The organism is Staphylococcus sp. FSL H8-0121 (assembly GCF_038008425.1).
Lineage (GTDB): Bacteria > Bacillota > Bacilli > Staphylococcales > Staphylococcaceae > Staphylococcus > Staphylococcus pasteuri.
In genome coordinates, this window is sequence record NZ_JBBOZB010000005.1 from 1 (window position 1) to 57,671 (window position 57,671).

Consider the following 57,671-nt stretch of genomic DNA (forward strand, 5'->3'; position numbering starts at 1 on the left):
TTGGGGTCGTTTTGCAAGTACAATTTGTTGATTATTCATTTATTATTCCTCCAGATATTTATTCGTTGCGTCTGATAATGACAAATTACCATTGATGATTTGGAATTCGTGACCTTGTAATGCTTCATCAGTTAATACAGAAACAAGCACTTCTGCTACATCTTCTCTTGTAATAGACGGATTTTGTACATTTTCAAATTGCTCACTCATATTGAATTGTTGCGTTTCATGTTCGTTTGTTAAAGCGCCTGGATGCACGATGGTATATTTTAAACTTGCATGTCTTAAGTAGTCATCCGCATAATGTTTTGCAATGGTATATGGTTTCAAGTCGCCTGACGCATCAAAAGCTTCTCGACGTGAATCGTACGTTGATACCATAACAAAGTGTTGACGACCGACGTGTTCACTTGCTTTAATTGCTTTCACTGCACCGTCTAAATCTACTATGATTGTTTGATCGTCACCTGTGCTTCCACCAGAACCGACGGAAAAAAGGATTTGATCATACGGTTTAAATAATTCTATTAATTCATCAATAGATTGTTTTGCAACATCAATGTAAATTGCATCGATACCATCTGCTTTTAAAGCTTCAACTTGTTCTTCTTTTCTAACACCGGCCGTAAAATCAACATCTCGTACATTTAGTTTACGTATGAGATGTTGACCGACGCCACCATTAGCGCCAATAATTAATGATTTCATGTGTATCGCTCCTTTTTAAAATTATTGATTAGCTAAGATCTTTAAAGCATGTTCAGCAACTGCATGTCCTGATTGAGGATTTTGACCAGTGACAATGCGACCATCTACGACTGCAAAATTACTCCAGTCATCCTCTTTTTTAAAATGTGCACCGTTACTAATAAATTCGTCTTCTAATAAATATGGCATGTATTCAGTTGTACCATTTGCTTGTTCTTCACTATTTGTAAAACCAGTCACATCTTTATGATGAACGAGGTAATCGCCATTTTCTTTAATGTCTAGTAAACCAACAGCACCATGACATACAGATGAAAGAACGCCTTGATTATTGTAAATACTTAAAGCAATGTCATTGAGTTCTTTGTTATTTCTTAAATCCCAAATCGCACCATGTCCACCTGCGAAGTAAATGGCTTGATAGTCATTAGGATTAACCTCTTTCGGAGATAGCGTTTGTCCAAATTTATTCATGTAATCATGATTCGTATAGTATTTCCAGTCCTCAGCACCCATCATTTCAGGACTAAGACTGACTGGATCAAGAGGTACATATCCACCATTGGGACTTACGAAGTCAACCTCATAACCTGCGTCATAGAAATCTTTTGCAAAGTGCGTAACTTCTGAGAACCACGCACCTGTAGGCCTTTCTAAATTATCGTATTTCGCAATGTTTGTGACAACAATTAAAGATTTTTTCATTGTCTTTCCTCCTTATTCATGTTTATATAGAATACAATATCAATTAAACCTTGGTTTAAGAGAAAGGATATGCTTACATGACCCAATACTATATTGAATATGTTTCAGATTATTGCAAAATACCTAAAAGCAAACTACGTTATTACGAGAAAAAGAATATATTAAAACACATCCATAGAGACAGCAATAACCAGCGTTTATACACAGACGACGATATCGAAATGATTAAATTTATCCAGTGTCTAAGGAATTTAAATATGCCATTAAAAGAAATTCAAAAAAACACTGACATGCTCTATCAAAATAAAATAGACATACAAAGTATACTTGGAGCACACCTCGAATTCTTGAATAAACAAAAAAATATGATAAGTGAACATATTTCTCTAATTAGAAAAAAATTGAAAATATAGAATGCTTAGAGCTATCAATTGTATGATTTTCTTGATATAAAGATTAATTAAGAATAAAAATATGATTATTCACATAGTATAGGAGATTTTATTAATACTCAATTTAAAAGTTAGACAAAAAAGGTGAATAATATATAATTAAAAAATCCAAACCCACTCAAATTAAAATTTATATTGTTATGAGTGGGTTTGGATTTTGGATAATTGTCAACTGAATAAATTTATTAACTAAATCATAGTAACAAATGCTTCATAGGGTTTTATATTATCTGTATTAATTTCAGTATCATAGTTATGCAATTTTAAATCGCCCTTGTTTAATTTAAGATCAGTTTTTAGACTTGCTGTTTGATTTGTTAGATTACCGACAATGACTGCTGTTTTATTACTTAATGTGCGAGTATATGCAAAGATACTGGAATTTTCTGAATCAATTAAGTTGAATTCTCCATACGTAAAGGTGTCATCTGATTTTTTAAGTTGAATTAAATCTTTGTAAAATTGCAATATAGAATGATCATCCGCTTCTTGTTGTTCGACATTAATTGAAACGTAGTTAGGGTTGACTGGGAACCAAGGTTCAACATTAGAGAAACCAGCATAATCTTCATTATTCCATTGCATTGGAGTTCGAGAATTATCTCTGTTTTCCATGCGGTGTTTCTCTAATAATGCATCAGTATTTCCGCCTTCTTCTTTAACCATAAGGTATTCATTTTTAACAGATACATCGTTAAATTGCTCTATATTTGTAAACGGAAAGTTCGTCATTCCAATTTCTTGTCCTTGATAAATAAATGGTGTGCCTTGTTGTAGAAAGTAAACAACCGCATGACTTGTAGCTGATTCATACCAATATTTATTATCATTTCCCCATGTAGATACACGACGCGGCTGATCATGGTTTTCGATGAATAGTGCATTCCATCCAGTATTTTCAAGTTTTTTTTGCCAACGGTTCAATACCTTTTTATAAGTTTTAACATCGAAATGAGATTGTCCTGTATTCCATAAGCCTAAATGTTCAAATTGGAAAATCATATTAAATTTACCATTTTCTCTTCCAACCCATTCGTCAGCATTATCGGGATTTACTCCATTTGCTTCACCGACAGTCATAATATCATACTTACTTAATGATTCATCTTTGATTTGTTGTAACCAATCTTGAAGACCAGGGCGGTTCATATCAGCATCAAAAGCCGGGGCATATTTTTTACCTGGAGGAACGGGTAAATCTCCCATTTCCCAAGATTTTTTAAGATGCGTAATTGCATCTACACGAAAACCATCAATACCTTTATCGAACCACCAATTCATCATGTCTATAACTGCATTTCGTACTTCAGGGTTTTCCCAATTTAAATCGGGTTGTTTAACACTGAATAAGTGAAAATAATATTGTCCTGTATTTTCATCAAATTCCCAAGTTGAACCATTAAAGATACTTTCCCAGTTATTAGGTTCAGAACCATCATCCTTCGGATCAGCCCAGTAGTACCAATCACGTTTAGGACTATTTTTACTTGAACGAGATTCAATAAACCAAGGATGTTCGTCTGAAGTATGATTGACTACAAGATCTAAAATTAGTTTTATTCCTTTCTGATGGACCTTATCTAAGAGTTCATCAAAATCTTCCATAGTTCCAAATTCTTTCATAATGGCGTGATAATCGCTGATATCATAACCGTTGTCATCGTTAGGAGAAGCATACATTGGACTTAACCAAATAACGTCAATCCCTAATTCTTTTAAATAATCTAATTTTTGAATTACTCCACGTAAATCACCGATACCATCATTGTTAGAATCATTGAAGCTACGAGGATAAACTTGGTATGCGACAGCTTCTTTCCACCATTGTCTATCTTTAATTTCTGTCATAATTCTCGCTCCTTATCGTTTTATGTTATTACAATGAATAAAATATTAGTATGCTTTATGTTTATTTTTAGCCATTTAAATATAGAAATAACAATTTAAAATATAATCGATTACATTTTAATGTATCAAGTTTTTGAGTTTTTGTAAACGATTACATTAAAGCCGGTTATGTTATATAATAAGTTTAGCTAATTTAGCTCGAATTATATTTAGAAAAATATCTCATTTATTTAGTATTAGCTAAGAGTGAATGCTAGTATAATAACTTTTTTCTAATCAAAGTTGTATATATTGAACAAGGGGGATTCAAGAGTGACAAATATAAAAGACGTGGCTGAACTTGCAGAAGTATCAACAGCAACAGTTTCAAGAGTATTAACAAATACCGGGAATGTATCTATAAAAAACAGAAAAAAAGTTTTAGATGCTGTAGAAAAATTAAATTATTATCCTAATAGTATTGGAAGACAGTTAAGAAAAATGGAAACTAACACTATTTTAGTTGTAGTACCTGATATTACTAATCCTTTTTTTACAAATATGCTGAGAGGAATTGAAAGTATAGCTGGAAAGAAGGGATATCAAATTCTTTTGGCTGATGCTCAAAAGAAGAAAGTAGATAATTATTTTAAATACCTTTATGAGAGGCAAGTAGACGGTATGATCCTATTAACATCAAAGTTAAGTTTAAGAACAATGAAAGATATTTATGATAAATACCCAATAGTGTTAGCATGTGAAACAAGCACAAGTTTAGATATCCCTACAATATCAATTAATAACGTTGAAGCAGCAGAAACAGTTACAGATTTTCTTATTAATTTAGGGCAAAAGAAAATAATACATGTTACAGGATCATTAGATAGTATTTTGGGGAAAAAGCGTTTATTAGGATTTGAAAATAAAATGAGACAGTATAATTATCCAGTTACTAAGGAAACAATTATTGAAGGAGATTTTTCTTTAGAATCAGGATATAAAATTGCAAGACATATTTTAAGTATGAAAGATAGACCAACAGCTATTTTTGCAGCTAATGATGAAATGGCCATTGGAATAATTAAAGTGTTGAGAGAACATAAGATAAATATACCGACAGATATTTCTGTTGTAGGGTTCGATAACATTAAATTAGCTGAAATCATTGAACCTGGACTTACAACCTATTCGCAACCTAATTATGAAATCGGAGAAAAAGCAATGGAGTTGTTAATAGAGATTATAGATAAAAAAGCAATGGAAAGAAAAAATATAATTTTAAATGGTAAGTTAATAGAAAGAAAATCAACTATATCCAAATAAAGTGTAATCGTTTACACAATCACTTTCATATGTTATTATCTGTAAGTAATCGATTACATAATTAACGAAGACTGATGTGTGTAGAAAATATTATATGAAATAACAGTCTTTAAAGTAATCGCATACTTTAAAGACTGTTATTTTTTAAGGAGATTTTAAAATGAAAGACACAGATGGTTTAGGTTATCAATACAGTAGTGAGAAAGAAAAGCCATTGTCAGAAAAATTGAGCTTGCCAATATTGAAAAAGAGCATTATTTTTGCAATGACTTTTGGTTTTTTTGGAGTAAACATGGCATTTTCTTTACAGTCAGCTATGATGGCTAGAATTTTCCAAACCTTAGGAGCGAACCCCAATAATCTTGGATGGTTCTTTATTTTACCTCCGTTAGCTGGTTTGATTATTCAACCATTGATTGGTTATTATTCGGATCGTACATGGACAAGATTTGGTAGACGAATGCCATATTTATTAATAGCCGGTCCTATAGGAGTTATCACACTTGTATTATTACCGAATTCAGGATCACTTGGTTTTGGTTATGCATCATTGTCTGCTCTTTTATTTGGAGCAATCATGACACTTTTTATGGACTTAACTGCAAATGCTTGTATGCAACCATACAAAATGGTTATTGGTGATATGGTTCCTGAAAAACAAAGAGACATGGCTTGGTCTTGGCAACAAATTTTTTCGAATATGGGAGGGATTATAGCAACTTTACTCCCATTCTTATTAACACTTTGGGGTGTATCGAACGTAGCGTCTAAAGGTGAAGTACCTATGACAGTAAAAATTGCATATTATATTGCAGCAGTTGTTCTGTTAATTTCAACTATTTGGACAGTACGTTCTGTAAATGAATATAACCCTAAATTACATGCACAGTATCATGGAATAGAGGAAAAAAGAAATCGTAAAAATTCATTGAATTTATGGCAATTGCTTTTAAAAGCACCTAAACAATTTTGGCAAGTATCTTTGGTTCAATTCTTTACTTGGTTTGCCATTATGTATTTATGGACATATACACCTGGTGCTATTGCTAATAATGTTTGGGGTACTACAGATCCTTCATCAGTAGGATACCAAGAAGCAGGTAACTGGTATGGTGTATTAACTGGCGTACAATTTGTAGCATCTATTTTATTTGGCATAGTAGCTGCATATGCAAAACCTCATCAAAGAAAATTAGTATTAAGAGTTGGTTTGCTCATGGGTGCTATAGGATTTATATCAATTTTCTTTATTCATTCACAGTGGTTATTAATTTTATCGTTCTGCTTAATTGGAATTAATAACCTTACTATGAATACACAAACATTTACATTATTAACTGAAAATACAGATGGAAAAAATGCTGGTGCTTATTTAGGATTATTTAACTGTTCAATTTGTCTCCCTCAGATTATCGCTTCTTTAGCTAGCTTTGCGTTATTCCCGTTGTTTGGTGAATCAATGCCAAACATGCTGTTGTTTGCTGGAATAATGTTATTGGCGGCTGCGGGGTGTGTAAGTTTTATTGACTCCAAGTATGAAAAAACAATAGTGAAATCATAGAAATGCAGATTGTCGACAAATCTTATATAGACTTGTCGACTTTTATATTAACTAAAAGATATTACTCATTTAAATATAATGAGAACTAATAAAAAACTCTATTTACCATCTATTTTTTGGGGGGTTAAAGGGATTATTTAACATTTTATTAGAAATGTTCTGGAATTAAAATATCGAACTATAGTTTATTCTGATTAAGATTCGCACTATCAAGACAGACTCTGGTTGGAAACTCTTAAAAATCATCGTATTTTTCAAAGCTTATCAAGGAAAGGTAATTATTATGATAATACTCCTATGGAGAAGAAATTAGTTCTTGTGAAGGATTAGAATTAAAAAGTCAAGACCCCTGTTGAATACAGAAATCTTACCTTAAAAGAAATAATTTAACCAAAAAGTTCAAATTTTGGTTCACTACAAAATCTTAGCCTCTTTTATTTATTTCTCAGACTGTCGTCTCATCATATCAATCAAGTTTTTAAACACAGATGAGAATTCAATCGCAAAGTGTTCCATATGTCCAATGACTGCTTCATCTGGGATACCTTGTGGAACAAAAATACCTAAATCAATCTTTAAACCATTGTCTTTCGGAAAGAATTGATGCATTGCATATTGATTAATATTCAGTCCAGTATGCGCAAGATACTCCACACCAAAAATAACTTTAGCAGCATTTGGATCGATATCGCCAGGAAGTTTATGTATGTTAGGTTCTAACATTTCAAATTTAAACAAACTTGGATGTTTGTAATTACCAAATGTTTCCATTACAAGTTGCATGTTATCTTTTTGTGAGAGTTCAGGATGAAGACTATATGAACCTTCTAAAGACATACCACTTTCTTGGTCAATATTGCTGACCGTTGTTGGGTTAATACCTTCTACTCCGATGATGACATGACGTTCTTTAAAGGAGGAATACTTTGGCGTACATTGAACAAATGTTTTCCATATAGCATCACTTTCATTTAAACGTTCGTCGTAGATTTCTAGTATTTTATCTGTTCCTAAAGCCAATTTGCTTTCAATTGCTGCTTGTATCAGTTCATCTTCAGTTAATTGATAAAAATTTTGATGAGTTAAGACCTGTTGGTTAAGATAAACGTCCTGCCCTAAATCTATCAATTCTTGTAAGACATGTGCTGCACAAATTGATTTCCAATGTTTAATTTCTTCCCATCGTACTTCTCGACCATTCACGATAGCTTTAATTTCTGAGTTCGAGCGTTCAAATTTACCTTCTTCGGCCAACAAGCTGGCGCATCTGGCACGTTTGTAGCTAGCGACGAAACTATTGGGCAAAATTGTAAACTCAACCGTAAGGTGCCAAAATAAATTAGTTTTCGTGTGAGCGAATCCGAATATTTAAAGTTTCAGCCATTTGTTATATATACTATCTTTTTAAAAAGTCCATTATATCCAATAAATTCACATGCTTTATATGTACATTATGTATGTTTATATTTAACACAAGATTTTCTCACTAAATAATAATTACTCAATTTACTTTTTTTTCGTTTATATTTTAATATAGAGGATAAATTAACTAAAGGAGTGTGATTTAAATGAAAGCAGTGACGTATCAAGGTCATAAAAATATGGAAGTTCGTGAAGTAAGTGATCCAACAATAGAAGAATCAACAGATGCAATTATTAAAATAACAGCTTCAGGTATATGTGGTTCTGATTTACACCTATATCATCAAGGTGATTTATTTATGGATCCTGGTTTTGTTATTGGACATGAGCCGATGGGCATTGTAGAAGAAGTAGGAAAAGATGTTAAAACTTTAAAAAAAGGTGATAGAGTTGTTATACCTTTTAACATAGGTTGCGGCGATTGTTTCTATTGTAATAATGACATGGAATCTCAATGTGATAATTCTAATCCATCACCAGCAAGTTGGAAAATGGATAACGGTGGTCTGTTCGGATTTGGTAGCGCTATGCACGGAAACCATTGGGGCGGTCAAGCTGAATATTTAAGAGTGCCGTTTGCTGACTTCTCTTCATTCAAAGTTCCGGATAGTGATTTGAAAGACGAACAAGTATTGTTTTTATCTGATGTTGTCCCAACAGCTTATTGGAGTGTTGAACATGCAGGCGTAAAATCTGGGGATACTGTTATTGTTCTCGGTTGTGGCCCAATCGGTTTAATGGCACAAAAATTTGCTAAATTAAAAGGTGCTGAACGAGTGATTGCCATTGACAATGTGGAGCATAGATTAAACCATGCGAAAAAATATAACAGTGCTGAAGTATATAATTTTTCTAAAGAAGATAATATTGGAAAGCTACTTCATGAAACGACGCGTGGCGGTGCAGATGTTGTTATAGATTGTGTAGGAATGGATGGACAAGTAGCTCAAGATGATTTAGAAATAAGTTCAAATTCTGCTCAACGAGGTAATATTAGTCCAATTATTACAGCAGCTGAATCAGTAAGAAAATTTGGTACCATTCAATTAACTGGTATTTATGGAACGCCAGCAGATAATTATCCAATAGATTTAATTTTTAATAGAAATGTTCAAGTGAAAAGCGGTCAAGCGCCAGTTATTCATCAAATGCCAAAATTATATGAAATGATTAAAAATGAAGTTTTCGATCCAACAGAAATTATAACGCATACAATGCCTTTAGAAGATGCAAAACAAGCATATGATATTTTTGATCAGAAAAAAGATAATAATATTAAAGTCATTCTAAAACCACAATAACACATAGATAAAGACGCCTTGCTTTGAATAACTCATTCAATGTTGAGGCGTCTTTTACATATATATTTGAAATTCAACATTTTATTATTTAGAAATTTCTTCTAGAAATTCATCTCCCCAGTCACAAATTGCATATACTATTTTATCAAGTGTTTTTCCTATATCCGTTAATTTATACTCAACTTTTGGTGGAACAACTGGGTAGACGATTCTTTCAATAATTTTATCATTCTCTAATTCTCTAAGCTGTCTAATAAGCATTCTTTGATTAATCTCAGGCAGCAATTTTTCAAACTCACTAAGTCGTAAAACTTCTGTTTGTAATAACTGGTATATGATAGGTATTTTCCATTTTCCTCCAATAACAGATAAAGCTAAATCTTTAGCTGTATAAAATTCCTTGTTATTATATTCAATTAACATCTTCTCACTCCTTTCCTACATATAGACTTTTTTGTCAGTACTACATTTTATTATAACGCGACCGTATCATTAAAAGAAAGACAATATAGTCGTTCATATTGTAATAAGGCATTATTCTTTCAATATTTTTATACTGAAAGAACCTATGATGAGAAAAGAGTTGAATGAATATAATAAATATAAACTCATCCAACTCTTCTATTTCTACTGATTGATATAGCGTTTCAAGTGTTTAGATGTCAATGTTTCTGAACTATCAATAAAGTTTTTAGGTGTTCCACTAAATTTGACCTTTCCACCATCCAAACCAGGACCTGGGCCGACATCGATGATCCAATCTGCTTCACACATAATCGATAAATTATGTTCAATCAAAATAACAGTATTGTTTCGATCAATTAAATCATCAAAACACTCCATCAATATAGGGATATCCGATTCATGTAAGCCTGTGGTTGGTTCATCAAAAATAAAAATATTATTCTTTATCTCTTCATCTAAATGTTGTCCTAGTTTCACGCGTTGTATCTCTCCACCAGACAAAGTGGATAAAGGTTGTCCAAGTGACATATAATTCAAACCTGTTTTACTTACAGATTGTAATTTTGACTTAATATCATTCTTTTTATCAAAGAAAATGATACCTTCGTCAACCGTCAAATCGAGAACATCGGCGATTGAATACCCCTCTATGGTAGCATCTAATACTTCTTGTTTATAACGTTTGCCATGACAAACTTCACATGTCTGTGAAAAATCACCCATAAAAGCAAGTTCCGTTTTAATATACCCCTTTCCACCACAATTTGGACAGGCACCTTTTGAATTATAACTAAACATAGCTTTATTTAAGCCAGTTTCTTTACTGAAAAAGCTTCTTACACTATCAAAAACACCTAAATACGTTAATAGATTAGATCTATTAGATCCTTGAATTGCTTTTTGATCAATAAAGATGGTATGGTCATTATTTTCAAAACCTGCTTTAACAAGGGTACTTTTACCTGAACCAGCAACGCCCGTTAAGACTGTTAATACATGTTTAGGTATAGACGTTTTTACGTTATTTAAATTGTTTTGTGTCACAGGACCGATATTATAAAAATGGTTAGCTTCACGAATACTCTCTTTTAAATTATGCTTGTTACGTAATGCGTTACCTGTCGAAGTATTTGAAGATAGTAATTCATTATATGTGCCTTCAAATGTGATTTCACCACCATTTTTTCCTGAACCTGGACCCATATCTATGATATAGTCTCCTTCTTTAATGACATCGGGATCATGTTCAACAATTAACACAGTATTACCTTTGTCTTTTAAAGATTTTAAAATTTCATTGATTTTAGCTATATCTTCTGGGTGCAAGCCAACACTTGGTTCATCTATAATGTAAACTAAATCTGATAAAGAACTATTTAAATGACGTATTAATTTAAGACGTTGCGCTTCACCGCCTGATAATGTCGTTGTTACACGGTTAAGCGTTAAATAACTTAATCCAATATATTCTAGTGCTTCTAACTGCTTTTTGAGAGGATCAATAATATATTTAGCTGTTGGATCCTCTAATTTATTAAGAAACTCTAAATTTTCCTTAATTGTCATTTGTGTAAAATCAGAAATATTTTTACTCATAATTTTAGAACTTAATATTTTCGAGTTTAAACGTTGACCTTTACATGTAGGACATATTTTATTATTTACTACATTTTTAAGATGTTTGGCGTAGCGTTTCTTATTAAATTCTTTATCGCCTAAAAATATTCTACTGAATCTAGGTATTAGTCCTACATATTTAGCTGACTTTCTCCATTCTTTCGGAGGATTTTTTAACGTCATTGGCTCTTGATATAAAAATAATTCTAATTCATCTTTTGTATAGTCTTTCAATTTTTTATTATTATCAAATAAACCACTATCTCGATAGGCTTTACCACGCTCTTTATCTGGTCCAAAAGAAGGAAAGTCTATTGCACCTTCATTTAAAGACTTATCCCAATCTAGCAACTCATCTAAGTTAATGTCTTCAATATATCCTAATCCTTCACAAGTTTTACACATGCCCTTAGGACTATTGAAGGAATATGCATCTGAATATCCAACAAACGGTTCGCCTATTCTAGACCAGAGTAATCTAACGGAGGCATATATATCCGAAACCGTTCCTACCGTAGAGCGAGAATTCCCATTGAATCTTTTCTGATTAATCGTCATTGCTACAGGAAGATTTTTAATTTTTTTTACTTTCGGTCTGGGTTGTTGATTTAAATGAAATTGAATATAACTGGAATAACTTTCATTTAGTAGCTGTTCAGATTCCGCAGCAATAGTATTAAATACTAAAGATGATTTCCCTGAACCAGAACGTCCTGTAAATACGGTTACTAAATGTTTTGGGATATTTACATCTATGTTTTTCAAGTTATTTTGTGAAGCACCTGTAATATTAATAAAATCCATTAAATATCCTCCTTTTATAATCTTTATAACATTGATTATTGCATATTAATCAATGATTAACTACTCATTCAAAAGACGACGACTTAAAGTCTTGTATATTACAAATTATTCCACCAATTCAATCCATCTTCACTAAGTAATTTTTCACTTTCTTTAGTCCATAGCTTCCAGAGATATAATTAGGAAACTGTGGCTGTTCTTGTTTCCACACATTTTCAATATCATCAACAAATTTCCAAGAATGTTTTAATTCTTCCCAACGCGTAAAGTTTTTTTGTTCTCCAATTAATGCATCGTAAATAAGATTTTCATACGCATCAACTGTATTCATTTTATCTTTAATCGGCATAGTATAATGAAGCTTCACTTTTTGCATTTCATTATTTTGATTACTTTTCTTACCATTCACACATAAAGAAAATCCTTCATTAGGTTGTACGTTGAGGACTAATAAATTTGGTGCATCCTGTTCACAATTACTATAATATAAATGCATAGGATTTTTTAAACTTTATAATGATTTGGATAGATTTTTTCTTCATTCTTTTTCCTGTACGAATATAAAATGGAACACCAGCCCATCTAGAGTTTTGAATTTCTATTTTACCTGCTATAAAAGTTTCAGTATCAGATTGTGAATCTACATTAGATTCATTTCTATATGCAGGAACGAACTCATTATTCATCATTCCCCCATCATATTGACCACGTACGAAATTTTTTTAATTTCATTCGGATTAAAACATTTCAAAGATTTTAAGACTTGAACTTTTTCTTTTCTTATATCACTACTTTTTCTACTAATTGGAGGTTCCATTGCAAGTAACGAAACCATTTGTAATAAATGATTTTGCACCATGTCTTTTAGAGCGCCACTCGATTCATAGTAAGAACCTCGATCCTCTATACCTAGAGTTTCTGATGATGTTACTTGTATATTGGAAATATATTTATTATTCCAAAGTGGTTCAAATATAGTGTTTCCAAATCGAAGACGTTCGATATTTTGAATCATCTCTTTACCTAAATAGTGATCAATTCTAAAGATTTCCTGTTCTTTAAATGACTTCCTTATTTGATTATTTAATTTTTCAGCAGACTTTAAATCATCACCAAATGGTTTTTCTATAATTATTCGTTTAAATCCTTGCACATTAGTTAATCCAGTCTCTTTCAAATAGTTTGTTACAATTCCAAAGAAGTTAGGAGACATTGCAAGATAGAATAATTGGTTCCCTTTTAGATCAAACTTATCATCAAGTTCTAAACTCATTTGTAACAAATCTTGATAACTCTCTTTAGTATTAACGTCTTGTTGTTTATAAAATAAATGTTCTAAAAACGCATCAATCTTCTTTGGATTTTCAATGTTCTTTTCTATAGCTCTTTTAACTTGAACTCTAAATTCATCAGTAGTTAATTTGTTTAAACCTGTACCGATAATTGCGAGTGAATTCTTAAAATAACCTTTTTGAAATAAATTATATATATAGAGGGAAATAATTTTCGATAACTTAAATCGCCTGTCGCTCCAAATATTGTTATAAGGGCAGAAACATTTTTTCCAAAATCAATACCTTCTTTCTATTGTGGTTAAATTTTTAATATTATTTTTTGAATATATTTTAACCATCATAAAGAAAGCAGTAAAAATATATATTCTTAGATATTTTTATTGCCTCCTTTGTTTATTGAATTATCAAATATTCGATAATTTAAATAATAACTACTCCTCAATCCACTGAGTATGATATACACCGTTTTTATCTTTACGTTCATATGTGTGAGCTCCAAAATAATCGCGTTGCGCCTGTATTAAGTTAGCAGGTAAGTTTTCTGAGCGATAACTATCATAATAGTTAATACTCGCAGAGAAACCTGGTGTCGGAATTCCATTTTTTACAGCAGTTGTTATAACATCACGTAAAGCTTCTTGGTAGTTTGTTGCAATATTTTTGAAATATGAGTCTAGTAATAGATTTTGTAGATTCTCATCTTTATCATAAGCTTCTTTGATTTTTTGTAAGAACTGAGCTCGAATAATACAACCTTCACGCCAAATCATTGCTAGTTCTCCAAGGCGAATACTCCATTCCTGATCTTTACTTGCTTTTTTTATTTGATCAAACCCTTGTGCATATGAGCAGATTTTACTTAAATAAAGTGCTTTCCGTATATTTTCAAGGAATTCTTCTTTATCTTCATAAAAGTTAATTTTCGGTCCAGACAATTGTTTTGATGCATTAACACGTTCTTCTTTTAATGAAGATATAAAACGTGCAAACACAGATTCAGTAATAATAGTAAGTGGTATCCCTATATCTAATGCATTAATAGCAGTCCACTTGCCTGTACCTTTTTGTCCTGCAGTATCTAAAATTTGCTCCACGAGGGGTTCTCTAGTTTCCTTATCTAATTTATTAAAAATATCGCTAGTTACTTCAATTAAATAACTCGATAACTCCCCCTCATTCCAACGTCTAAATGTTTGGGCTATATCTTGATGTGACATCCCTAATAAATACTTCATAAGTGCATAACTTTCTGCAATTAATTGCATGTCGGCGTATTCAATGCCATTATGTACCATTTTCACATAGTGTCCTGAACCATTTGGACCAATATAAGTCACACATGGATTACCATCTTCAGCTTTTGCTGATATAGATTCTAAAATATTACTCACTTGATAAAATGCTTCTTTTGGTCCGCCAGGCATAAGTGATGGGCCATTTAGGGCACCAAATTCGCCACCTGACACTCCCATTCCAATAAAGTGAATACAACTTTTAGCTAACTCTTTATTTCTACTAATTGTATTTTGATAGTTTGTATTACCACCATCAATTACAATATCTCCTGGATCTAAGAAGGGCACTAAATTTTCAATAGCTTTATCAGTAGGTTCACCAGCTTTAACCATTAGTAATATCTTTCGTGGCTTTTCCAGTGAAGATACAAAATCTTCAAGTGTATAAGTTGGATGTATTGTTTCATTAGAATGTTTTATTAACTCATCAATTTCTTTAGATGAAATACTATAAACAGAAACACTATGATGATTTGATTTAATATTTTTAGCAAGATTCTTACCCATGACTCCTAATCCAAATACACCTATATCTTTTTTCACTGTATCTCTCCTATCATTATTGTTTTAATCTTTTTTCTAATTATTTTTTCTTATCTTCAAAACCAGGTTTACCTAATAATGCAAACATATTTTGTTTATATGCTTCTACACCAGGTTGGTTAAATGGATTAACGCTTAGTTGGTATCCACTCATGGCATAAGCAATTTCAAAGAAGTAAACGATATAAGCAAACGTTTCTTCATCTAATTAGGGTATGTTAACGACGATATTAGGAACGCCACCATTAGTATGCGCTAATAATGTACCTTCAAAAGATTTCGTGTTAACCTCATCTATCGTTTTACCAGCTAGATAACTCAAACCATCTAAATTATCATTGTCTTGTTCGATAGTAATATCGTGTTTAGGATGGTTCACTTTAACAACCGTCTCAAATAAGAAACGACGCCCCTCTTGAACATATTGTCCTAAAGAATATAAGTCAGTTGTGTAATTGGCGCTTGAAGGATAAATACCTTTACAGTCTTTGCCTTCTGATTCACCGTATAATTGTTTCCACCATTTATTGAAATATTGCATAGAAGGTTCATAGTTAATTAATATTTCTGTTGTATAACCTTTGCCATATAAAATATTACGAATCGTTGCATATTGATACGCGATATTTTGGTCTAAATCTTCTGATGATAATTCTTCGGGTGCTTTAGCCGCACCAACCATGATTGAATCGATATTAATACCGGTTGCGGTAATCGGTCATAAATCGACTGCTGTTAGAACGGAAAATCTTCCACCGACATCATCTGGTACTACGAATGTTTCATATCCTTCATTATCTGCTAATTGTTTAAATAATCTAAATGCAACAGCTGGTTCAGTTGTTGTCGCAGATTTAGAAATCACATTTACTGAAAAATCTTTATATGCTAAGTAATTGATTAATTCTTTCTTATAACTTGATGATAGATGATTACCTATAAATACGATTTAGGATATTTCGTACTTGTTCTAAATGATGAAGTTAGCATCTCAATCGCTGCATGCAAACCTAGATAAGAACCTTTACAACGAGCACGTCAGAGTTCAATTTAATACGTTTTGACGCTTCCACAATTCTTGAAAATTATTATTTATCGTAATCAACAGGTAAGTCTAACCAACCTAAAAAGTCATTCCCTGCGCCTGTCCCTTGATGAATGGTATGATGAATTGTTTTAACAATATCTTTCTGTTGATCTAATTCATGTTTATCGAAAAATTCTAAAGTCTTACTGTAATCGAATTGAATATGAGTCACCTTATTCTCTCCTTTAAAATTGAACTATTAAATTAATTGTTTTTTTTATTTACAATATTAACGAGTGATATAAAAAATGTTTTCAAAAATCGATTACCCTATATTTATATCAATAGTATTTATATTTGTTAATACTGAAATTTTTGTCATATAAATCCATATTAATACACATAGACTTTTTAAAATTTAAAACATGACTAATTTGTCAGTATTGTTTAAAAACAGAATCTATGTAAAATTAGTTATACCAAATATTGAAAGGTTGATATAAAATGAAATTACAATTAGCTATTGATTTATTAAATAAAGAAGAAGCGGCGAAACTAGCTCAAGAAGTGGAAGAATACGTCGATATTGTTGAAATAGGAACACCGATTGTAATAAACGAAGGTCTACCTGCTGTTGAATTATTGAGCAAATCAATTAGTAAAGCCCAAGTTTTAGCAGATTTAAAGATTATGGATGCTGCAGATTATGAAGTGAGTCAAGCTGTTAAATTTGGTGCTGATATTACTACTATTTTAGGAGTAGCTGAAGATGCTTCTATTAAAGCTGCAATTGAAGAAGCTCATAAGTATAATAAAGAATTATTAGTTGACTTAATTGCTGTACAAGACATTGAGAAACGCGCAAAAGAATTAGATGAAATGGGTGCTGATTACATTGCCGTACACACAGGTTATGATTTACAAGCACAAGGTCAATCTCCACTAGAAAACTTACGTAAGGTTAAATCTGTAATTAAAAACTCTAAAGTAGCTGTAGCTGGTGGTATTAAACCTGATACTATTGAAAGCATTGTTGCTGAAAACCCAGATTTAATTATTGTAGGTGGTGGTATCGCTAATGCTGATGACCCTAAAGCAGCAGCAAAAAGTTGTAGAGATGCGATTGAAGGTAGATAATCATGACAGAATTCAACAATTACAACCTGATCGTTGAAGAGTTAGAAAGCACATTTTCACAACTTGAAAACAATGTATATCAAGGATTTGGACAACTCGTAACTCAAGCCCCTCGAGTTTTCGTTGCTGGTAAAGGGCGTTCTGGTTTTATTGCAAATAGTTTTGCTATGCGATTAAACCAATTAGATAAAGTGTCCTACGTTGTAGGAGAAACTACAACGCCATCTATTAGCAATAATGATTTATTTATTATTATTTCGGGGTCGGGCTCGACTGAGCATCTACGTTTGCTTGCAGAGAAAGCAGATTCAATCGGAGCAATAATAGCACTCATTACTACAAAATCAAATACAAAAATCGGCCAATTAGCCGACTTATCAGTAGTTCTACCTGCAGGAACAAAACATGATGCAGAAGGTTCAATGCAGCCACTTGGAAGCTTGTTTGAACAATCTTCTCTAATATTTTTAGATAGTGTGGTTTTAGGATTAATGTCTGAAGATGACATTGATGAAACTATGATGCAACAAAATCATGCCAACTTAGAATAAAATTTTTTATGGATAGCGAAATATATTGAACTTTTTATATTATTTCACTTAACAAAAAGAACCTTAACTCATAGTTAAGGTTCTTTTTGTTATGGCATTTCACACGCTATGTAACTCTAAACTTTATATTAATTTATCTAAAACCATCATCTCATCATAATTTATAGATTTACTAACTTGAAGAGCTATATTCCAACTTACTTTTCCTGACTCAATAAGCTGATTAAGAACATTTCTTTGTTCGTTCAATGCAGTTAATTTAATTCGATATACTGTTATATGGTTATGATCTTTATAATTAATTAAATTGGAATTTGCTAATGTTAAATTATCATTTCGCATTAAATAACTGTCACAAACTTGCATAACTTCCAACTCATTATCATTTGTCGTCTCTTTAGACAAACGTTTAGCGATATTATAGTAAATTATTCTCATTACATTTGCTGTTTTCTCCGAGATTTCACCTCTATTTAAATTTCGTTTATTTTTTGACTGGTCTGTAAACTGCTTACGCACTATCGTTAATTCAAACCATATCAATACTCTTTTAAATAATGAAGCACGATTATACCTTTGTCTATGATCTGTATAAGTACAGTAATCATCAAATTCATTTTGTGATAATTTGTTATCCTTTATCAATTGATTAAGTGTATCCATTTCTGTTTCAAAAGCAATATGACGAAGACGATTTAATTCTCTTGGGTTTTCTGTGTTTTGTTTCGAATATTTCATGAACTTTATACGATCATGATAACTTTTTATAACACTACCATATTTATATGATGTTCTTGGTGTCGATTGATTTTTTAGATAATCAATAGTACGTTCTAATATGAGAATTCGAGTTTCTATAAAATTCAATCCTATAACTTTATTTTCTTCTATATTTGTAGTAAAAACAGGTAAAAGTACTTGAGCTATAATTAAACTAATAATAATCATTACTGATGCAATAAATAATAAATCATTTCTAAAACTGAAAGCATGACCGTCATTTGTAAAGGGCAAGGTCAGCGCAATTGCTAAAGAAATAGTGCCATGTACGCCACATAAGGTCATAATTAGAGAATACATACCTCTATTAGTATGTTGTTTATTTTGCGAGTTCTTATGTTTTGAATAAAATAATGGATAAAATGAATAAACCCACAAAAATCTGAAACCATAAATTAGTAATGCAATAATAAGCGTAATCGCTAATAAAAATGCTAGGTTTTGTGGTTCTGATGCAATAATATTTTGGATACTTTTAGGCACAGTATAACCTAAAAGTACGAATACAAAACCATTTAATAGATAACTTAGTAAATTCCAAGTTTGCGTATAACTTAATTGTAGCTGAGCGCTAAATTGAGCTATACGATCGCGTTCAAATCCATGTACTAAACCAGCTACTACAGCTGCTATAATTCCAGAAGCATGAAACATTTCTGCGATAACAAATGTTATAATGGGTGTTAATAATTGTATAAATACAAAAATATTATTATTTTCAATACCTTTTAAAGAAAGCGAAATTCTTAATCTAACAAGTGCAACACCTATTATTGCTCCTACAAAAAGACCTCCAATAGCAGAAATTAAAAACTGACTCATAGCATTTGAAAGTGAAAAATCTCCAGTCATTAATGCAAGAATTGCTATATTAAATGAAATAATACCTGCGGCATCATTAAATAGTGATTCTCCTTCTAAGATAGTCATAGACCCTTTTGGTAATAATTTACCTTTTGTAATTGTTGATACCGCTACTGCATCCGTAGGACATAATACTGCAACGATAGCAAAACTAGCAGCTAATGGTAAATCAGACCAAATACCATGTATTATAAAACCTACGCCAATAACGGTAAAAAAGACAAGGCCAAGCGCCATAAGCATTATAGGTGTTATATAAAGACCAAAACTTTCTCTCGATACATTGACACCATCTACAAATAATAATGGAGCGATTAACAACAACATAAATACCTCTGTATTAAAATCAAAATGCACTGGAATAGGTAATATAAATATTAAAATCCCTATAAAAATCTGTATAAATGCTAAGGGGATTTTTTTTATAAATAATGAATGAATTAATGAAGCTATAACTATAGCTATTATAAAAATCAAAAGTCCTTCAACTGTTTCCATATCAACCCTTCTTTCATTTATTCTGTTATTAAAATGAAAATTCCTTTTATAGTAAGAGCTATCTTTTAAATATAGGATAGTTTTTAACTACAAGGCAAGTATATTATTTAATAAAAAATTTCTTATTAAATTGTTAATTAGCTTGCATAACAGAACTTACGTTCAGTTATTGGCTTGAGGTGCTTTTTATGATTCCAAATCCTAATGCCCCAAATAAGTATAAATATGAAACAGATTACAGAAAAATACCTAGAGAATATTTAAATCTTAGAATTCCTCATGGCCATAGAAAAATCAAATGGCAAGCTTTTGATCCTCTCCCTTAACAGTTTGAAATTTTAAACAAAATTATTCAAAATCAAGATAAAATCGAGAAATCTTTATTAACAGAAGATGCTCTGAATGACATCAATTCTATTTTTCATTTGAAAGTAAAATACAATGAACTATGGAACTATGTTCCATAATGTAATGAAAGGTTTATAAAAAAGCAAACAAATATTTGTAAAGTTATTGTAATCATCGTAATATTACTTGTAATTAACAATTTATAAAATATGGAGTGATAAAAATGAAGACAATGAGTAAAATTATTCTTTCAACAGGTATTTTATTATCAGGAGTAACTTTCAATATTATTAGTATAGAACCCCCAATAACACATGCAGCGACAACACCTCATTACACATATAATGGATATGCTGGATACAATGCTAAATTTGTAACTGAAAAAGCGTTTATTAACGCATTAAAACATAATAATGTTACTTTTAATAAAGTTAAAGTCGATGCAAAAATTCAAAACTTTAAAAGTGGAAGTACTTTAACTTACCAAAAGAAATATGATCAAGAAATTGAATATATTAATAAAAAACCTGATTCTATAACATTTATGTTACATAATAAAAACTTAAAAGTCTCTGATGTGAAAAAAGCATATGCTGGATATAAAATGACTAATGATAAGTTACATGGAGGAATTATTTATAATGTAAATGGAAAACAAATTAGTTTTGCATATAATGGTAAATACGTTGAGAAAGTTATGATTGGTAGATATCACGCATAGTAATTTTTGATTTTAAAAGATTATGAATTATTTTAAATACAAATGATGTTATAAAAACTGAAATTATTTCTGAATTTTCAGTCTTCTGTATTCAGTTGCATATTATATACAAATTAAATACCCATAATCCATGATTATCGAAAGTTATATACCGTCGTGTATTTGAAGATGATATAATATAAAAGTCGCCTACCTCTCAGGCGTCAGTTCCGACGCAGAGAGGAGGTGCTAATCTATGCTAGAAATCCTTGTTCACATCACGACCACAGTCATCAGTGGTTGTATTATTGCGGTATTTACGCATTGGCTACGTAATCGCAATAATAAATAGGCGACCATAGCCACACCTAAAAAATCCCCTCACTACGGCAATAGTGAGGGGATTGGTGCATCTATGCTAGTTTCCTTGTTAACTAAATTATAACACTGTTGAGTGGAGAAATGCAAAATAGAAGAAATAATAATGATTGGGAAGAGATAATATGAAAATCCTCTTAATTGAAGATAATATATTTATGGGGGAACTAATCCAAAAAATGTTAAAACTAAAAAAATATCAAGTGCATTGGCTTAGAAATGGTATTGAAGTAATGGAATACTTATCAGATACTTCTTATGATATTTTATTAGTGGATTGGATGTTACCTAAGCGTAGCGGACTTGAAATTATTAAAGAAATACGAGATAAAAATATAAATATTCCTATTATTATGTTAACCGCTAAATCACAGACTGCTGATAAAGTTTCCGGGTTAAACATAGGTGCGGATGATTATTTAACAAAACCGTTTGAATTTGAAGAATTAGAAGCACGTATACTGGCAAACGTTAAACGTTTCTCTAGGACACAAACTATGCAACAAAATACTAAAAAGATAGGAAATATAACATATCACTATAATCAGCATCAATTTACCATTAACCAGAGAATTATTGACTTAACACTAAAATAATATCAATTATTAGAATTATTATTTTTGTATGAAGTGGTACCTAGAAATTTAATTATTGAAAAAATTTGGAATATTGATCAAGTAGTAACAAGTAATAATGTAGATGTATTAGTTAAACTACTTAGAAGTAAATTAAAAGCAATAAGAGCTTCTCTAAAAATTAAAAATATACGTAATATTGGATATAAATTGGAAGTGAGTGATTAGTGAAAAAACATTTTGGAAAACGTTTTATTAAGTATGTAGTATTATTAATCTTATTGTTGATTGTATTATTCGTTTTTATTATTTTTATATTTAATTTTAATATCAATAAAGAAATTAATGAAACAGCAGAAAATCAAATAACCAGTATAAAACATGCCATAGAACAGCATGATAATGTGAATCAAGGACATGATTATTTTATTGTAAAAAAGCATAAGGTTATAAGTAATCATACTCCTTTCTCTATAAGAGAGCTTCAAAACAAATTTATTGGAAAAGAAAAAAATAATATTGATAAAAGTAATAAAGGTATTTTCGATGTTAGGAAAAAAGTAATTTCAAATCAGCGAATATTATATAGTCTGGCAAATGTTAAGGATTTCTATGAAACTAAGCAAGTGTTAGTTAATGTACTAACGATTGGATTTGTTTTTGCGTTTATATTAATGGCAATGCTGGCATATTATTTAGCCCGACAATCAGTAAAAGCTTATGAACAACTAATGAATGAGCAACAACTGTTTGTGCAAAATGCATCTCATGAAATGAAAACACCAATAGCTTCTTTTTTATTGAGTACACAATATTTAGAAATGATTGAAGGTCATAATATAAGCATGGAAAGTAAGCAAACATTGCAACAAATGAAAACGGAAGCACAATATATGCAACAACTCATCGAATCTATGTTAATTGATACTAATGAGAAAAATGAAATAGTACCTATCAATGTTTCAAAAAGTTTTGATGAAGTAATTCGAACAGCTGAGCATGTCTATCAATCAACGATAGAAAGACGCTATAAGTCTCACTTAATATTTACTATGCATTCATTACATGCTAAGCAAATTATTAATATTTTAGTCGAAAATGCTTACCGTCATAACACTAATAATACTAAAGTGAGCGTTAGTGCATTCAAGAATTTTAATGGGTTACAAATAGAAGTTTCAGATAATGGTATCGGTATTCCAGAAGAGGAACAACAACATATTTTTAAACGCTTTTATCAGGTTAATCAAAATCAGAAAGGCTCAGGTATTGGATTGGCACTTTTATATAATATTGTTAAGCAATATCATGGGACTATTGAGGTAAAATCTATAGTAAAACAGGGTACAACTTTTATTATAAAATTATAAAAATTTCAGTTTCATTTCAGTTTTATCCTCTATATTTAAAGCATTAAGAAAAAGAAGTTAGAGGAGCTGAATAACATGCCATTACATCCATTATTTGTGCACTTTCCAATCGCATTATTGTCATTAGCAACTATTATCTCTATTCTACATTTGTTTTTGAAGAAAATTAATTTATCTATCACATTAACCATACTCCTTACTACAGGTATGGTATTTGGAATTATAAGTTACATGCTTGGAGACAGTGGAGAAGCATTTGCTATCCAACATTATGGGATGCAACATGTTGAAAAATTAGTACATTTACATGAAACATTCGCCTTAGCTTCGCTTATAACATATGGGTTTGCAACATCAACCCAAATAGGTAGTATGTGGTTTATAAAATATAAAAAATTATGTACAGGTGCGACAGTTGTATTGACGATTATCGGATTTGTACTACTTATTATTGCTGGTCATTTAGGTGCAAGTATCACTTATGGAAAATAAAAAGGAGGAATAGGTATATGAAACAAACATACTTTCACCATGTAGAACACAGTAAAGTCCAAAAACAATCTAAAGTAACATTATGGGCAACGCTATTAATTACTTTATTTTTTACCATTGTAGAATTTACAGGAGGAATATTATCCAACTCTTTAGCTTTATTGTCAGATTCCTTTCACATGTTAAGTGACGTACTTGCGCTCGGATTATCAATGCTGGCTATTTACTTTGCAAGTCGTAAACCAACAGCACGTTTTACTTATGGTTACTTACGGTTTGAAATATTAGCAGCATTCTTAAATGGTTTAGCACTATCAGTAATTTCTATTGGTATTTTTTACGAGGCGATCATACGTATAGTTTATCCTAAACAAGTTGAAAGTGGGTTAATGCTTGTCATAGCAGCAATTGGTTTAATTGTAAATATTGTGTTGACAGTTATATTAATGCGTTCTTTAAAGAATGAACAAAATATCAATGTACAAAGTGCATTATGGCATTTTGTTGGAGACTTATTAAATTCAGTAGGAGTCATTTTAGCAGTTTTACTAATACATTTCACAGGTATACAATTATTCGACCCTATTTTAAGTATGGTTATTTCAATCATTATTTTTAGGGGTGGTTATAAAATTATGCGTAATGCTTGGATGGTGTTGATGGAAGCTGTGCCACAAGAATTAGATACAGACAATATCATAGAAACAATAAAATCTATTCCCGGCGTTATCGATGTACATGAATTTCATTTATGGGGAATTACAACAGATCAATATTCTTTAAGTGCACATGTTGTTCTAGATAGTAGAAGTAGTATAGATGCTTTTGGGGTTATAAATGAAATAGAAGATTTATTAAAAGAAAAATATGGAATATCACATACCACAATACAAACAGAACATTTAGATATTAATCAACTTAATGATCCTTATTTTGAAAAGGTTAAAGAAAATATAAAAAATTAGTAATTTGATTGATAATTAAACAGCGGAAATGGAAATTTTAAAACAATGTAAAAAAGGTTTACTACAAAAAATGTTTATCTAATACTGATAACGTCCTATTATGTAACCTAAAAATATTCTTTAAAAATTTTTAGAGAGGTTATATAGACATAACGTCACTTATCGGAAGTATATAGGCTTGTAGATTCACAGATGGTATAATACTAGATTCGCCTTAACTTCCATAGGCGAAATTACTATGGAAGGGGGTGGGACCTGTGGCAATTCTCTTTGTTAGCTGTGATTTCAGGATGCATTGTTGCGATTTTCATGTTTTGGCTAAACAATCGTAACAAATAATAAGGCGACATAGCTACGCCAAAACCCCCTCACTATTTCGGGTAGTGAGGGGGTTAGTGTGCCTATGGAATTCTCTTTGTTAAACACATTATATCATCATATAGGTTAGGAATGCAAAGTAGTTTTATCTGTTTAGGTTATGTGTATCCAATATAAACAAAAATAGGAATGATTCTGATCAATAAAGTTAAATTTACATCACAGGATGAAAATCTTTTAAAACAAATTAATGGAGTAAATCATAATAATATGAAATTACTTACTTTTAAGTATATGCTTCCTTTTAGAATTCCAGTTAGCAATGGAGAAATTTTTATAGATGATAAAAACAAGACTTTATTTAAAATTTAAAATACAAATGGAAAAATTGAATAATGGTAATCATCGTCTTCCAATCCCTTTTGAAGAAAAAGATGTATTGTAAAATGTACTACAATTATAGATAAACATAGCTTCAGTACGTTCTTATCAACTTTAGCTTTGTATTGTGCTTTTTTCGTTCTATTCAGTAGGATTGTGGATATGTTTACTAGTAACATAATTAGATATTAAACGCTATATTATTGTGCCATTTCAATTAATAATGCTTAGTTATAATAAATTCTGAAATAAAGTTTTTACTTTTTTAGGACTGTCTTTTGGAGCAAGTCTTTTTACTACAATACCATCTTTGCTAACAACTTGTATATCATAAATATTATTAGTTATTTTATAGCACTCCTTTTATAACATTGCTAATTTTAATTGATCTATAACGCCACTTGATGATCCAGGAAAAGCAAAAATCATTTTATTTAAATCTTGAGCCGTTAATTTTTGGTTTACAATGAAAGTTAATAAATTAACTAAATCTGGTGCATCATCAGCATATATAGCAGCTCCCACTAATTGTTTATCATTATTTAATACAATTGTCATTTCAGCTTCAGTTTCATTTTTGTATTCAAACACCATTTGTTTACCAAAAGGAATATCTATCACTTTATAGTCCTCACTAGTATTAGCTTCATCTACAGAAACTCCAATATTAGACAATCTTGGTAGTGTATATAAAACTGAAGGTATTGCAGGATAGGTAATAGGATTTTTATTCATACCCAAAATATGCGCAGCAATATAGTTAGATTCAAATGTTGCAGTAGGTGTTAATTTAGGAATTACTTTATCTAACACATCACCACTAGCATAAATATTAGGGATATTTGTACGTAAATATTCATCTACCTGTATACCTCGAGTAGTGAAATTAACGCCAGCTTCTTCAAGTCCAATACCGTTGACATTTGGTCTACGTCCAGTAGCATCTAACACATAGTTAGTAGTAATCTCTAATCCTGATTCTGTTGATACAGTATAATTGTCACCTTGCTCTTTAATTACAGTAGTATTTTCATTCATATGGAATTGAACTCCTTCTGTTGCCAATTTGTCCATTAATTTAGCAATATGTGCTGAATAAAAACCTTTGAGCGGTTCATCGTCAACATGAATCATATGAGTTTCTACACCAGATTTAATGGCTATGCTAGCAAATTCAATACTAATAATACCTACACCTATAAATGTGATACTATTTGGCATTTGCTTTAAGGATAAGAAGTCTCTACTATCGTGCGTATATTCAGACCCTTCAATATCTAACTTATTGCTGTGTTGACCTGTTGCAATAACTATGTTTTCACCGTAATATTGTTCACCATCTACTACGAGGTGATGCTCATCTACTAATTTTCCCGCCCCTTCAATAATATCAATACCTTGTTGTTCAAATAAACCTTTCAAAGTATTTGCCATAGGGTCAATGATTTTATGTTTATAAGACATAAGGTTTTCCCAATTCACTGATAATGCTTCAGTATTAATTATGTTGGGATAGTGTGAAGCTTGCTCTAGTACTTCATAAGGGTTTTCTAATAAAATTTTGGCATTGCACCCATAATTTGTACAAGTACCTGCTATACGATCTTTTTCGACAATAGCAACCGATTTCCCCGCTTTGTTTAAAGTCAGCGCACTATGCCAAGCTGCGTGTCCACTACCTAAAAATACGACATCATATTGTTTCATTTGAATCATCCTTTGTAATAGTTTTCAACGTTTCTTCTAAATTATCCATAATACTTTTGGCTTTCATATATTCATCTACATCAAATTGTGAAGAAACACATTTAGCAATAGCTTCATGTACTGCTTCTTGCTCATTTAGACCTTTTATCGTTAAAGTTATGATAAGGTTACGTTTATCGCTTTCATCTCTATTTCTTTGAACCCATCCAGCTTGCTCAAGTCTTTTTAGTAATGGGCTTAGGGTATTACTTGCTAGATTCAACTTTTTACCAATGGATAATAAAGTTTGAGGGTTTTCTTCCCATAAGGTTAATAGCACTAGATATTGAGAAAAAGTTAAACCAAATTGACTTAATTGCTTTTCATAAAATTTGTTGAATAATTTGTTAACATTATAAGCAGAAAAGCATAGCTGATGTGTCAATTTCATTTCATCATCAATCAATTTAATCACTCCTATTCTCATTAAAGAATAATCAATCGCAAACGATTAATCAATTAAAAAAACTTGTAATGAACCACATATTTTTGTTTAATTGATTTCGATTTTAAAAATAGTGCGTAAAACTTATGGCTTCAGGGTATTTTTCAAAAGAGGAATGAACAAGTCATTAAAAATATAAGTAAAGTAATTGAAAAAAGAACTATAATTTAGTTCTTTTTTCATACTTATATATCGTCGTTTAACGATATGATGATTTGAGTGTTTTGTAAATTTTTCTATAATACTAATAAAAAGGAGTTTTAATTATGTAATCCTTCCTTTATACAAAGGAAGGATTTTTTAATATTAAAAATGTCTAATTTATCAAGTAATATAATTACCATAGAGCAATTAAAATGAGATAATTAATTGAGAAATTATGTTTTATGTATTTTTAAAGTACACCCTAATCATACAGATGTAGAGCAACTCAAACGTATGATTAGGGTGTATATTAATTTCGAGGTTGAAATCAACGATTGTTGGCTATGCGAGGGTATCATCGATTGATCAAAATTTAGAAAGACAAATAGAAAATATAAAAACGTTTGGTTCTAAAAAATTTTCACAGAAAAACAGACTGGTAAATCTATTGAAAATAGACCGGTACTTCAAGAAGCATTTAACTTTGTGAGAATGGGAGGATCGGTTTATCGTAGAATCCATTGATCATTTAGGTCGTAATTACTATGAAGTGATTAATACTGTTAATTATTTAAAAGACAAAGAAGTGCAACTGATGATTACTAGCTTGCCTATGATGAATGAAGTCATTGGTAATCCATTATTAGATAAATTTATGAAAAATTTAATCGCTCAAATATTAGCAATGGTTTCAGAACAAGAACGAAATGAAAGTAAACGTAGAAAAGAACAAGGTATTAAAGTTGCGAAAGAGGTTAATATCACAAGACAAACTGTTTATCGAATTAAACACGATGACAATGAGAGCTTCTGACACTATATTGGCGTCAAATGGAAATATATAGTCGCATATCACAAAATATATTTTATAATAAAAAACGTTATCTAGCTGGGCATGCTAGATAACGTTAGGACTCAAGCGTTAGTAGATTGTGATTTCAACACCAGTGTATGTCGAAACAATTAAATATATAAAGATATGTTTATAACTCTATAATATTTATTGTTTTTATGCAATGTTTTTGAGTTTTTGAGACTCACCGTGTAATGTTTATAACAACTTATGTTTGCGTAATAATTCTTCAATGAAAGTACCTTGTATTTTTTTCATCGCATTTTTCAAAATTGAACGTTTAAGGAAGTTATTATTAACTAATTCAGGTAATGATTTACGATCATTTAATTGATAATAAGCATCCATAAGTACACGTGCATCAAATTCAGAAGCATACACTTCAGGTACACCCCTATCTATTTCTAATAATTGATATACAGCTTCCATAGCTGTACGTACAGAATATTCAGTTGTGAATACTGTATCACGTTCTGTTTCAGCAAAGTTACCTATAAAGGCTAAGTTTTTAGAACCATTAGGAACAACCAGTGGACGATCTTTATATGCTCTCGGCATAAAGTACGCTGTCACATAAGGCATATAAACAGGGATCGTATTGCATTCTGTTTGTGCTAATTCAACTAACTCATCTTGTGGTACTCCCATATGATATAACCACTCTTGACAGATTTCACTACCTGTACACTCAGTAATTGGTTTTTTAATGAAATCTCCTTTAACATTAGAGTATAGTGCATATATCCATACACTTACCTGATCTTTAGGTTGCTCCTTAAATTGTTGTTGACGATTGACTGTAAAACTAAGTTGCCAACTTGAATCTACTACCGTTACAATACCCCCAGTAACGGTACGTCCAGATAACACATCACGTTTACTTAATTTTTCAATATAAGAAATTACTTTTTTATTATTTGTTGTTGTTGTTGCAGATACGAGCCAACTTTTATCTGGAATATGATCACAGAATTTTTCAGGTCTTCCAAATTCTGGACTTTGATTAGCTAAATTTTTCCATAATGTCCAACTACCTCCCAATGCTTTCGTTGGTGGAGCAGGATGGTCATTATCCCCATAAGTTGAACTTTCTGTTATACTGCCGTTCGTTACAAAAACAAGATCGTCTAATGTTAAAGGTATAGATTCTGTTTTACCATTTTTGTTTACAAGAATCTCTCGTGCAATTTTCTTAGATGATGTTGAATCGACCAATATATTGTCAACTTGAACACCATATTCAAAATGCACGCCATGTGACTTAAGATATTCTACCATTGGCAATACTAAAGACTCATATTGGTTATATTTAGTGAATTTTAAAGCACTAAAATCTGCCAAACCACCAATATGGTGAACAAAACGCATAAGATACCGACGCATTTCCATTGCTGAATGCCAAGGTTCGAAAGCAAACATTGTCTTCCAATATAACCAAAAATTAGAAGTTAAAAAATCTTCAGTGAAAACTTCGCAAATTTTAACATTTTCTAAATCTTCTTCTTTTTTCATACATAAACTTAAAATTTCTTTAATAGCTTTTTTAGACAAGATAAAATTGCCATCAGTATCAATGCGTTTACCGCCACTATAAATGGCTCTGCATTTAGAATAGTTAGGATCTTCCTTATTCAACCAATAAAATTCATCTAAAACGGATGCATCAGGTTGTTCTAATGATGGAATACTTCTAAATAAATCCCATAAACATTCAAAATGATTTTCCATTTCTCTACCACCACGTACGACAAAGCCATGATGCTGCATATTAATACCGTCTAAACTCCCCCCTGAGATGTCTAATTCTTCTAAAATATGGATGTTTTTACCTTTCATTTGACCGTCACGAATTAAAAAACATGCTGCTGCTAGTGAAGCTAAACCTGATCCAATTAAATATGCTGATTTTTTATCAACATTTTCAGGTTTTTTTGGACGTGCAAAGGCTTCATAATTGCTATTAGTATAGTACATAAAAAAACTCCTTCTTACATAAGTGAAAGTTCTCAATACTCTAACTTGCTATATTTTCATTATACACTTTTTTTGTACATATTTCCATATATATTAGTTTTATTTATATTTATTATCTATAATAAATTTGTATGCGTAGTTAATGAAACTTATTAATTAAAGTCACTTAAGTCCCTCTCTGTTTTGTCAACAATTTATCAAAACTAAACCAAAAGAAAAAACACTTTGATATTTGTTTATTTGACTGAAAAATACATATGTTTACATAATAAAATCTATTTATATACTGGAAGGAGTACTATATTTATTATGATTTAATTCAATAAAATATTAATTTTTAATAATTATTTTATCTAATACTTTTAATATCTTAAAGTTAGAATTGCATAATTTCCTTACTCTAAGATTGTTATAATTGTTGTAGTTTGTAAAATAAAAACAGGTTACAATTAATCAAAAAACAGTTAAAGTATTTATCAATTTTTATATGTATTTCTATATTTCTACTCAGTTGCTTATATAAGATAATAGAAATTTTTTAAATATTAAAATAATCTATTCCATAAAGGAATAGGTCATATTTAATATAAGTATTTTTATACTGAAACTATTTATATTAAAATAAAAACTGTACGTCAAAGAAGGGAGTCAATTATGAATACAAAAGAGTCAAAAACAGTTGTTGTTATTGGCGCTGGTGTTTTAAGCACAACTTTTAGTTCTATGCTTAAAGAGTTAGAACCAAGTTGGAATATAAAACTATATGAACGTTTAGATCGTCCTGGTATCGAAAGTTCAAATGAGCGTCATAATGCTGGAACTGGTCATGCTGCTTTATGTGAATTGAACTATACAGTGAAACAACCTGATGGATCAATTGATATAGAAAAAGCAAAAGAAATTAATGAACAGTTTGAGATTTCAAAACAATTTTGGGGTCATTTAGTTAAAAATAATAGTATTTCTAACCCTAAAGAATTTATTCAACCATTACCTCACATTAGTTTTGTTAGAGGTAAAAATAACGTTCAATTCTTAAAGGATCGTTATCATGCTATGAAGGATTTCCCAATGTTCGACAATATTGAATATACAGAAGATATTGAAGAGATGAGAAAATGGGTTCCATTAATGATGGAGGGTCATAGCTCAAGTGATATTATGGCCGCTAGTAAGATTAACGAAGGTACAGACGTTAACTTTGGAGAGCTTACTCGTAAAATGGCTAAAAACATTGAACAACATCCTAATGCCAATGTCCAATATAATCATGAAGTAATAGACTTTAACCATCGAAAAGATGGTAAATGGGAAGTTAAAGTGCGTCAACGTAACAGCGGTGATGTTCAAACTGAACTTGCTGATTATGTATTTATTGGTGCTGGTGGTGGCGCTATTCCACTATTACAAAAAACTGGAATTCCAGAAAGTAAACATTTAGGTGGATTCCCTATTACAGGACAATTTTTAATTTGTACTAACCCAGACATTATAGCCCAACACGATGCCAAAGTTTACGGTAAAGAACCACCTGGCACACCGCCTATGACAGTACCTCACTTGGATACTCGATATATTGATGGTGAACGTACATTATTATTCGGTCCATTCGCTAGTGTGGGTCCTAAGTTCTTAAAAAATGGTTCTAATCTTGATTTATTTAAATCAGTCAAACCATATAATATTACAACATTATTATCTGCTGCTGCTAAAAACCTACCTTTAATCAAATATTCATTTGATCAAATATTAATGACTAAAGAAGGTTGTATGAATCATTTACGTACTTTTTATCCAGAAGCACGTGATGAAGATTGGCAGTTATATACGGCAGGTAAACGCGTACAAGTGATTAAAGATACTCCTGAATATGGTAAAGGATTTATTCAATTTGGTACAGAAGTTGTTAATTCTGAAGATCATTCAGTAATAGCGTTATTAGGAGAGTCTCCAGGAGCATCAACTTCAGTATCTGTAGCCCTAGAAGTACTTGAGAAAAACTTCCCTGAATATGAAACTGAATGGATGCCTAAAATCCAAAAAATGATTCCATCTTATGGTAAATCACTCATTAATGATACTGCATTAATGAGAAAAATACGTCAACAAACATCAAAAGATTTAGGGTTAAATTACTACCAAAACAATAAGTAGACTACAATACAATGTTAAAATAAAGGAATGTTAAGCGTGAAAAAATTATTAATAGTAACAATTATTAGTACTATTGGTTTTTGTGCACTCAAACGTTACCAAAAACATGTAAACCAAGCACCAAATATAGAATATTAAGATTAAAACCTATATTCATTATATTTATAACAATTATTGTGTATATTATTTTTATAGAGCCAAGTCAAATTTTTAGTGATATTAAAAAGAGGTCGCATATATGCGACCTCTTTTAATTTAATATTATATTTTTTTAAATATGCCTTCTTAATTTTATCTAAATTAATACATACCTTCGAAATTTTATTAATGTTATGATATATTTATCTAACACTTAAATGTATTTTTATGCTTAAACATACATCTATATACTTTGCTAAAGGAGATATTTTATGAAATCAAAACAAATAAATAAAGATAAGCATTCATCTTCACCTAAGAGAAAGTTTAAGTTAAAAATGCCTGGTGCATTTGCAATTTTATTCATCTTAACGATTTTAGCTGTTTTAGCAACTTGGATGATTCCTGCAGGTTCTTACTCTAAATTATCTTATGATGATCATGTATTAAAGGTCGAAAGTCCGCAAGGTAAAGTTGAAACACACAAAGCTACACAACATGAACTAGATAAGATGAGTGTCAAAATTGATATTGATCAATTTACTTCAGGTGCCATTAATAAACCTGTATCCATTCCCAATACGTATGAGCGTTTAGATCAACACCCAGCTCATTTGTCTGATATTACGAGTAGTATGGTAAATGGTACGATTGAAGCAGCTGATATTATGGTATTCATTTTAGTACTCGGTGGTTTAATTGGTGTCGTTCAAGCTAGTGGTGCCTTTGAATCTGGCTTACTAGCACTAACTAAAAAGACCAAAGGTAGAGAATTTTTATTAATCTTCTTTGTATCTATATTAATGGTTCTTGGTGGTACCTTGTGTGGTATTGAGGAAGAGGCTGTGGCTTTCTATCCTATACTTGTCCCTATCTTTTTAGCTATGGGTTATGACTCTATTGTTTGTGTGGGGGCTATCTTTTTAGCAAGTTCGATGGGCTCAACATTCTCTACGATCAATCCATTCTCAGTAGTTATCGCATCTAATGCGGCCGGCACTACATTTACTGAAGGTTTGTATTGGCGTATTGCTGGTTGTATTATCGGTGCACTATTTGTTATTGGTTACCTCTATTGGTATAGTAAAAAAATTAAAAAAGACCCTACCGCGTCTTATAGTTACGAAGACAAAGACGAATTTGATCAACAATGGTCTGTGATGCAACACGATACCACACAACAATCATTTACAATGCGTAAAAAATTAATTTTACTACTCTTTGTGATACCTTTCCCAGTCATGGTATGGGGTGTGATGTCACAAGGTTGGTGGTTCCCAACAATGGCTTCTGCATTCCTTATCTTTACCATTATTATCATGCTACTCACTGCAACTGGTCATAAAGGTTTAGGTGAACAAGGTGTCGTAGATGAATTTGTCAAAGGTGCTTCCAGTTTAGTTGGGGTATCACTCATTATCGGATTAGCACGTGGTATTAACTTAGTATTAAATAATGGTCGCATTTCAGATACAATTTTACATTTTTCTTCTTCACTCGTAGAACATATTCAAGGTCCATTATTTATAATCGCTTTATTATTTATCTTCTTCTTCCTAGGATTTATTATTCCATCATCATCTGGATTAGCTGTGTTAGCGATGCCCATTTTCGCACCACTAGCTGATACAGTAGGTATTCCTAGATATACTATTGTATCTGCATATCAATTTGGACAATATGCAATGCTATTCTTAGCACCAACAGGTTTAGTCATGGCAACATTACAAATGCTTAATATGCGTTATTCTCACTGGTTCCGTTTTGTATGGCCTGTTGTCGTCTTTGTACTTGTATTTGGTGGTGGCATGTTAGTCACACAAATTTTATTACATTAATATAAACATCTTTTTAAATTAATTTTATGTTATTTTTCTATTCATATAATGTCTCAAATAAAAAACTATCGAAAAATTTTATAAAATTTTTCGATAGTTACTAAGATAATGAATGTTTATTAATATTACAAATTACAAAATTATGCTTCTAATTGTTTAATAATTTCTCTGTTGAAATCATCTAAATCATCTGGTACACGACTTGTTACAATATTGTTGTCTACTACAACTGATTCGTCAACAACGTGTGCTCCCGCGTTAGATAAATCTTTACGTACATTGATAACACCAGTTATTGTACGTCCATTTAAATCATCAGTATCAACTAACAATAGTGGGCCATGACATATTGCAAATGTTGGTACATCATTTTGAGTGAAATACTTAGTAAATGTACCATATCGGCCTTCTTCATCACCACGTAAATGGTCAGGTGAAAATCCACCAGGGATTAATAATGCATCATAATTTTCTGGTTTTGCATCTGAAATACTAACATCTACGGTTACTTTTTCACCATGTTTACCAACAACTTCATGTTTTTCTGCATCACCAATAACTTCAGTCTCAAAGCCAGCGTTTTCTAATGCTTCTTTCGGACTAGTTAATTCTATATCTTCAAATTCATCTGCTAAAATGATTGCTACTTTTTTAGTCATAATATACCAATTCCTTTCAATTATAATTTTTAAATCTAAATACTATATACACTAGAAAGAGGAAGTTTAAACATATGCAGTTTTATATTTGTCTTCCAAATGACATATGTTTTTTCTCCAATATAAATTAGAAATAATTAAGAATATAAATCTATTATATCACGACATTGTTTAACCGCAGCTTTGGGATCGTCAGCGTTTGCGATGCCACCGCCAACAATAATTAAATCTGATTTTTCAGCTGCAACTGTTTTAATTGTATCTGGTTTGATTCCACCTGTTACAGCTACTTTTCAATTTGAAATAACTGATTTAACAGTACGTAAACTTTCTAAAGGCGAAGCACCTTTAGCTTGTAAATCATAACCCGTATTCACCGCAATATAATCAGCATCCATTTCATCTAATTCTGTTGTACGTTGTTCTAAATTTTGAACGCAATCATATCAACTAATAATTCTTTACCATTATTGTGAGCTTCATCAATAGTACTTTTAATTGAAGCATCCTTAGAAACACCAAGAATTGTCACAATATCAGCCCCAAATTTTACTACTTGACTTACTTCATATCCAGCAGCACCCATAATTTTTAAATCAGCTAATACTTGTGCATTATTAACTGACTTACTCATATATTCAACGACAGATAGTCCTTCATTTATAACAATGGGTATTCCAATTTCTAAGGTATCAATAAATTTTTCTACTTATTGAGCAAGCTTTGCTGCTTCTTTTTGATTTAATAAATCAATTGCTAATCGTAATTTCATTAAATTTCTCCCCTCTATCTTTTATAATGTTATTATGGTATTAGTTGTTTCTAATAACAATACTGACATTTTTGTCACTATATGAAAATGGAGGATTCCTTGTGTTAATTGAATATAATAATAAAGAATTTTATACTTCAAAAGATTTAGCCCTGTCTGTAATTGGTGGAAGATGGAAAATTGCCATTGTTTACCACCTTTTGCAAAATAATCGTTTAAGATTGAGTGAATTACAATGTATATATAAGTAATAGGAGGCTGGTGTAGATGTTCAAAAATATATTATTACCCTATGATTTCGAAAATGATTTTAGTGCTATCCCTGACTATTTAGAAAAAGTCACCGATGAAGATTCAGTTGTGTAATTTATCACGTTGTAACAGAAAATGATCTTGCAATTAGTGTCAAATATTATAATAAGCATAAAAAAGATATTATTAGAGAAAAAGAAAAAAAACTTACTCCATTTTTACGTGAATTAGAAAAAAGAGATATTCAATATAAAATAGATGTAGATTTTGGGCATATTAAAGATACAATCTTAGAAAAAATTACTTCTGGAGATATAAATAATGGTGAATTTGATTTAGTAATTATGAGTAATCATAGAGTCGATTTGAATATTAAACATGTTTTAGGAGATGTTACACATAAGATTGCTAAAAGAAGTTCTGTCCCAGTACTAATTGTTAAATAAACATAAGAAGTAAGAAATTTATTAATTCAAAAAGCCTAAATACTTTCTCACAAATCGAGAGAGTATTTAGGCTTTTTTATTTTTTAATTTTGGTTTGTGATTTTTTAGATTATTTTTTGATTAGTCGTTCTAAAAAAGATTAGACACGCATTTATGCCGAGAAAATTTATTGAAGTTGAGAAGAACCCTTAACTAAACTTGCAGACGAATGTCGGTATAGCGTGAGCTATTAAATCGACCATTCGACAAGTTTAGGGATTGTTAAGGGTTCCGAGGCTCAACGTCAATAAAGCAATTGGAATAAAGCATCTATGATTACTTGAAAATATAAGTTATAATATATTCAAAAATATTTTTGAATGAGGTGTAATTATGATTCAGACTATTGTAACTGCTGCTATTCTTTATATTGCGACAGCAGTAGATTTATTAGTGATTTTATTAATATTTTTTGCTAGAGCAAAGACTAGAAAAGAATATAGAGATATTTATATTGGTCAATATGTAGGATCTGTGACATTGATTGTCGTAAGTTTATTCTTTGCCTTTGTCTTAAATTATGTTCCTGAAAAATGGATATTAGGATTATTAGGGTTAATACCCATTTATTTAGGAATTAAAGTAGCTATTTATGATGATTGTGAAGGAGAAAAGAGAGCTAAAAAAGAATTGAATGAAAAAGGATTGTCTAAATTAGTTGGTACGGTTGCAATTGTTACGATAGCAAGTTGTGGTGCTGATAATATTGGTTTATTTGTTCCGTATTTTGTGACATTAAGTGTTACTGATTTATTAATTACTTTGTTTGTCTTTTTAATTTTAATTTTCTTATTGGTATTTATTGCACAAAAATTAGCTAATATTCCAGGAGTTGGAGAAATTGTTGAGAAATTTAGTCGTTGGATTATGGCTGTTATTTACATAGCTTTAGGTTTATTCATTATTATTGAAAATAACACTATTGGAACAATTTTAGGATTTATATTTTAATTTAGGGTGTGATTTTATATGAGCTATGAAAATGCTTGTGATGTGATTTGTGTACATGAGGATAAAGTTAACAATGCTTTAAGTTTTTTAGAAGATGATAAATCTAAGAAATTACTTAACATTTTAGAAAAAATTTGTGATGAGAAAAAATTGAAAATCATATTATCTTTGATTAAAGAAGATGAGTTGTGTGTTTGTGATATTTCTTTGATATTGAAAATGAGTATTGCTTCAACTTCACATCATTTAAGACTTTTATATAAAAATGAGGTGCTTGATTTTTATAAAGATGGAAAGATGGCATATTATTTTATTAAAGACGATGAAATAAGAGAGTTTTTCTCTAAAAATCAGAAGGGTTTTTGAAACGAGTTTCTTCTTGTCTTGATACTATAAAAATAAGCAAAGATATAACATAAAATGACTTATCGGAAGTTATATGTAACTCATCTAGTACAGATGATATAATATACAGGTCGCCTATCTCTCAGGCGTCAATCTAGACGTAGAGAGGAGGTGTAATTATGCTTGATAACTTTGTTCACATCATGACCACAGCAGCGAGTGGTTGTATCGTCGCATTATTTGCGCATTGGCTACGCAATCGCAACGATAAGAAAAAATAGGCGACTATAGCCACACCTAAAAATCCCCTCACTACTTCCGATAGTGAGGGGATTTGGTGAATTATGCTTAATAACTTTGTTAAGTAGATTATAACACTGGCTGGTAGAGGAATGCAAAGGTAGGAGAAAGGCTATGAAGAGTAAAAAAAGAATGGAAAGATTGTACGATGATCTATTTAGTACTAATTTTTTAATTAATTATGGTTATTTTGATATTACTCCTAAAAATAATCAAGATTTAACAGAATTAAACAGCTATGGTAAATCAGATGCATTTTATTTAAAAATATTTAATATGAGTAAATTAGCAGAATATGTTAATTATAATCCATTTTACATTAAAAAATTTTTTAATGACAAAAAAATACGTAGTACTGAACCAATAATATTTACTATTCCGAAAAATAATACATCAAGAAGAGAATATAAGATTCCTAATATTTATAGCTATTTAAATTTGATGTTTTTCATGCAAAAAAATAAAAAAGAATTTAAAGAGGTTTTTCTAACCAATAAATTTTCAACATCTAAATTTTTTTCACTTCTAGATTTTGATTTTAAATTTACTGATAATCTAAAAAAGACTTTACTTTACGGTGGTAATCATATATTAAATGTTGATTTATCTAATTTTTATCATTCTCTTTATACACATAGCATACCTTGGGTAATAATGGGAAAGAAGAATGCTAAAAAAGAAAGAAATAAGGGTTTTTCAAATCAATTAGATAAATTAATCACATCCTGTCAATATGATCAAACTCATGGAATACCTACTGGCAACATATTAAGTCGTATTATTAGTGAATTATATATGTGTTATATTGATTCTGAAATGGAAAATAAAGGATATAGATATGCGAGATACGTGGATGACATATCATTCTCATTTAATTTTGAAGAAGAGAAAGATAAATTTTACAGAGATTTTAACAAACTATGTATGAAATATGAATTAAAAATCAATGACAAGAAAACTGAAGTAAATGATTTTCCATATATACATCCACAAAATAAGGACTTTATATTTAATTATTTCAAAAATTATTCGTCAAATAGTAAGGATGAAACTTGGATTATAGGTATTAAGAACTTTATTGATTTATGTATAAATGAAGAAAGAAAAGGAAATAAAGGCGCAATAAAAAGTATTTTCCCAGTAATAGAAAATACTTTGAAGAAGAAAAAAATAAATAAACATCAAATAAGTAAGATATTTGGATATAGAAATAATATTACTAAATTCAATATCTTGCAATTCATATTAGATTTATCACTAAAGGACTCTAAATTAACAAATAGATGTCTATCTTTATTAAACTATTTGACTATTAAAATGGACGATGAAAAATTAGTCTCAAAACAAGTTAAACAGTATTTTAAAAATAGAAGTGAAGAAATTAGAAGTTTATTAGTATTTTATAATAAAAATAATTATCATCAAGAAACATACCAAATTCTTGTTTATATTGTTGAATATGATGTAGATATTCTTTTAAAAAATGATGTTTTGAATTTACTAAATGAAAATACAGATAACTTATCTTTATCGTTATTGACAATAATATATCTAAGAAAGCCTTGGAAAATAGAAAAATTATTAAAAAAAATCGATAATCTATTTAAAAATTCTAAGGATGATTATCCTACAACAGTAGGTGTAATGTCGCAAAATTTATGGTATTTCAGATACTTTATTTATTATTTAATAAAAGAAAATGTGATTTCTAAAAAAGAAATTAATAGTTATTGCAAGAGTCAAAAATATGAGTCAAATCAAAAAGGATATAAGAGCGATTTAAACTGGAATTATATTAATTCAAAAGATGATGTAGATGAATTTTTTAATGAATTATTAGAAGAAAAAGTACCACTCATAGATTTAAAACATGTAAATCTAATATAATTAATTATATTAAATTTACTTTTGTATTATTTGAGTACACCCTAATCATACAGACACAGTTGTTGAATTTATAACAACTGTCACTGTACTTGGTATATGAGAATAATTTTACTTAATAAATGAGAAAGCGCAGTACACTCACTGCTTTAAGATTGGCTAATAAGATATTATTACTAATATAAAATTTGATTCTTGTTTAATTATGAATACTAGACTTATGGGTTGATTTTTAGTTTAGAAAGAGTTATTATATTTTTTGTACCGACCGGTAGGTTTAAAAATAAAAAGTAAGTATCATACTTTCTTTTAGTAATAAGGTGGTAAGTAGTTATGTCAAAAAAACTTGAGATATTAACAATTGCCCGTGAAGTTATACATTCAAAAGGTTACAAGGCTACTTCTATCAGCGACATATTAAATGCTGCTGATATTGGAAAAGGACAATTTTACTATTACTTTTCCTCTAAGAGAGATTTAGGTTTAGCAGTAATAGACGATTTAGTTGAAGATTGGACTGAACAACTAATAAACAATAAACTTCATAAAAGTGAAAATCCTAAAGAGAATTTAAATGCTATGCTAGACTGGACCTTTAAATATCATGATGATATGAATTCAAAAGCTGGATGTCCTGTGGGAAATCTTGCAATTGAAATGAGTGAACATGACGAGATTTTCAGAGAAAAAATACAAGTATTTATTGATAAATGGATACTTTCAATGAAAGAAAATCTTGATCGCTTGAAAGAACAACAGTTTATAGAAAACTTAGATACAGAAAAACATGCGCAGGCTATTTTTTCAGCTATTGAAGGTGCAATTATGTTGACTAAAGTACAAAAGAGCGTTGAATATTTAAAAAATGTGATTGAAATTATAAAATGGCAATATAATTTATCATAATTTATCATTTTCATATTATCGATTGTTAAATTTTGACATTCAGATAATATGAAAAATCATTTAATGAATGGAGGCAATATAAATGGCTGAACAAGTGGATTTTGATGTTGCAATTATTGGCGCTGGACCAGCAGGTATGACAGCTGCTGTTTATGTATCACGTGCAAACTTAAGTACTGTAATGATTGAACGTGGTATGCCAGGCGGTCAAATGGCAAATACAGAAGAAGTTGAAAACTTCCCTGGTTTTGAAATGGTCACAGGACCAGATTTATCAACAAAAATGTTTGAACACGCGAAAAAATTTGGTGCTCAATATCAATATGGTGATATCAAGTCAGTTGAAGATAAAGGTGACTACAAAGTCATCAACCTTGGAAATAAAGAAATAACAGCACGCGCAGTGATTATTTCAACGGGTGCTGAATATAAAAAAATTGGTGTACCAGGCGAACAAGACCTTGGTGGCCGTGGTGTAAGTTATTGTGCTGTATGTGATGGTGCATTCTTTAAAGGGAAAAAATTATTCGTTATCGGCGGCGGAGATTCTGCAGTTGAAGAAGGAACATTCTTAACGAAATTTGCTGATAATGTAACTATTGTTCACCGTAGAGAAGAATTACGTGCACAGAAAATCCTACAAGATCGTGCATTTAAAAATGATAAAATCGACTTTATTTGGAGCCACACATTAAAAACAATTAATGATAAAGATGGCAAAGTAGGATCTGTAACGTTAGAATCAACAAAAGATGGTTCTGAACAAACATTAGATGCAGATGGTGTGTTCATCTATATCGGTATGAAACCATTAACAACACCATTCTTAGACTTAGGTATTACAAACGACGTAGGTTATATCGAAACAAATGAAGATATGAGCACAAAAGTATCTGGTATCTATGCAGCTGGTGATGTGCGTGATAAAGGCTTACGTCAAATCGTAACAGCTACGGGTGATGGTAGTATTGCTGCACAAAGTGCCATTGCTTATATTGAACATTTAAATGATCAAAGTGAGATACTATCTATTTAATCCTTATTTTTAAAATGAAAGACTAATTTATTGCTTTTAAATTTAGAATAAGTTATTGTATTTTATGTACCGACCGGTAGGTATTTTGTATTAGGAACTATAATAATCTACCGAGGAGAAGCACAACAATTGAAAATAACACATAAAAAGATTTAGCTTTAAAATAATTGTACCAACTAGTAGGTATACAATTAAGGGAGTTTTTGAAATGTTACAAAATGATAGTTTATACAAGAGGTCCCATACAAAAAGATTGGTTGAATTCACAAAACTTTCTCATGATTCTTTTAAAAGCTTTATAGAATTTGATCATCAAGTTTTATCAGAAGGTCATTTAAGTAAAAAGTTTAAAGAGGTTATCTCAATAGCAGTAGCACATACAACAGGCTGTCCACATTGTATTGATCACCATGTTAAGCAGTTTAAAAAATTAGGTGGTACAAAAGAAGAAATGGCTGAATCAATTATGGTAGCAACTGCATTAAAAGCTGGTTCTGCTATGGCACATAGTGTTAATACGCTAAATGCATATGACGAAATTGAAGATGACGAACTATATAAAGCTTCTTATTTTAAAAGGTTGAAAGAACTTGGACAATTAGATGGAGAACGTTTTAAAGCATTTATAAACTTTGATCAACAAGCAATGAAAGCAGGACTATTAACTGTTAAAGAAAAAGAATTAATTGCAATTGCAGTGGCACATACAACAGGCTGTCCATATTGCATCGATATTCATACTAAATCTGCTAAAAAAGCAAAAGTTACAAAAGAAGAAGTTGCGGAAGCAATATTAGTAGCAACGTTATTAAAAGCAGGTTCTGCAATGTCCCATGGTGTTAATGCCTTAAATGCATACGATGAATAAATAACTTACGTGGCATACCCCATTGATTATAGGAGGAAATTATAAATAACAAACAACAGTTCGAACCTTTATTCCAACCATTTAATCTAGGAAATTTGAATTTAAATATTATCAGCTAATAACAAAAATCATGAAATAAAAGAGTGAAATCTTGGTGTTTATAATTTGAATGTGACTTTTAACGTAGATATTGAAATAGAAGGTTTAAAAATCGAGGAATTGATGCATGATGCTTTATCAATTTCTGTAGTAGGAAATACTATACAAAGTAAAGTTCAAATAAACCCTGAGTATAAACGTAAGTAGAGTTAGTAATTGAAAATGAGAACTAACTGAATTCAATTAAAAGGAGATTTAAAAGATATGGCAACAATAACAGTAACTGAAAAAACATTTAATAAAACAATTGAAAAAGGCGTAACACTTGTAGACTTTTGGGCAACTTGGTGTCCGCCTTGTCAAATGCAATCACCTGTATTAGAAGAACTAAGTGATGAGTTGGAAGGTAAAGTAATAATTGGAAAAGTAGATGTAGATGAAGAAAAAGCTTTGGCTGCTAAATACCAAATTCAGAGTATACCAACACTATTAATCTTTAAAGATGGTGAGTTAGTTAACACTTTAATTGGTTTTAATCCTAAACCAAATTTAGAAAATGTATTAACTAAATATTTGTAGTTAATTTTAAATTGGAGGAAATTGATAATACAAAAATAACTTTAGAAGGAGCTCTATAAGGATGGAAAAAGTGATGAGTTATAATGACTTATTGTACAAAATAGATAGAAACGATAAGCTACTATTATATGTAATGTCTGAAAATTGTAGTGTTTGTCATGCTGATTTTCCTAAAGTAGAGGCATTAGATAAAAAGTATAATTTAAACAGTTTGAACATTATGGTTAATGAGATACCAGAAGCAGCTGGTCAATTATCACTATTTACAGCTCCAGTTGTTATTTTATTTTATAAAAATAAAGAAATGCATCGACAAGCAAGAATTATTGATTTTGAAGAATTAGAGTATCGTATTAAACAATTAAATGAAATTGAAAATTAGTACATGTCAAAATGCTCTCCTAAATTCTTTGGGAGAGCATTTATATCATCGATGATTACCGAAAGATATTGTCATGCACAATAATCAATATGAGCCTTTCAGTGTTGAGGATATTGAGGAATATGATGAAAAAATGCAATCATATTATAAAAATAGACCAATCAAAGCACTATTTTCAACACGAACAGTCAAGGGATAGAGTGAGCATATCAATGAGCACTTAGCTAGAAGCTATGATCCTAATATGCTTGATTATTTAAATACTCAAGCATATATATAAATAATTTTTATAAACGAGTGTACAGAAAATAACCCATTTTCTGTACACTCTTTTTTTATGTCTAGATATATAGCTAGTATACATATTTTAGTGTTCAATAACCCAACATAAAATCTATGTTCATAAATATGGTTAGAATTAAGTTATGGTACAATGGAAATACATATAGGAGATTCGTATTTTGAAAATAGGTTATGCAAGAGTTTCAACTGGTTTGCAAAATTTGAATTTGCAGGAAGATCGATTAAATCAATATGGTTGTGAAAAAATATTTAGCGATCACATAAGTGGAGCAAAAAGTAAACGTCCTGGTTTAGATAGAGCCATTGAATTTGTGAGGTCAGGAGATACGATTGTTGTTTGGAGACTAGATAGACTAGGACGTAACATGGCAGATTTAATCACATTAGTTAATGAACTTAATAATCGAGGCGTGAGTTTTCATAGTTTAGAAGAAAATATAACAATGGATAAATCAAGTTCTACAGGACAATTGTTATTTCATTTATTCGCAGCATTTGCAGAATTTGAACGTAATTTAATTTTAGAACGTTCTTCAGCGGGGCGCATTGCAGCTCGTGCTAGAGGACGCTATGGAGGTCGACCCGAAAAATTAAATAAACAAGATTTGACTTTACTCAAAATACTTTATGATAATGGAACACCAATTAAAACTATTGCAGAGCAATGGAAAGTTTCACGTACAACAATCTATCGTTATCTCAATAAGTTAAATAACCAAGAAAATAAAGATAAATAAAAATATTACTAAGTTTTAAGAAAGCTAAAAAATCAGACAGGATACACCCTAACCATACAAAATAAGCTGTTGAAATTAACGCAATTAAACCGTATGATTAGGGTGTATATTAATTTCGGAGTGAAAATAAATGATTATAGGTTATGCAAGAGTATCTTCGATAGATCAAAATTTAGAAAGACAATTGGATAATTTAAAGACATTTGGTGTGGAGAAAATCTTTACAGAGAAACAATCGGGAAAGTCAGTGGAAAATAGACCTATATTTCAAGAAGCTCTCAATTTTGTCAGAATGGGAGATCGATTCGTTGTGGAATCTATTGATCGTTTAGGACGTAACTATGATGAAATTATTGAAACTGTGAATTATTTAAAAGAAAAAGACGTTCAGTTAATGATTACCGGCTTACCTATGATGAATGAAGTGATTGGTAATCCATTATTAGATAAATTTATGAAAGATCTAATCATTCAAATATTAGCAATGGTTTCAGAACAAGAGAGAAATGAAAGTAAACGTCGACAAGCGCAAGGGATTCAAGTTGCGAAAGAAAAAGGCGTATATAAAGGGCGTCCTTTGCTTTATTCACCGAACGCGAAAGATCCCCAAAAACGTGTTATCTATCATCGAGTTGTTGAAATGTTAGAAGAAGGGCAAGCAATTAGTAAGATTGCGAAAGAGGTTAATATTACAAGACAGACAGTTTATAGAATTAAACATGATAAGGGATTGATTTCTTGATAAATGGATTGTCAATGCAAATGAGCGTTCCTCACAGCGTTTTATTTCTCATTAAATATTATGAATAATAGGAAATTGATAATTATACAAGAATTGACAAGAAGTTTCGATGTTTATCTTAGTTTAATGAAGTGAAAGTTATAATTGTATTGAATATTATCTTGTGGAAAAGGGAGATGACTATGGTAGGAAACGATTTTGAAAGAAAAAAAGATGAACTCAATGGAATTATTAAATACTTTTCTGAAGATAATGACAATGACGGTTGGCATGAAAGTGAAAAATCAACAGCTTTAGGTACTATTGCACTAAGATTAGAAGAAATAGGGGAAGAAACTATTGAGTATAATACTGAGGAAAGGAAAGAACTACTTCTATTATCAGCAAAAGCAATTAGGCTCATATATTAACACTCAAATAGTCCTTTATATCTAATTAATAGTTATAAGTATAACAAAACACATACATAATATGTATGTGTTTTAATCGTTTTTACATGAAAATCTTTGAGTTATTTATTTGGTTTGTTCTTTTGTTTATCTAGTATTTTTCTATACTTTCTATATAAGCTTTATAAGCATAACAAAAACACATACACTTTGTGTATGTGTTTTAACTGTGTCTCAATAATGAACATTTTTAATAACCTAATCAGTCAAATATTAAGTAAATATAATAGAAACTTAGTTCTCCCACTTCTTATTATGATATTCTCTAAAAGGTGCCTCGTAACTTATATATATTACTTTGTTATTTATAAATTCACAGCATATTTTAATGTATTTAAATACAATAAAATTTGTAAAGGCAGATAACTCTATTTCAGAAGTTAATGATTTGTCCTCATTATCTGCTTTTTGATTATAATTCTGAATTTGAGCATTATACCCTAATATATTCAAGGTCTCTTTCATATCATGTCCCCTAGAATGGACATCTTTAGATAGGTTTCTATAAATATGTTGATAATAATATTCCATTTTAAAATATTCGGATAATTGTTGAATAGTACCTATTTTCTTACTACCCTTACTTTTTTCCATATACCATCTTGTTATTCCTTTAATATCATTCACTTTAATTTTTGAATTTTTAAAACTATCTATAAATACTTGCTCTAGATTAGTCAATTTGCTTTTTAAATTATCTATTTCTTGTTGACTTAAACCTCCGTCTTTTGCATTTGACACTACCACCTTAACTTTTTCATATTCATTGTAGAAAAAGTATCTTTCTGCTCTTTTGTTTGATTCCTTATCTGTTTCCAATATATATTTCAGATATAGTAATAATTCATATAATTTCCTAGATAGTGTTCTAGCACTACTTATAGTTACAGTGGTTATACAGCAAATCAAAGTAATTTTATTCTAGATAAGAATTTTAAAACATCTCAAAAAGCTGATAACTTCAAGATTAATAATCACAAGATTACTAAAAATGCATTAGCTAAAAATAATAAAGATTTACACGATCCAACATATTACGAGGTTTCTAATCATAAAACGAATGGTGTTTTCTTCTTATTAGACGGTAAGTCAGTGAGCAAAAAAAATTATTGAATCGTTACGGTGAACCAAAGTATACATCTACATCAGCCTGAGCCAAAGAATATATGTATAAAATAGAAAATGATGACTTTTAAAATATAAAGTTGTAGTAGATACATTGTAAAAATAAACTTAAATTGCTCAAATACTTTTCAATAATATCAAGATATATATTAAATCGAAAGTGATTATATAGTACCAAAGCAAATATTGTACTAATTCCAGATTATACAGGAAAAGATAAAGAATTTTTATACTAGTGACATCATTAAAGCAAGTAAGATTATTCCTTTTTTAGTCAAATTCTTGTGGTTTGATAAATTTATTGATTAATTATTATAAATAAAGATTGAAAAGCTTTAAGAAGGGTAAAATTTTAAATAAGAGACTTGGAGCTCTTGTCAATTAAGATAATGAGCAAGTGAGCTCGTTAAGTTAAAGATGAGCTGAGGTAAAGTTTACCTGCTCATCTTTTTCTATTTGGAGGCTAAATATATGAAAAAAATATTATTAACAGGCGCTTCGGGATATATCGGTAGTCATTTAATGAATAAATTAAAAGATAACTATGAAATTATAGCTATTTCTAGAAATATAGAAAATAAATCAGATGAACAAAATGTTACTTGGAAGGCAGCTGACTTGTTTGATTTAAATGAAATCACTGAGGTAATGGAGGATATTGATATCGCTATATATCTTGTCCATTCTATGATGCCTTCAGCTAAGTTGACGCAGGCGAGCTTTGAAGATATGGATGCATTATTAGCTGATAATTTTGCTAAAGCCGCAAGTTATAACAAAGTTCAGCATATTGTATTTATGAGTGGTTTGATACCTAATACAAATGAATTATCACCACATTTAAGAAGCCGTTTAGAATGCGAACAGATTTTAGGATCATATGGTGTACCAGTAAGTACTTTAAGAGCTGGTTTGATTATAGGTTCTAAAGGAAGTTCTTACCCTATATTAAAAAAATTAGTAGAAAGATTACCTGGCCTGTTACTACCAAAATGGGCTTATAATATAACATTGCCAGTTGCAATAGACGACGTGATTGACGGTTTATATAAAATTGTAGAGCGTAATCCAAATGAGAACGAATCGATAGATATTGGTGGACCTAGTCATATGACTTATAAAGATCTATTCAAGCAAACTGCAGAGGTACTAGATAAACGATTACCTACGATAGATTTGCCTATTATTCCCATTTGGCTAAGTAAATATTGGGTGAAACTTATTTCAGGTGTTCCAAAAGAAATGGTCTATCCGTTAATGGATAGCTTAATTCATGATATGATTAGAAATGATGAAAATATTGTGAAAGACATTTCTATAGGAAAGATTGATTATAAGGAAAGTGTGCGTAATGCCTTGGAAGAAGAAACTAAGACACAAAAGAAAGGGAAGTCATCACGTAAGGGCGATATTAAAGATGTTAGAGCAATATCAAGGGTAGTCTTACCTAAAGATGTAAATATGCTTCAATTGGCAGAATCATATGCAAATTTTTTAAATAGAATTACATTAAATGTCGTTAATATTGATTTTAACGAAGATAACTTTACGATTAGTGTGCCGTGTTTAAATAAGGACTTACTATTATTAAGTAAAGATTTTAAAGCTTCTAATAATGAGAGAATTTTATATCGAATTGTTGGTGGAGATTTCGCTTCAGATTCAGATGGTGGTAATGCGAGATTAGAGTTTAGAAGATTACCTAATAGTGACGCATGTATCATAGCGTTACAAGAATATGAACCGACGTTACCTTGGTGGGTATATAAGTATACCCAAGCAAAAGTACATAAAAGTGTAATGAATCTTTTTAAATTCAAGATTAATAGCCAAAAAACTAATAAAGGAGAATACTTTAATATGAAGAAGTTTATTTTGCCAATTGTTATTACAGGTGCAATTGTTTTGAAAGTATATGGAGTGAAAAAGTATTTAGCTAGAAAAAATAACATGTCCAATGCCGAATTGTAACGGCTAAAATAAAGGCTAGTTCCTTTTACAAAAAAAGAGGGGATCAACTATGAAAGCAAACGAGATAATTAAAACAATTATAAAAGTTATAACACCAATTACAGGTGGTAAATTTATAGGAAAATTTGCAGTGAAAAATGCGAGAAAAGATTATAAAAATAATGTTAAACCACCTTTTTCACCACCCGGCTATGTCTTTCCAATTGTGTGGCCAATACTTTATACAACGATGGGCGTAGCTTATGCATTAGTGACTAATAAATCTACTAGTAAGGCTTTGAAAGGTGCTTATTACTCACAATTAAGCCTGAATTATCTATGGTCGATATTATACTTCAAATATAAATTACGCTTTAGTGCGTTGATAGAGAGTGTTGTATTACTGGGCGCAGTAGTTACAACAACTGTAAAATTTTTCAATGTAAAAAAAGTTGCTGGCATTTTACTAGTTCCATATATGCTTTGGAGCACTTTTGCTACTTATTTAACAGCTGGTAATTGGTATTTAAATAAAGATAACCCAAGCTATACAGCGAAATCTGAGCATTAAATTGATGAAAAAGATTATATATATTGCGCTATATTGGTTTATAGTTCAAATGATTATTGCTCAACTTGGTACTCGTATTAGTTATAAGTTCTTAGAAAAAGATAATAAGTATTTTCGAAGTTGGAATATTGAACAAGAGGGTCAATTATGGCAACAATTAGTTAAAGTGCAATATTGGAAAGATCATTTGCCAGACGGTCAAAATCTTAACCCTAATATCAGTAGTAAAGCGACTTTCGATCTATCTAAAAATATGAATGATATACAGCGATTTATATTAGAAACTAGACGTGCAGAGGTGGTTCATCTGCTATCCATATTTCCTGTTATTGCGTTTTTTAAAGCGTCAAAAAGTGTTAAAATAATTAATTTTATATATGTCATTATAGCTAATGTGCCTTGTATGATTGTTCAGCGCTATAATCGCCCTAAGTTAATACGTATTTATAATAAATTACAAAAAAGAAAAGGTGATTAAATGGGAAATAAGAAAGTGGTTGTCATAGGAGGTGGCTTGGGAGGGATTGCTAGCGCAATTTGTATGGCTCAAGCAGGCTATCAAGTGGATTTATATGAACAAAATAAGCATATCGGTGGAAAGGTAAATAGGTTAGACATAGATGACTATGGATTTGATCTCGGTCCATCAATTTTAACCATGCCTAAAGTATTTCAACGCTTATTTCAACGATGTGATGAAAGGCTAGAAGATTATGTTAGCATTCGTAAGTTAAGTTTACAGATTAGAAACGTTTATCCAGATGGCCAAATTTTAGATTTATATGAATCCATGGAAGATATGTTAACAAATAATGAATCGTTAACAAATAAAGATATAGAGCAACTTTCTTCGTTTTTTAGTTACGCACAAAAGATACATCAAGTTGCTGAAAAAAGCTACTTTGGTAAGGGATTAGATACGATGTTTGCAATTATTCGTTATCATGGTCCGTTTTCAGCTTTAAAGCAATTTGATTATTTTCATACAATGCAACAAGCCATTAATAAAAGGGTAGATAACCCATATTTAAGAGAAATGCTAGGTTATTTCATAAAATATGTCGGCTCCTCATCTTATGATGCTCCGGCTGTATTGAGTTTATTACCTCAAATGCAACATGAGGAAGGTTTGTGGTACGTAGATGGTGGCATTCATAAGTTAGCGGAAGCGATGGAACAATTAGCGAGAAAATTAGGTGTGGGCATACATTTTAACACCCCTGTAAAACGTATCAATTATAATAGTCAAAATAAGGTGACAGGGATAACAATAAAAAGTAATAAGGAAATATATGCAGATTACATTATATCTAATATGGAAGTAATCCCTGTTTATAAGTATTTATTGAATTTTGATGCAAACCAAATAAACAAATTGGAACGTAAATTTGAGCCAGCTAGTTCAGGTTATGTCATGCATCTTGGTGTGGACAAAAGTTATCCAGAGCTTCAACATCATAACTTTTTCTTTTCAAGTAATTCTAAAGTTAATTATGATCAAGTTTTTCACCAGTATGTTTTGCCTGAAGATCCGACTATTTATGTAGTGAATACAAATAAAACAGATAAGACACAGGCGCCAGAGGGACACGAGAATATAAAAATATTGCCACACATACCGTACATTCAGAGTAAGTCATTTAGTGAAGCAGAATATCTGCAATTCCAAGAACGTATATTGGATAAATTAGAGTCCATGGGCTTGAAAGATTTGAGAAAGCACATTGTATATGAAGACGTATGGACACCACATGATATAGAAAATACATACAATTCTAATAAAGGAGCTATATATGGCGTAGTATCCAATAAGAAGAAAAATAAAGGTTTTAAATTTCCTAAAAAAAGTCAGTACTTCAAAAATTTGTACTTTGTAGGTGGTTCTGTAAATCCTGGCGCTGGTATGCCTATGGTTACTTTGAGTGGTATGCAAGTAGCAGAAGCTATTATTAATGGAGAAAGTAGTTGAGGCTGAATGATACTTTATATAATAGCAATAGTATTGACGATACTATCACTAATAAGTGGAATGTGTATGTATGCGCGTCGAGCGATTATAAATAACTCCGGAAAAGGAAGAGGTCAGACAGCCGTCAGTGTTATTGTACCTGCTAGAAATGAAGCGGAGAACTTACCTAAATTACTTAACAGTATAAGTAAAGAGCAAGAAATAGAAGTAATTGTTATGGATGATGGTTCAACTGATGAGACACAAGTTGTCGCTAGATATTATGGTGCGAGCGTATATACTGTTGAAAATGATACTACATGGCAAGGTAAGTCACATGCTTGTTGGCAAGGTAGCAAATATGCAACGCATGATTTATTAATGTTTGTTGATGCTGATGTTCAGTTTGCTTGTGATGATAGTATTCAAAATATAGCCAATCAATATGATTTACAAGGTGGTAAAGGTTTGTTGTCAATACAACCTTATCACAAGATAAAAAAGCTATATGAAAATATATCGGCGATTTTTAATTTAATGACAATCGTAGGTATGAATCAATTTTCGATCACGAAATCAGCAAATAATGAGCAAGGCGCGTTTGGACCAGTCCTTGTGACAAATAAGCAAGATTATAAATTGACACAAGGACATTTGAAAGCTAAAAATCAAATCATTGAAGGCTTTGCAATAAGTAAAGCATATAATCAGCAAGGTTTGCCAGTTAGTTTGCATGAAGGCCAAGGTGTAGTGAATTTTAGAATGTATGCTCAAGGATATAAAGCGCTATTAGAGGGTTGGAGTAAACACTTTGCACTTGGCTCTCAAGTAACTAAAAAGTCTACGCTTACGTTTGTATTTTTATGGCTATTTGGTTCACTTACAACAGTTTTAGCGATAATTTTTTCAATTAATTTAGGCTCGTTATATATATTATTAGCTATTACTCTATATTTTATATATACGATACAATTTCATATATTTATCCGAAGAACAGGAAATTTTAATATCGTTGCGAGTTTATGTCATCCACTGCTCTTCATATGCTTTGTCGTGATATTTTTTAAATCATTGTTAGATATCAATGTATTCAAACGTATATATTGGAAAGGCCGTAGAATAGATTTATAGGTTAGTTTTTTATACAAATGTCAAGAAGTTCTAGGTTTACTGAGGAGGCCAATAAATGAATCAATTAGAGAGAGATGATAATTATTGTCACAATATAATGAAAGAACATTCAAAAACGTTCTCATATGCCTTTGATTTTTTGGATTTAAAAAGGAAAAAAGCAATTTGGGCTATTTATGCAGTTTGCAGAATTATAGATGACAGTATTGATAAATACAAAGATCTTGAGCAATTAAACGGCATAGCTAGAGATTTAGATGTGATTTATAGCGATTGTGATTATATTCAAGCGTATCAAAGTGATGCAGCTATTATGAATGCTTTAAGTAATACATTGAATACATATTCAATACCTAAAAAACCTTTTGAATCTTTAATTCAATATGTGAAGGAAGATTTAGTTTTAAAAGAAATGAAAACTGATTCAGATTTATATGAGTATTGCTATGGTGTGGCAGGTACTGTCGGTGAATTGTTAACTCCTATATTAACTTCATCAAATGAAAATAATTTCGAGCAAGCTGAAGAAGCTGCGATTGCTTTAGGCAAGGCAATGCAAATAACTAATATTTTAAGAGATGTCGGCGAAGATTTTCAAAATGGAAGAATTTATCTAAGTGTTGAAAAATTAGCTCAATATCGAGTTAATCTACATTCTATATATTATGAAGGAGTTACGCCAAATTATATAGAACTGTGGGAAAGTTACGCTACAGAGGCAGTTAGGTTATATGATATTGCATTAAACGGTATTAATTATTTTGACGAAGAGGTACGTTACATTATCGAATTAGCTGCGATAGCTTATCATGAAATACTTGTGGAAGTAAGGAAGGCAAACTATACGTTGCATAAGAAAGTATATGTAAGCAAATTGAAAAAAATGAAAATTTATCATGAACTTAGTGCGAAATATAATAGGAGTGAAACATTATGAAGATTGCAGTTATAGGCGGCGGTGTTTCAGGTTTAGCTGCAGCTTCAAGATTAGCAGCAAACGGTCACCAAGTAGATTTATATGAAAAGAACCAACAAATAGGTGGCAGGATGAATCAGATCAAGCAAGATGGATTTACATTTGATATGGGACCAACCATCGTAATGATGCCTGAGATTTATCGAGACGTTTTTAATTATGCTCAAAAAAATATGAATGATTACTTGGAAATTAAACAATTATCACATATATATGATGTTTATTTTAGTGAAACAGATCAAATTCGCGTTCCTACAGATCTTGCTCAATTAAGAGATATGCTTGAAAGTATTGAATCTAACTCTACACATGGTTTTATGTCCTTTTTAACAGATATATACGAAAGATACGAAATAGCACGAAAATATTTTCTAGAACGTACGTTTAGGAAACCTACAGATTTTTATAATCCTTTTACTATATATCAAGGTATGAAACTCAAAACATTTGATAAAGCAGATAATTTAATTGAAAAATATGTTGATAATGAAAAAATCCAAAAGATTTTAGCGTTTCAAACATTATATATAGGTATCGACCCTAAACGAAGCCCGTCATTGTATTCAATTATACCCATGATAGAGTTAATGTTTGGTGTTCACTTTATAAAAGGTGGTATGTATAGCTTTGTCAGAGCACTTCAAACGCTAAATGAAGAATTAGATACTCAAATTTATACCAACGCAAACGTTGAAGAAATTATCATTGATGGTAGGTATAAGTGTGCGGAGGGACTAAAAGTAAACGGACATATAGAAAAGTATGACAAAATAATTTGTACTGCTGATTTCCCATATGCTACTTCATCTTTAATTAAAAATGAACATCATCCTAAGAAGTATACGACACAGAAAATTGATAATATGGACTATTCTTGCTCAGCCTTTTTAATGTACATAGGGGTTGATAAAGATTTATCTGAAGATATCTTGTTACATAATGTTATATTTTCAAAGGATTTTGATAATAATATCAATGAAATATTTTCTGGCGAAATATCCCAAGATCCATCAATATATGTATACGCTCCTAGTGTGGAAGATCAGTCGTTAGCGCCAGAAGGTCAAACAGGTATTTATGTGCTGATGCCCGTTTCAGAATTGAAAACAGGTGATACGGATTGGTCTGATGAGTCAACAATCACACAAGTGAAAGATATTATTTACAATAAGCTTTCTACGATTAAAGCGTTAGAAGATTTGAAAAAGCAAGTTGTGACAGAAATTATTTATACACCTAAGGATTTTGAAGGAGATTATAATGCTAAATTTGGAGCAGCCTTTGGTTTAATGCCTACTTTAGCGCAAAGTAACTATTACAGACCGCCTAATGTGAGCAGAGATTACAAAAATTTGTATTTTGCTGGAGCTAGTGTTCATCCAGGGGCAGGAGTGCCAATTGTACTGACGAGTGCTAAAATTACAGTTGATGCTATGTTAGAAGATATTAATAATGGTATATAAAAAGCGGGGGTGGGACAGAAATCAAATTTTCTAATATAGATTTCGTAGTCCCACTCCGGCAAGGGTGACTAGAATTGAAAAAAGCTTGATATAATCGCATTTTCAATTCAGTCACCTACTGCCAAATTGAAAACGAGCCTGAGACATCTATTTATGTCCCAGGCTCGCCTTTTTAACTAATCGAACGTAATGGTTTGTGGTGTGTCTAATTTTTTATCGTTCATAATTTTTATGGATTTTGGTATTACTTTAATTACACACAAGTTTGGATCATCCTTAGAGTCAAAAAAGGACTTATCTTGTTTGTTCCAAATCCAATCAATAGTCTCTTGATCTTTCAGTATTTCAACATTAGCATCAATTTCTAGAAAACTACGATTATTCGTTTCATCGTAACCTATAAGTACATGAGCTTTGGGATTATCTTTCAATTCATCAATTTTTTTAGACTCAATGCTTGTCTTAGTATAAAGTGTGTGTCCATCATTATAAAATATCATGTATCTACTATTAGGTGTATTGTTATGTGCAGTAGATAGAACACCTATTTTTGATGTATTTAATATATTTTCAATTTCATTTTGTAATTGTTCGTTATTCATAATTTAATCACCTCTGATAATAATATACACTGAAGTTGCCTATAATATGTAAGGTATTAAAATTTATTTTATTTTTAAGTGAATTATACAAAAGTTAAAACGGGTATATGATTGAAAACACAATCTTAAGTTAAAGGACAATGATAAAGTGAATTTGTATGAAAAAAGCTGGGAAGCAATAAAATCCATTTAGGAGTCATACTTAACAGAGTTTTTAGAACGAAAGATAATCCACTTTTTCAATATATAGTGAAGCATCAAAATGAGATAAATAAATTGTATTTTATTAGAGGTCGCCAAATGAGAAAACTCGGTACTTGAGTACCGAGTTGAATCATTGTCTTGGGCGACCTGCATTGTACTCTGTCAATTGATTTTGAATGTATTGTTCTACAACATCTTTAGACATATTACCAAGTGTCGACATGAAAAAACTGGGTGACCATAAATGCCCATTCCATAGTTGTTTTTTCGTCTCGGGAAATAGTTGAAACCATTCTCTCGCAGAACGTCCTTTGAGCGTCTTAACAATAGAACTTGGGGCATGTTTGGGATTGAAACTTAGTAACATGTGAATATGGTCTGACATCACTTCGATTTCTTGAATAGTGATATCGTAACGATGAGATATATTTTCAAGTATACGTTTCATCTCATTACGCTTTAAATCTGTATCAAAAATTGAAGCACGATACTTAGTCACCCATACAAGATGAAAATTAAAATCATACACATTCGTTCTTGTTTTAACAATCATATGAAACCTCCTATAAACCTTAATTATAGCATTTAATATTGGTTTAAACAAAGTCATATGTGTGTTATCATATAAGTGTAAAAGGAGGTGACACATATGTATAAAGGAATCGAATATAAACTATATCCAAATCAAAAACAAGCTGAACTGATACAAATGACTTTTGGTCATACACGATTCATTTGGAATCAAATGTTAGGTATGTTAAAAGAACGATATCAAAATAACGCTAACCTTAAAATGTTATCTTATTCAAAACTATCTTCATTAATCCCTCAGTTAAAACGGGAATATCCTTGGTTAAAAGATGTAGACAGTGTCGCGATTCAATGTTCTGTTAAAACATTATCTGATACATTTGACCGTTTCTTTAAAGGAGGTTGTCGCTATCCTAAATTTAAATCA

At 30.7% G+C, this 57,671-nt stretch carries 52 protein-coding genes and 11 pseudogenes (1 of these 63 running past the window's edge); 44 read left to right on the forward strand and 19 right to left on the reverse strand.

Annotation, left to right across the window (positions count from 1 at the left end; genetic code table 11):
• Positions 1-42: 42 nt before the first annotated feature.
• On the reverse strand, positions 43-708 hold the full coding sequence (locus LFT63_RS11780) for an NAD(P)-binding oxidoreductase (protein ID WP_340769347.1): 666 nt from the start codon (positions 706-708) through the stop codon (positions 43-45).
• A 21-nt stretch (positions 709-729) separates the two neighbouring features.
• The gene (locus LFT63_RS11785; RefSeq protein ID WP_089589889.1) at positions 730-1,413 is read right to left on the reverse strand and encodes a DJ-1/PfpI family protein; all 684 of its coding nucleotides are present in this window, start codon (positions 1,411-1,413) and stop codon (positions 730-732) included.
• Between the two features lie 77 nt (positions 1,414-1,490).
• On the opposite strand from LFT63_RS11785, the gene LFT63_RS11790 reads away from it, so the two are divergent.
• Complete coding sequence (locus LFT63_RS11790; protein WP_047211174.1) at positions 1,491-1,826, forward strand: MerR family transcriptional regulator; 336 nt, start codon at positions 1,491-1,493, stop codon at positions 1,824-1,826.
• A 228-nt stretch (positions 1,827-2,054) separates the two neighbouring features.
• Here the strand turns inward: LFT63_RS11790 and LFT63_RS11795 are convergent, their stop codons facing one another.
• The gene (locus LFT63_RS11795) at positions 2,055-3,713 is read right to left on the reverse strand and encodes an alpha-amylase family glycosyl hydrolase (RefSeq protein WP_089589888.1); all 1,659 of its coding nucleotides are present in this window, start codon (positions 3,711-3,713) and stop codon (positions 2,055-2,057) included.
• Between the two features lie 312 nt (positions 3,714-4,025).
• On the opposite strand from LFT63_RS11795, the gene LFT63_RS11800 reads away from it, so the two are divergent.
• Positions 4,026-5,015, forward strand: a complete 990-nt coding sequence (locus LFT63_RS11800) for a LacI family DNA-binding transcriptional regulator (protein WP_340769358.1) — start codon at positions 4,026-4,028, stop codon at positions 5,013-5,015.
• Between the two features lie 160 nt (positions 5,016-5,175).
• The gene (locus LFT63_RS11805; RefSeq protein ID WP_445684208.1) at positions 5,176-6,576 is read left to right on the forward strand and encodes an SLC45 family MFS transporter; all 1,401 of its coding nucleotides are present in this window, start codon (positions 5,176-5,178) and stop codon (positions 6,574-6,576) included.
• Positions 6,577-7,014: 438 nt separating this feature from the next.
• Here LFT63_RS11805 and LFT63_RS11810 read toward each other — a convergent pair whose 3' ends face one another.
• Entirely contained in the window at positions 7,015-7,833 is an 819-nt protein-coding gene (locus tag LFT63_RS11810; protein WP_340769360.1) for a hypothetical protein, read from the reverse strand.
• A 15-nt stretch (positions 7,834-7,848) separates the two neighbouring features.
• Between LFT63_RS11810 and LFT63_RS11815 the strand changes: the two are divergent.
• Together LFT63_RS11815 and LFT63_RS11820 are read left to right on the forward strand one after the other, a co-directional pair.
• Positions 7,849-7,911 (forward strand): annotated as a pseudogene (locus LFT63_RS11815) (plasmid mobilization protein); the annotation flags it as partial.
• 233 nt (positions 7,912-8,144) lie between these two features.
• Complete coding sequence (locus LFT63_RS11820) at positions 8,145-9,299, forward strand: zinc-dependent alcohol dehydrogenase (protein ID WP_072291879.1); 1,155 nt, start codon at positions 8,145-8,147, stop codon at positions 9,297-9,299.
• 84 nt (positions 9,300-9,383) lie between these two features.
• Here the strand turns inward: LFT63_RS11820 and LFT63_RS11825 are convergent, their stop codons facing one another.
• The 6 genes and pseudogenes from LFT63_RS11825 to LFT63_RS11850 form a co-directional block, all read right to left on the reverse strand.
• Positions 9,384-9,722 carry a winged helix-turn-helix transcriptional regulator gene (locus LFT63_RS11825; RefSeq protein ID WP_089589884.1) on the reverse strand — a complete coding sequence of 113 codons (339 nt, stop codon included), beginning with the start codon at positions 9,720-9,722 and terminating at the stop codon, positions 9,384-9,386.
• Positions 9,723-9,840: 118 nt separating this feature from the next.
• A pseudogene (locus LFT63_RS11830) lies at positions 9,841-9,915 on the reverse strand (winged helix-turn-helix transcriptional regulator); the annotation flags it as partial.
• An 11-nt stretch (positions 9,916-9,926) separates the two neighbouring features.
• The gene (locus tag LFT63_RS11835; protein WP_340769365.1) at positions 9,927-12,185 is read right to left on the reverse strand and encodes an excinuclease ABC subunit UvrA; all 2,259 of its coding nucleotides are present in this window, start codon (positions 12,183-12,185) and stop codon (positions 9,927-9,929) included.
• Positions 12,186-12,283: 98 nt separating this feature from the next.
• Positions 12,284-13,760 (reverse strand): annotated as a pseudogene (gene zwf / locus LFT63_RS11840) (glucose-6-phosphate dehydrogenase).
• Between the two features lie 151 nt (positions 13,761-13,911).
• Positions 13,912-15,318: an NADP-dependent phosphogluconate dehydrogenase gene (gndA, locus tag LFT63_RS11845; RefSeq protein WP_089589882.1), complete on the reverse strand. Its 1,407-nt coding sequence runs from the start codon at positions 15,316-15,318 to the stop codon at positions 13,912-13,914.
• Positions 15,319-15,358: 40 nt separating this feature from the next.
• A pseudogene (locus LFT63_RS11850) lies at positions 15,359-16,577 on the reverse strand (glucose-6-phosphate isomerase).
• A gap of 272 nt (positions 16,578-16,849) precedes the next feature.
• Between LFT63_RS11850 and hxlA (LFT63_RS11855) the strand changes: the two are divergent.
• Complete coding sequence (gene hxlA, locus LFT63_RS11855; protein WP_340769368.1) at positions 16,850-17,482, forward strand: 3-hexulose-6-phosphate synthase; 633 nt, start codon at positions 16,850-16,852, stop codon at positions 17,480-17,482.
• A gap of 2 nt (positions 17,483-17,484) precedes the next feature.
• Positions 17,485-18,033 carry a 6-phospho-3-hexuloisomerase gene (gene hxlB, locus LFT63_RS11860; RefSeq protein WP_089589880.1) on the forward strand — a complete coding sequence of 183 codons (549 nt, stop codon included), beginning with the start codon at positions 17,485-17,487 and terminating at the stop codon, positions 18,031-18,033.
• 123 nt (positions 18,034-18,156) lie between these two features.
• Here the strand turns inward: hxlB and LFT63_RS11865 are convergent, their stop codons facing one another.
• Positions 18,157-20,175: a cation:proton antiporter gene (locus LFT63_RS11865; protein WP_340769371.1), complete on the reverse strand. Its 2,019-nt coding sequence runs from the start codon at positions 20,173-20,175 to the stop codon at positions 18,157-18,159.
• Between the two features lie 188 nt (positions 20,176-20,363).
• Here LFT63_RS11865 and LFT63_RS11870 point away from each other — a divergent pair.
• From LFT63_RS11870 to LFT63_RS11910, 9 genes and pseudogenes are all read left to right on the forward strand, one after another.
• Positions 20,364-20,624 (forward strand): annotated as a pseudogene (locus LFT63_RS11870) (YolD-like family protein); the annotation flags it as partial.
• A 122-nt stretch (positions 20,625-20,746) separates the two neighbouring features.
• Positions 20,747-21,244 carry an immunodominant staphylococcal antigen IsaB family protein gene (isaB, locus tag LFT63_RS11875; protein ID WP_089589879.1) on the forward strand — a complete coding sequence of 166 codons (498 nt, stop codon included), beginning with the start codon at positions 20,747-20,749 and terminating at the stop codon, positions 21,242-21,244.
• A 235-nt stretch (positions 21,245-21,479) separates the two neighbouring features.
• Entirely contained in the window at positions 21,480-21,575 is a 96-nt protein-coding gene (locus LFT63_RS11880) for a type I toxin-antitoxin system Fst family toxin (RefSeq protein ID WP_154840945.1), read from the forward strand.
• A gap of 151 nt (positions 21,576-21,726) precedes the next feature.
• A complete protein-coding gene (locus LFT63_RS11885) occupies positions 21,727-22,197 on the forward strand; it encodes a response regulator transcription factor (protein WP_340769376.1) in 471 nt (156 codons plus the stop codon).
• A 12-nt stretch (positions 22,198-22,209) separates the two neighbouring features.
• Positions 22,210-22,404, forward strand: a pseudogene (locus LFT63_RS11890) (helix-turn-helix domain-containing protein); the annotation flags it as partial.
• Entirely contained in the window at positions 22,404-23,546 is a 1,143-nt protein-coding gene (locus LFT63_RS11895; RefSeq protein WP_340769379.1) for a sensor histidine kinase, read from the forward strand. The pseudogene LFT63_RS11890 and the gene LFT63_RS11895, both read left to right, overlap by 1 nt.
• 75 nt (positions 23,547-23,621) lie before the next feature.
• Positions 23,622-24,038, forward strand: a complete 417-nt coding sequence (locus LFT63_RS11900) for a DUF2231 domain-containing protein (protein WP_340769380.1) — start codon at positions 23,622-23,624, stop codon at positions 24,036-24,038.
• Between the two features lie 17 nt (positions 24,039-24,055).
• Entirely contained in the window at positions 24,056-25,003 is a 948-nt protein-coding gene (locus LFT63_RS11905; protein ID WP_340769382.1) for a cation diffusion facilitator family transporter, read from the forward strand.
• A gap of 279 nt (positions 25,004-25,282) precedes the next feature.
• Positions 25,283-25,342 carry a type I toxin-antitoxin system Fst family toxin gene (locus LFT63_RS11910; protein WP_445684209.1) on the forward strand — a complete coding sequence of 20 codons (60 nt, stop codon included), beginning with the start codon at positions 25,283-25,285 and terminating at the stop codon, positions 25,340-25,342.
• A 723-nt stretch (positions 25,343-26,065) separates the two neighbouring features.
• Here LFT63_RS11910 and LFT63_RS11915 read toward each other — a convergent pair.
• Positions 26,066-27,409: an FAD-dependent oxidoreductase gene (locus LFT63_RS11915; protein WP_089589874.1), complete on the reverse strand. Its 1,344-nt coding sequence runs from the start codon at positions 27,407-27,409 to the stop codon at positions 26,066-26,068.
• A complete protein-coding gene (locus LFT63_RS11920) occupies positions 27,396-27,854 on the reverse strand; it encodes a MarR family winged helix-turn-helix transcriptional regulator (protein WP_041080868.1) in 459 nt (152 codons plus the stop codon). Before LFT63_RS11920 ends, LFT63_RS11915 begins: the two co-directional genes overlap by 14 nt.
• 505 nt (positions 27,855-28,359) lie before the next feature.
• On the opposite strand from LFT63_RS11920, the pseudogene LFT63_RS11925 reads away from it, so the two are divergent.
• A pseudogene (locus LFT63_RS11925) lies at positions 28,360-28,851 on the forward strand (recombinase family protein).
• Positions 28,852-29,088: 237 nt separating this feature from the next.
• Here LFT63_RS11925 and LFT63_RS11930 read toward each other — a convergent pair.
• On the reverse strand, positions 29,089-30,864 hold the full coding sequence (locus tag LFT63_RS11930) for an oleate hydratase (protein ID WP_340769386.1): 1,776 nt from the start codon (positions 30,862-30,864) through the stop codon (positions 29,089-29,091).
• A gap of 654 nt (positions 30,865-31,518) precedes the next feature.
• Between LFT63_RS11930 and lqo the strand changes: the two genes are divergently transcribed.
• From lqo to LFT63_RS11945, 3 genes are all read left to right on the forward strand, one after another.
• Positions 31,519-33,018, forward strand: a complete 1,500-nt coding sequence (gene lqo, locus LFT63_RS11935) for an L-lactate dehydrogenase (quinone) (protein WP_089589872.1) — start codon at positions 31,519-31,521, stop codon at positions 33,016-33,018.
• A 27-nt stretch (positions 33,019-33,045) separates the two neighbouring features.
• A complete protein-coding gene (locus LFT63_RS11940; RefSeq protein WP_071561274.1) occupies positions 33,046-33,156 on the forward strand; it encodes an SE2200 family small protein in 111 nt (36 codons plus the stop codon).
• 272 nt (positions 33,157-33,428) lie between these two features.
• Complete coding sequence (locus tag LFT63_RS11945; RefSeq protein ID WP_340769391.1) at positions 33,429-34,994, forward strand: YfcC family protein; 1,566 nt, start codon at positions 33,429-33,431, stop codon at positions 34,992-34,994.
• A 140-nt stretch (positions 34,995-35,134) separates the two neighbouring features.
• Here the strand turns inward: LFT63_RS11945 and LFT63_RS11950 are convergent, their stop codons facing one another.
• Positions 35,135-35,653: a DJ-1/PfpI/YhbO family deglycase/protease gene (locus LFT63_RS11950; protein WP_089590041.1), complete on the reverse strand. Its 519-nt coding sequence runs from the start codon at positions 35,651-35,653 to the stop codon at positions 35,135-35,137.
• A 137-nt stretch (positions 35,654-35,790) separates the two neighbouring features.
• A pseudogene (hxlA, locus tag LFT63_RS11955) lies at positions 35,791-36,425 on the reverse strand (3-hexulose-6-phosphate synthase).
• 101 nt (positions 36,426-36,526) lie between these two features.
• Here hxlA (LFT63_RS11955) and LFT63_RS11960 point away from each other — a divergent pair.
• The 15 genes and pseudogenes from LFT63_RS11960 to LFT63_RS12030 all read left to right on the forward strand — a co-directional run.
• A pseudogene (locus LFT63_RS11960) lies at positions 36,527-36,661 on the forward strand (winged helix-turn-helix transcriptional regulator); the annotation flags it as partial.
• Between the two features lie 31 nt (positions 36,662-36,692).
• Positions 36,693-37,123, forward strand: a pseudogene (locus LFT63_RS11965) (universal stress protein).
• Between the two features lie 372 nt (positions 37,124-37,495).
• Complete coding sequence (locus tag LFT63_RS11970) at positions 37,496-38,113, forward strand: CadD family cadmium resistance transporter (protein WP_340769397.1); 618 nt, start codon at positions 37,496-37,498, stop codon at positions 38,111-38,113.
• Positions 38,114-38,131: 18 nt separating this feature from the next.
• Positions 38,132-38,479, forward strand: coding sequence for an ArsR/SmtB family transcription factor (locus tag LFT63_RS11975; RefSeq protein WP_002452612.1), 348 nt, complete (start codon positions 38,132-38,134; stop codon positions 38,477-38,479).
• Positions 38,480-38,637: 158 nt separating this feature from the next.
• Positions 38,638-38,739, forward strand: coding sequence for a type I toxin-antitoxin system Fst family toxin (locus LFT63_RS11980; RefSeq protein ID WP_002497230.1), 102 nt, complete (start codon positions 38,638-38,640; stop codon positions 38,737-38,739).
• Positions 38,740-38,872: 133 nt separating this feature from the next.
• The gene (locus LFT63_RS11985) at positions 38,873-40,645 is read left to right on the forward strand and encodes an RNA-directed DNA polymerase (protein WP_340769400.1); all 1,773 of its coding nucleotides are present in this window, start codon (positions 38,873-38,875) and stop codon (positions 40,643-40,645) included.
• A 330-nt stretch (positions 40,646-40,975) separates the two neighbouring features.
• Positions 40,976-41,548, forward strand: coding sequence for a TetR/AcrR family transcriptional regulator (locus tag LFT63_RS11990; RefSeq protein ID WP_011152942.1), 573 nt, complete (start codon positions 40,976-40,978; stop codon positions 41,546-41,548).
• An 82-nt stretch (positions 41,549-41,630) separates the two neighbouring features.
• On the forward strand, positions 41,631-42,584 hold the full coding sequence (gene trxB / locus LFT63_RS11995) for a thioredoxin-disulfide reductase (RefSeq protein WP_011152944.1): 954 nt from the start codon (positions 41,631-41,633) through the stop codon (positions 42,582-42,584).
• A gap of 208 nt (positions 42,585-42,792) precedes the next feature.
• Positions 42,793-43,452 (forward strand): carboxymuconolactone decarboxylase family protein, encoded by a 660-nt coding sequence (locus tag LFT63_RS12000; protein WP_011152945.1) that lies wholly within the window; start codon positions 42,793-42,795, stop codon positions 43,450-43,452.
• A 165-nt stretch (positions 43,453-43,617) separates the two neighbouring features.
• A complete protein-coding gene (locus LFT63_RS12005) occupies positions 43,618-43,758 on the forward strand; it encodes a hypothetical protein (protein WP_340769403.1) in 141 nt (46 codons plus the stop codon).
• A gap of 57 nt (positions 43,759-43,815) precedes the next feature.
• On the forward strand, positions 43,816-44,130 hold the full coding sequence (gene trxA / locus LFT63_RS12010; RefSeq protein WP_011152946.1) for a thioredoxin: 315 nt from the start codon (positions 43,816-43,818) through the stop codon (positions 44,128-44,130).
• Positions 44,131-44,191: 61 nt separating this feature from the next.
• Entirely contained in the window at positions 44,192-44,512 is a 321-nt protein-coding gene (locus LFT63_RS12015; protein ID WP_058703173.1) for a thioredoxin family protein, read from the forward strand.
• 461 nt (positions 44,513-44,973) lie between these two features.
• Positions 44,974-45,552 carry a recombinase family protein gene (locus LFT63_RS12020; RefSeq protein WP_340769411.1) on the forward strand — a complete coding sequence of 193 codons (579 nt, stop codon included), beginning with the start codon at positions 44,974-44,976 and terminating at the stop codon, positions 45,550-45,552.
• A gap of 130 nt (positions 45,553-45,682) precedes the next feature.
• Positions 45,683-46,294 carry a recombinase family protein gene (locus tag LFT63_RS12025; RefSeq protein ID WP_340769413.1) on the forward strand — a complete coding sequence of 204 codons (612 nt, stop codon included), beginning with the start codon at positions 45,683-45,685 and terminating at the stop codon, positions 46,292-46,294.
• Positions 46,295-46,476: 182 nt separating this feature from the next.
• Entirely contained in the window at positions 46,477-46,704 is a 228-nt protein-coding gene (locus LFT63_RS12030) for a hypothetical protein (protein WP_340769415.1), read from the forward strand.
• Between the two features lie 273 nt (positions 46,705-46,977).
• On the opposite strand, the gene LFT63_RS12035 is transcribed toward LFT63_RS12030, so the two are convergent.
• Positions 46,978-47,652, reverse strand: a complete 675-nt coding sequence (locus tag LFT63_RS12035) for a DUF5677 domain-containing protein (protein WP_340769416.1) — start codon at positions 47,650-47,652, stop codon at positions 46,978-46,980.
• Between LFT63_RS12035 and isaB (LFT63_RS12040) the strand changes: the two are divergent.
• The 8 genes and pseudogenes from isaB (LFT63_RS12040) to LFT63_RS12075 form a co-directional block, all read left to right on the forward strand.
• A pseudogene (gene isaB, locus LFT63_RS12040) lies at positions 47,623-47,894 on the forward strand (immunodominant staphylococcal antigen IsaB family protein); the annotation flags it as partial. The gene LFT63_RS12035 and the pseudogene isaB (LFT63_RS12040) overlap by 30 nt on opposite strands.
• A 445-nt stretch (positions 47,895-48,339) precedes the next feature.
• The gene (locus LFT63_RS12045; RefSeq protein ID WP_340769417.1) at positions 48,340-49,839 is read left to right on the forward strand and encodes an NAD(P)H-binding protein; all 1,500 of its coding nucleotides are present in this window, start codon (positions 48,340-48,342) and stop codon (positions 49,837-49,839) included.
• A 49-nt stretch (positions 49,840-49,888) separates the two neighbouring features.
• On the forward strand, positions 49,889-50,389 hold the full coding sequence (locus tag LFT63_RS12050; protein ID WP_017636318.1) for a TspO/MBR family protein: 501 nt from the start codon (positions 49,889-49,891) through the stop codon (positions 50,387-50,389).
• 4 nt (positions 50,390-50,393) lie between these two features.
• Complete coding sequence (locus LFT63_RS12055) at positions 50,394-50,867, forward strand: glycosyl-4,4'-diaponeurosporenoate acyltransferase CrtO family protein (protein ID WP_002467534.1); 474 nt, start codon at positions 50,394-50,396, stop codon at positions 50,865-50,867.
• On the forward strand, positions 50,868-52,358 hold the full coding sequence (locus LFT63_RS12060; protein ID WP_017636316.1) for a phytoene desaturase family protein: 1,491 nt from the start codon (positions 50,868-50,870) through the stop codon (positions 52,356-52,358).
• A gap of 66 nt (positions 52,359-52,424) precedes the next feature.
• The gene (locus LFT63_RS12065; protein ID WP_017636315.1) at positions 52,425-53,468 is read left to right on the forward strand and encodes a glycosyltransferase; all 1,044 of its coding nucleotides are present in this window, start codon (positions 52,425-52,427) and stop codon (positions 53,466-53,468) included.
• A gap of 55 nt (positions 53,469-53,523) precedes the next feature.
• On the forward strand, positions 53,524-54,405 hold the full coding sequence (locus LFT63_RS12070) for a phytoene/squalene synthase family protein (RefSeq protein ID WP_340769423.1): 882 nt from the start codon (positions 53,524-53,526) through the stop codon (positions 54,403-54,405).
• On the forward strand, positions 54,402-55,907 hold the full coding sequence (locus LFT63_RS12075; protein WP_017636313.1) for a phytoene desaturase family protein: 1,506 nt from the start codon (positions 54,402-54,404) through the stop codon (positions 55,905-55,907). The genes LFT63_RS12070 and LFT63_RS12075 overlap by 4 nt, the downstream gene beginning before the upstream one ends.
• Before the next feature lie 176 nt (positions 55,908-56,083).
• Here LFT63_RS12075 and LFT63_RS12080 read toward each other — a convergent pair whose 3' ends face one another.
• Positions 56,084-56,509: a pyridoxamine 5'-phosphate oxidase family protein gene (locus tag LFT63_RS12080; protein ID WP_017636312.1), complete on the reverse strand. Its 426-nt coding sequence runs from the start codon at positions 56,507-56,509 to the stop codon at positions 56,084-56,086.
• A 334-nt stretch (positions 56,510-56,843) separates the two neighbouring features.
• Positions 56,844-57,290 carry an IS200/IS605 family transposase gene (gene tnpA, locus LFT63_RS12085; RefSeq protein ID WP_372868721.1) on the reverse strand — a complete coding sequence of 149 codons (447 nt, stop codon included), beginning with the start codon at positions 57,288-57,290 and terminating at the stop codon, positions 56,844-56,846.
• Between the two features lie 72 nt (positions 57,291-57,362).
• Here tnpA and LFT63_RS12090 point away from each other — a divergent pair, with 72 nt between their 5' ends.
• Positions 57,363-57,671 carry the 5' end (the start) of an RNA-guided endonuclease TnpB family protein gene (locus LFT63_RS12090; protein ID WP_340769427.1) on the forward strand. It continues 834 nt past the right edge of the window, so the window shows 309 of its 1,143 coding nt (coding positions 1-309); it begins with the start codon at positions 57,363-57,365; the stop codon falls past the right edge of the window.

Bases quoted from the DNA above. Each gene is read 5' to 3' on its own strand.
- LFT63_RS11780 (WP_340769347.1), bottom strand. From the start codon at position 708: ATGAAATCATTAATTATTGGCGCTAATGGTGGCGTCGGTCAACATCTC.
- LFT63_RS11785 (WP_089589889.1), bottom strand. From the start codon at position 1,413: ATGAAAAAATCTTTAATTGTTGTCACAAACATTGCGAAATACGATAAT.
- LFT63_RS11790 (WP_047211174.1), top strand. From the start codon at position 1,491: ATGACCCAATACTATATTGAATATGTTTCAGATTATTGCAAAATACCT.
- LFT63_RS11795 (WP_089589888.1), bottom strand. From the start codon at position 3,713: ATGACAGAAATTAAAGATAGACAATGGTGGAAAGAAGCTGTCGCATAC.
- LFT63_RS11805 (WP_445684208.1), top strand. From the start codon at position 5,176: ATGAAAGACACAGATGGTTTAGGTTATCAATACAGTAGTGAGAAAGAA.
- LFT63_RS11820 (WP_072291879.1), top strand. From the start codon at position 8,145: ATGAAAGCAGTGACGTATCAAGGTCATAAAAATATGGAAGTTCGTGAA.
- LFT63_RS11825 (WP_089589884.1), bottom strand. From the start codon at position 9,722: ATGTTAATTGAATATAATAACAAGGAATTTTATACAGCTAAAGATTTA.
- LFT63_RS11835 (WP_340769365.1), bottom strand. From the start codon at position 12,185: ATGGATTTTATTAATATTACAGGTGCTTCACAAAATAACTTGAAAAAC.
- hxlA (WP_340769368.1), top strand. From the start codon at position 16,850: ATGAAATTACAATTAGCTATTGATTTATTAAATAAAGAAGAAGCGGCG.
- hxlB (WP_089589880.1), top strand. From the start codon at position 17,485: ATGACAGAATTCAACAATTACAACCTGATCGTTGAAGAGTTAGAAAGC.
- LFT63_RS11865 (WP_340769371.1), bottom strand. From the start codon at position 20,175: ATGGAAACAGTTGAAGGACTTTTGATTTTTATAATAGCTATAGTTATA.
- isaB (WP_089589879.1), top strand. From the start codon at position 20,747: ATGAAGACAATGAGTAAAATTATTCTTTCAACAGGTATTTTATTATCA.
- LFT63_RS11880 (WP_154840945.1), top strand. From the start codon at position 21,480: ATGCTAGAAATCCTTGTTCACATCACGACCACAGTCATCAGTGGTTGT.
- LFT63_RS11885 (WP_340769376.1), top strand. From the start codon at position 21,727: ATGAAAATCCTCTTAATTGAAGATAATATATTTATGGGGGAACTAATC.
- LFT63_RS11900 (WP_340769380.1), top strand. From the start codon at position 23,622: ATGCCATTACATCCATTATTTGTGCACTTTCCAATCGCATTATTGTCA.
- LFT63_RS11905 (WP_340769382.1), top strand. From the start codon at position 24,056: ATGAAACAAACATACTTTCACCATGTAGAACACAGTAAAGTCCAAAAA.
- LFT63_RS11915 (WP_089589874.1), bottom strand. From the start codon at position 27,409: ATGAAACAATATGATGTCGTATTTTTAGGTAGTGGACACGCAGCTTGG.
- LFT63_RS11930 (WP_340769386.1), bottom strand. From the start codon at position 30,864: ATGTACTATACTAATAGCAATTATGAAGCCTTTGCACGTCCAAAAAAA.
- lqo (WP_089589872.1), top strand. From the start codon at position 31,519: ATGAATACAAAAGAGTCAAAAACAGTTGTTGTTATTGGCGCTGGTGTT.
- LFT63_RS11940 (WP_071561274.1), top strand. From the start codon at position 33,046: ATGTTAAGCGTGAAAAAATTATTAATAGTAACAATTATTAGTACTATT.
- LFT63_RS11945 (WP_340769391.1), top strand. From the start codon at position 33,429: ATGAAATCAAAACAAATAAATAAAGATAAGCATTCATCTTCACCTAAG.
- LFT63_RS11950 (WP_089590041.1), bottom strand. From the start codon at position 35,653: ATGACTAAAAAAGTAGCAATCATTTTAGCAGATGAATTTGAAGATATA.
- LFT63_RS11970 (WP_340769397.1), top strand. From the start codon at position 37,496: ATGATTCAGACTATTGTAACTGCTGCTATTCTTTATATTGCGACAGCA.
- LFT63_RS11975 (WP_002452612.1), top strand. From the start codon at position 38,132: ATGAGCTATGAAAATGCTTGTGATGTGATTTGTGTACATGAGGATAAA.
- LFT63_RS11980 (WP_002497230.1), top strand. From the start codon at position 38,638: ATGCTTGATAACTTTGTTCACATCATGACCACAGCAGCGAGTGGTTGT.
- LFT63_RS11985 (WP_340769400.1), top strand. From the start codon at position 38,873: ATGAAGAGTAAAAAAAGAATGGAAAGATTGTACGATGATCTATTTAGT.
- LFT63_RS11990 (WP_011152942.1), top strand. From the start codon at position 40,976: ATGTCAAAAAAACTTGAGATATTAACAATTGCCCGTGAAGTTATACAT.
- trxB (WP_011152944.1), top strand. From the start codon at position 41,631: ATGGCTGAACAAGTGGATTTTGATGTTGCAATTATTGGCGCTGGACCA.
- LFT63_RS12000 (WP_011152945.1), top strand. From the start codon at position 42,793: ATGTTACAAAATGATAGTTTATACAAGAGGTCCCATACAAAAAGATTG.
- trxA (WP_011152946.1), top strand. From the start codon at position 43,816: ATGGCAACAATAACAGTAACTGAAAAAACATTTAATAAAACAATTGAA.
- LFT63_RS12015 (WP_058703173.1), top strand. From the start codon at position 44,192: ATGGAAAAAGTGATGAGTTATAATGACTTATTGTACAAAATAGATAGA.
- LFT63_RS12025 (WP_340769413.1), top strand. From the start codon at position 45,683: ATGATTATAGGTTATGCAAGAGTATCTTCGATAGATCAAAATTTAGAA.
- LFT63_RS12030 (WP_340769415.1), top strand. From the start codon at position 46,477: ATGGTAGGAAACGATTTTGAAAGAAAAAAAGATGAACTCAATGGAATT.
- LFT63_RS12045 (WP_340769417.1), top strand. From the start codon at position 48,340: ATGAAAAAAATATTATTAACAGGCGCTTCGGGATATATCGGTAGTCAT.
- LFT63_RS12050 (WP_017636318.1), top strand. From the start codon at position 49,889: ATGAAAGCAAACGAGATAATTAAAACAATTATAAAAGTTATAACACCA.
- LFT63_RS12055 (WP_002467534.1), top strand. From the start codon at position 50,394: ATGAAAAAGATTATATATATTGCGCTATATTGGTTTATAGTTCAAATG.
- LFT63_RS12060 (WP_017636316.1), top strand. From the start codon at position 50,868: ATGGGAAATAAGAAAGTGGTTGTCATAGGAGGTGGCTTGGGAGGGATT.
- LFT63_RS12065 (WP_017636315.1), top strand. From the start codon at position 52,425: ATGTATGCGCGTCGAGCGATTATAAATAACTCCGGAAAAGGAAGAGGT.
- LFT63_RS12070 (WP_340769423.1), top strand. From the start codon at position 53,524: ATGAATCAATTAGAGAGAGATGATAATTATTGTCACAATATAATGAAA.
- LFT63_RS12075 (WP_017636313.1), top strand. From the start codon at position 54,402: ATGAAGATTGCAGTTATAGGCGGCGGTGTTTCAGGTTTAGCTGCAGCT.
- LFT63_RS12080 (WP_017636312.1), bottom strand. From the start codon at position 56,509: ATGAATAACGAACAATTACAAAATGAAATTGAAAATATATTAAATACA.